Origin of the sequence: Micromonospora profundi (assembly GCF_011927785.1) — a bacterium.
Lineage (GTDB): Bacteria > Actinomycetota > Actinomycetes > Mycobacteriales > Micromonosporaceae > Micromonospora > Micromonospora profundi.
Genome location: NZ_JAATJK010000001.1, coordinates 3505001 through 3562032, shown reverse-complemented (window position 1 = coordinate 3562032; position 57032 = coordinate 3505001). Strand labels below are relative to the sequence as shown.

The window sequence follows — 57032 nt, the reverse complement described above, 5'->3', positions numbered from 1 at the left end:
CTCTCGGCAGGTCCGGACGGCACCGCCCTGCGGGCCGCCGCGGACCGGGTGCTGGCCGAGTGCCGGGCCGTTCTGGCTGCCCGGTGACTGACTGACGGCTCGGTCACTCTCCGATGATCATCGCGTGCCCACGTTGCCGAAAGTTCCGTTGACCGCTAGTTTTCCCCGCGCTGGGAACCACGGACCCCTTGGTTCACAGCGACACCACGTTTCACAGATGCGGCGGTGCGCCCCGCCCGCCGCGATAGGGACCTGAGGAGAACTGGTGCCGCTCCCGTCACTGACCCCCGAACAGCGCGCTGCCGCGCTCGAGAAGGCTGCGGAGATCCGCAAGGCCCGTGCCGAGCTGAAGGAACAGCTCAAGCAGGGCAAGACCACCCTCGGTGCCGTCCTCGAACGGGCCGAGGGCGACGACGTCGTCGGCAAGCTCAAGGTTTCGGCCGTCCTCCAGGCGATGCCGGGCATTGGCAAGATCCGGGCTACCCAGATCATGGAGAAGCTCAAGATCGCTGACAGCCGTCGCCTGCGCGGCCTCGGCGAGCAGCAGCGCAAGGCACTGCTTGGAGAGTTCGCCGCCAACTGAACCTGGCAGCGTGTAGAAACAAGCAGTGAGCACGGATGACGAGGCGCGCCCGGCGGCTCGGCTCACTGTCCTGGCTGGACCTTCGGGTTCCGGCAGGGAGAGTGTCGTCGAGCTTGTCCGGGCGCGTTCTCCGTCCGTGTGGATCCCGGTGCCGGCAACTACCAGGCCGCGCCGGGAGTCCGAGATCGATGGGGAAGACCGGGTCTTTCTCTCCGCCGCGGAGTTCGAGCGCCGGGCGGCCGCCGGTGACCTGCTCGAATGGTCCCGGATCGGTCCGTACCACAGGGGCACCCCGTACCCCCCGCTGCGCGCCCGGCTCGACGCCGGGCAGGCGGTCCTACTTTCGCTCGACGTCGCCGGCGCCCAGCTGGTCCGGGCGAGACTGCCCGACGCCCGGCTGGTGCTGCTGAGCCCGCCGGGGCACCGGCCCGACGCCGCCGTGGCGGCGGCCTTCGGCCACGCCCTGACGCACGACCACACCGGGCGGGTGGCTGACGAGCTGGTAGGCTTACTCGGTTCTTCTTATCCGGATCCGGCCTGGTCGCGCGTGCGTGGCTGACGGCCGGCCGCCGTTGAGACTCAGCACCGCGTCCGCGCGGCTCGAAAGACGCAGAGGTTAATTCGTGGGATCCATCGCCAACCCCGAAGGCATCACCAACCCGCCGATCGACGAGCTCCTCGAGAAGACGACGTCGAAGTACGCGCTTGTGATCTTCGCCGCCAAGCGGGCGCGTCAGGTAAACGCCTACTACAGCCAGCTCGGTGAGGGCCTCCTGGAGTACGTCGGCCCGCTCGTTGAGACCACCCCGCAGGAGAAGCCCCTCTCCATCGCCATGCGTGAGATCAACGCGGGCCTGCTCACCGCCGAGCCGACCGACCAGCCGTAAGCGTCGGCACGTCGATGTCCGCCGGGATCGTCCTCGGGGTCGGCGGTGGCATCGCCGCCTACAAGGCGTGTGAGCTCCTGCGGCTCTTCACCGAATCAGGTCATCGGGTCCGCGTCGTACCTACCGCGTCGGCGCTCCGGTTCGTCGGAGCGCCGACCTGGTCGGCGCTGTCCGGCCAGCCGGTAGCCGACGACGTGTGGTCCGACGTCCACGAGGTGCCGCACGTCCGGCTCGGCCAGCAGGCCGACCTGGTGGTGGTCGCTCCGACAACAGCGGACCTGCTCGCGAAGGCCGCCCACGGGCTCGCCGACGACCTGTTGACGAACACGCTGCTGACCGCGCGCTGCCCGGTGCTGCTGGCCCCGGCCATGCACACCGAGATGTGGGAGCACCCGGCCACTGTCGCCAACGTCGCGACGCTGCGCTCCCGGGGCGTCCGGGTCATCGAGCCGGCCGTCGGGCGGCTCACCGGCGTCGACACAGGCAAGGGCCGGCTGCCCGATCCAGCCGAGATCTTCGCGGTCGCCCGCCGGATCCTGGCCCGTGGCGGCACCACCCCTGCCGACCTGACCGGTCGCCGCGTGGTGGTGACAGCGGGCGGCACCCGGGAACCTCTGGACCCGGTCCGCTTCCTGGGTAACCGCTCCTCGGGCAAGCAGGGCTACGCGTTCGCCCGTGCGGCGGTGGCCCGGGGTGCCCGGGTCACGCTGATCGCGGCGAACGTCTCCCTCGCCGACCCGGCCGGTGTCGACCTGGTCCGGGTGGGCTCCACCGCGGAGCTGCGGGAGGCCACCCTGAAGGCCGCCGTCGAGGCCGATGCTGTCGTGATGGCGGCGGCTCCTGCCGATTTCCGGCCGGCGACGTACGCGCCTGGCAAAATCAAGAAGTCGGACGACGGTGTCGCGCCCACCATCGAGCTCGTCACGAACCCGGACATCGCGGCGGAGCTCGGCCAGCGCAAGCGACCGGATCAGGTGCTTGTGGTGTTCGCCGCCGAGACCGGCGACGCGGAGGCCAATGCGCGGGCGAAACTCGCCCGCAAGCGGGCCGACCTCATCGTGGTCAACGAGGTCGGGCCCGACAAGGTCTTCGGTGCCGACACCAACACGGTGACGGTCATCGGAGCGGACGGCTCGGCGAGCCGCCTGCCGGAGCAGGTCAAGGAGGCTGTGGCCGACACCGTGTGGGATCTCGTCGTGGCGCGGCTGACCGACCGCTCCTGACGGGTGGAACACAGCAAGCTCCGAGTCCCGACACTGGCCGCAGTGGTGATTAGACTGCCGCAGAATGACTTCACACGCTTAGGAGTGCCGTGACACGCCGCCTCTTCACGTCCGAATCGGTCACGGAAGGCCACCCGGACAAGATCGCCGACCAGATCAGCGACGGCATCCTCGATGCGCTGCTCACCGAGGATCCCCACAGCCGGGTTGCGGTGGAAACCATGATCACCACCGGCCAGGTGCACATCGCCGGTGAGGTCACCACCAAGGCGTACGCCGACATCCCGACGATTGTGCGCCGGACCATCCTCGACATCGGCTACGACTCGTCGAAGAAGGGCTTCGACGGCGCGTCCTGTGGCGTCAGCGTCTCCATCGGGGCGCAGTCGGAGGACATCGCGCAGGGCGTGGACAACGCTTTCGAGCTGCGTACCGGTGCGTCGGAGAGCGCGCTGGACGCGCAGGGCGCCGGCGACCAGGGCATGATGTTCGGCTTCGCCTGCTCGGAGACCCCCGAGCTGATGCCGCTGCCCATCGCCCTGGCCCACCGGCTGGCCCGTCGCCTCGCCGCGGTGCGCAAGGACGGCACGATCCCGTACCTGCGCCCGGACGGCAAGACCCAGGTGACGATCGAGTACGAAGGGCTGCGCCCGGTCCGGCTGAACACCGTCGTCGTGTCCAGCCAGCATGCCGCTGACATCTCGCTGGAGTCGCTGCTCACCCCCGACGTGCGCGACCACGTCATCGCCCCGGAGTTGGAGAGCCTGGGTCTGGACACCGACGGCTACCGGCTGCTGGTCAACCCGACCGGCCGGTTCGAGATCGGCGGTCCGATGGGTGACGCCGGCCTCACCGGTCGCAAGATCATCGTCGACACCTACGGCGGGTACGCCCGGCACGGCGGCGGTGCCTTCTCCGGCAAGGACCCGTCCAAGGTGGACCGCTCCGCGGCGTACGCGATGCGGTGGGTGGCCAAGAACGTGGTCGCCGCCGGCCTGGCCGAGCGGTGCGAGGCGCAGGTCGCCTACGCCATCGGCAAGGCGCACCCGGTGAGCCTGTTCATCGAGACGTTCGGCACCGAGACCGTGTCGGTTGCCTCGATCGAGAAGGCCGTCGGCGAGGTGTTCGACCTGCGTCCGGCCGCGATCATCCGCGACCTCAACCTGCTCCGCCCGATCTACCAGCAGACCGCCGCGTACGGCCACTTCGGCCGGGAGCTGCCGGACCTGACCTGGGAGAGCACCGACCGGGCCGCCGACCTCAAGTCGGCCGCGGGAGCCTGACCGCCACCAGGCGTAGCGACCGGCGACCCGCAGAGGGGTCGCCGGTCGCGCGCGTCTGCGTGGACGTCGGTCTGGCACACCTGGACCGGCCGTTCGACTATCTGGTGCCGGCCGACCTGGACGAGGTTGCGGTGCCCGGCACCCGGGTGAAGGTGCGCTTCGCGGGGCAACTCGTCGACGGGTGGCTGCTGGCCCGCGCCGACGACTCCGGGCACACCGGCCGGCTCGCCTACCTGGAGAAGGTGGTCTCGCCGGAGCCGGTGCTGTCGCCCGAAGTCGCCCGGCTGGCGCGGGCGGTCGCCGACCGGTACGCGGGCAACCTCGCCGACGTGCTCCGGCTCGCCGTACCGCCCCGGCACGCCCGCGTGGAGAAGGAAGCCCGCGCCGACCAACCCGCCCCAGCCGAGGCCGCCGCCGGCGTCGACGCGGTCGCGGCGGCCGGATCCGAGCCGCCGGTGGATCCGCGCGGATGGCGCGACTACCCGACCGGGCCGGCTCTGCTGGCGGCGCTCACCGACGGTCGGGCACCCCGTGCGGTCTGGTCGGCGCTGCCCGGCGAGGACTGGGCCGCCCGCTACGCCGACGCGGTGGCCGCCACCGTCGCCGGGGGGCGTGGCGCGGTGGTCGTGGTGGCCGACGCCCGTGACCTGAACCGGCTCGACGCCGCGCTGACAAGCGTGCTCGGGCCGGACCGGCACGTCAGCCTCTCCGCCGCGCTCGGGCCGGCCCGGCGCTACCGGGCGTTCCTCGCCGCCCGGCGGGGGGAGGTGCCGGTGGTGATCGGCACCCGCGCGGCGATGTTCGCCCCGGTGGACCGCCTCGGTCTGGTCGCTGTCTGGGACGACGGCGACGACCTGCATTCCGAGCCCCGGGCGCCCTATCCGCACGCCCGCGATGTGCTGCTCACCCGAGCTCAGCTGGCCGAGGCCGGCGCGCTCGTCGGCGGGTACGCCCGCACCGCAGAGGCGCAGCTGCTGCTGGAGACCGGGTGGGCGCGGGAGGTCGTCGCCGACCGGGCGACGGTACGAGCCCGGGTACCCGCGATCGCGCCGACCGGTGACGACCCCCAGTTGGCCCGTGACCCGGGTGCGGCCACCGCGCGGCTGCCCAGCCTGGCGTGGACGGCTGCCCGCGACGCCGTCCGGGCGGACCTGCCGGTGCTGGTGCAGGTGCCCCGACGCGGCTATCTGCCCTCGATCTCCTGCGACGACTGCCGGACCCCGGCCCGCTGTGCGCACTGCGCCGGCCCACTGGCGCTGCCGTCGGCCGGTGGCACCCCGGCCTGCCGCTGGTGCGCCCGGGTGGCCGCCGCGTACGCCTGCCCGCAGTGCGGTGGGCGGCGGCTGCGCGCGGCGGTGACCGGCGCCCGGCGTACGGCCGAGGAGTTGGGGCGGGCGTTTCCCGGCGTGCCGGTGCGCACCTCGGGCCGGGAGGAGGTGCTGACCGACGTGCCGGGCGGCGCGTCCCTGGTGGTGGCCACGCCTGGGGCCGAGCCGGTCGCCGAGGGCGGCTACGGCGCGGTGCTGCTGCTCGACTCGTGGGCGCTGTTGACCCGGGCGGACCTGCGCGCGGGTGAGGAGGCGTTGCGTCGCTGGATGGCGGCGGCGGCCCTGGCCCGCCCGGCTCCGGCCGGCCGGGTGGTGGTGGTCGCCGACGGCGCGCTCGCCCCGGTGCAGGCGTTGTTGCGGTGGGATGCGGCCTGGTTCGCCGGCCGGGAGTTGGCTGAGCGCCGGGAGCTGGGTTTTCCGCCTGCGGTGCGGATGGCGAGCGTCACAGGCCCGGCCGAGGCGGTGGCCGATCTGCTCGCCGCCGCCCGGCTGCCGGGCGACGCCGAGGTGCTCGGTCCGGTGCCGGCCGACGAGGGTCGGGAGCGGATGCTGGTCCGGGTGCCCCGCGCGCGGGCCGCCGCGCTCGCCGAGGCGCTGCACTCGGCCGCCGGTACGCGGGCCGCCCGCAAGGCCGCCGACCCGGTCCGTCTCCAGGTCGATCCGCTGAGCCTCTTCTGACCGTTTCCGGTGCGTGCCGAGGGCGCCGGGCCTGGCCTGGGGGCGTGTCTTCGCACACTGCGTGCGGCAAAGTGGTGGCGTCGCAGTGGTAGCATCGCCCGTCATGCCATGGCGTACGGCGGCTCCAGGTCGCGACGGGGCGTCAGACGCGCCGAGCTGGATCCTCGCCCGATCGTGGGAACGCGTCGGTCGGACGCGATGTCGATGATGTCTTTGAGCCGGTGATCAGGGGTGGACCAGTCGTGACCGTTCGACAATCGATCGTCTTCAACGGCGACCTCGGCAGCGGCAAGAGCACGGTTTCGGTGGAGATCGCCAACCGGCTCGGGATGCGTCGGGTCAGTGTGGGCGACCTCTATCGGGAGATGGCGCAGCAGCGGCAGATGACCGCCCTGCAACTCAACCTGCACGCCGAGCTCGACCAGGCCGTCGACGGCTACGTCGACCAGCTCCAGCGGGACATCGCCGCCTCCGGTGAAAGCCTGATCATGGATTCCCGGCTGGCGTGGCACTTCTTCACCGACGCGCTCAAGGTGCACATGATCACCGAGCCGGGGGAGGCGGCCCGTCGGGTGCTGGCCCGCCCGTCCGGCCCGGCGGAGAGCTACGCCTCGCTGGAGGAGGCCAAGGCCAAGCTCCGGGAGCGCAGCGAGAGTGAGCGCAGCCGGTTCATCGTCCGCTACGGGGTGGACAAGGCCCGCCTGCGCAACTACGACCTGATCTGTGACACCACCCGGGCGTCCGCCGCCGAGGTGGTCGAGCACATCATCGCCGCGTACGAGGGCACGCTCGGCGTCGACGTGCTGCGGGATGCCCCGCCGCTGCTGCTGCTGGACCCGGCCCGGGTCTACCCGACCGAGGACATCGCCACCCTGCGCGACCTGTGGGACAGCGAGTTCGTCGGCGACGTGGCCGAGGCCGGTGACGAGGCGCTGGAGCCGTTGAAGATCGGCTTCACCGGCGAGTACTTCTTCGTTGTCGACGGGCACCGCCGTCTCAGCGCCGCCCTGCAGAACGGTTTCTCCCTCGTTCCGGCCCAGCTCGTCGCTGAGGTCGACGAGCCGGTCGTGGGTGGGATGAGCGCCGTGGACTACTTCACCGCGCAGGTGCGTCCCGGCCTGGTCTACGACTGGGAGTCCGCCCACAAGATCCAACTGCCGTTGCCGGAGCCCGCGCTGCTTCGCGGCAACGCCGTCCTCGCCGGGGAGCCGGGCGTCAGCGCCTGAAGCCAGCAGGCGGCCGGGCCGGCGCACGGACTGTGCAACCGACCCGGCCACCTGAGGTGAGACGGTCGCCTCAGCCGAGGATCACGCCCGAGGCGCCGACACCGGCCATGCCGGAGAAGATGTCCTCGTAGTACATCCGCCAGGCGCAGACCCGGCCCGTGGTCACGTAGCCGGTGCAGGCCGTCGCGGTGTTGGTGTCGTCGATGGCGGTGTTGGTGCCTGTCGCCCAGACCTGGAGAGTGTTCGCCGCGTTCACGATCTCCACGGGACCGCCGCTGTCACCCTGACCGACGGCGTTGGTGCGGGTGGTGCTCTCGGCCTGCACCTGGCCGCAGACAGTGCCGAAGTTGCGCACGTTGATGCACAGGTTCCGGGCCTTCACCTGGATCGAGCACCGGGTGCCGGAGTACGCGCCGGAGGTGCACACGAAGTTGCCGACCTGGCTGGCCTGCGCGCCGATGACCTGGTTGCTGAACTCGCTGACCACCCCGCCGGCAGCGTTCGTGCTGTTGTTGAAGACCCGGCCGCCGGAGCTGCCCGCGATGAGCAGGGTGTCGGTGCCGGTGTTGCGGGTTCCGACGACGCCGATCGTCTGCCCGGTCGGGTCGGCCGCGACGACGTTGAGGTTGGCGCAGTGCGCGGCGGAGAGCATCCGAGCCACCCCGCCCTGGAAGACCCCGAAGCCGGTCGAGCAGCCGCCTCCGGTGGCGGTGTTGCGCCACGCGGCGCCACCCCACCACGGCGCCGTGTCGTCCCACCGGGTTGCGGGTGCGGCGGCGACCCCGGTCTGCACTGTCACCGGAACGCCGGCGAGGCTCGTGGCGCCGAGCAACCCGTCCTGCGTACCGACGAGCAGGCCGGCGCCGTCGGCACGCGGCCCGACGGTGGTGATCCTGTCGCCGGCCGCGGCGCGCAGCCGGGCGGCGGCGGCGACGAGCTCCCGCTGGGAGTACGGGGCGGGCAGCACCCGGGTTGCGACTGTGGCCCGGGCGGTGGCCACCAGGTTTGCCGGCGGCTCACCCTTCCAGTAGACCTGGAGTTGCCGGGTGGTGGGGTCGGCCACGACACCGGCGAAGCCGGAGTTGGCGCTGCGCTGGGCCGCGTTGGTGATCCGCGCGGCGGCGGTGTTCATGCGCTGCTGCAACCGGAGCAGCTCCGTCCAGGAGGCGAAGCCGCCGGGCACCGGCGCGCTGTCGACGAACGATCCGGTGGTGGTTGCCTTTCCACCCGGTGCGGCGGCGGCCGGTGCGGCGTTCACGCCCGTGACGAGCAGCGCGAGGCCACACGCGGTGACGGCGATGCGACGCAGCATCGCCGAGGACCGTCGGGCGGTCTGTTGCGGACGGATCATCAGGTACCCCTTCCCCAGGGTTGGTGGTGCGGGCCGAACCCGCACCGGGACGGTGGCACGTGACGCCGGATCAACGCGGCGGATCCTGGACGCGACTGGACACCGCCGGACACCGCTGGACGGGCATTGGTCTGATGTGGATCTGTCAGACATCGGCGCGTACCTATCTCACAGCCCGGGGTCGGAACTAGCCTGCCCGTGTCGGCATCCGGGGCGGCCGGGTGACCGCGACGGGGGGTGGGTTGCCGCATGTCCGACCAACGGGTGCCACCTGGCGCGCGTCAGGCGTCGCAGGGGTCGCCCGGAGCGTTCGAGGTGGCCCGCGGCGGCGCCGAGGCGCAGACACTGCACGACCTGGCCGGGCTGCTGCGCCAGCTGCGCCGCCGGGAGGCCCGCCAGCAGGGCGAAACCCGGCTGACGTACCGGCAGTTGGCCGCGAAGACCGGTTGGTCGCGGGGGATCATCGGGGAGTACTTCGCCGGCAACATCCTGCCTCCGCCGGAGCGGTTCGACGCCCTCATCCGACTGCTCGGGGCGACGCCGTCCGAGCAGGGCGTGCTGGCCACCGCTCGGGACCGCGTCGAGGAGCTGCGGCGGCGCCCGAACCGGGATCCGGTGCCTACGGGGCGGCCGGGGGCCGGTACGACGTCCGCCCGGTTCCCGGTGCCCCGCCAACTGCCTCCGGCGCTGCCCGGATTCGTCGGACGTATCTCCCAGCTCGCCCAGCTCGATGCCGCGTCCGGGGCCTGCGGCGACGGCGGGATGGCCCCCGTCACCGTGATGACGCTGTCCGGCACGGCAGGGGTCGGCAAGACGACGCTCGCCGTGTACTGGGCGCACCGGGTGGCCGACCGCTTCCCGGACGGCCAGCTCTACGTCGACCTGCGCGGGTTCGACTCCACCGGTTCGGTGATGACCCCCGTCGAGGCGGTACGCGGCTTCCTCGAAGCCCTCGAAGTGCCACCCGAGCGGATCCCCACCCACCTGCCCGCGCAGGTGGGCCTCTACCGCAGCCTGCTCGCCGGCCGGCGGATGCTGGTGCTGCTCGACAACGCGCGAGACGCCGACCATGTCCGACCCCTGCTTGTCGGCAACCCGAGCTGCGTGGTCCTGGTCACCAGCCGCAACCGGCTCGCCGGCCTGGTCGCCGCCGAAGGCGCCCGGCCGATCGGCGTCGACCTGCTCAGCACCGCCGAGGCGTGGCAACTGCTGGCCCGCAGGCTCGGCACCGACCGGCTGGCCGTCGAGCCGAGTGCGGTGGACGAGATCATCGAGCGGTGTGCACGGCTGCCGCTGGCGCTGGCGGTGCTCGCCGCCCGGGGCGCGGCGAACCCGGCGTTCCCGCTGACCACCCTCGCCGCCGAGCTGCGCGAGGCGCCGCGCCCGCTGGACTCGCTCGACGGTGGGGACGCCGGCACCGACGTACAGGCCGTCTTCTCCTGGTCGTACCGGAGTCTGACACCCGCGGCGGCCCGCCTGTTCCGGCTGTTCGGCTGCCACTCGGGGCCGGAGCTGGGGGTTGCGGCAGCGGCCAGCCTGGCGGGCCTGCCCCGGGACCAGGTGCCTCGGCTGCTGGCCGAGCTGGCTCACGCGCACCTCGTCACCGAGCACGCCTCCGGCCGGTTCGGCGCGCACGACCTGCTCCGGGCGTACGCGGCCGAGCAGGCCGAACGCCTCGAACCGGCGCAGGAACGGCGGGCCGCGATCCGGCGCGGGCTGGACCACTACCTGCACACCGCCCACGCCGCCGCGCTGCTGCTGCAACCGGGCCGGGATCCGGTCGCCCTTGCCGCCGCCGCGCCGGGAGTGCTGCCCGAGGAAATCACCGACCACCCTCAGGCGCTCGCCTGGTTCACCGTCGAGTACCCGGTGCTCCTGGCGGCGGTCACCCACGCGCGGCGGGCCGGGTTCGACGGCCACGCCTGGCAGCTGGCCTGGACCCTTGTCGACTTCCTGCAACGACGGGGACGCTGGCCGGACCTGGCAGTCGCGCAGCGGACGGCCCTGGCCGGGGCGGTCCGGGCCGGTGACCGACACGGGCAGGCCAACGCGCACCGCGACCTCGCCCGGGTGCTGTCCCGGCTGGGTCAGGTGGACGAGGCGGCGAGAAACTACCGGCAGGCTCTGGTGATCTCCGAAGGGCTCGGTGACCACACCGGGCAGGCGCGTACCCATCGCGCGTTCGGCGCGATGCTCGACTGGCTCGGCCGGTACGCCGAGGCGCTGGACCACGCGCAGCGGGCCCTGGCGCTGTACCGGGCCGCCGGTCACCTGGCTGGCGAGGCAAGCGCCCGCAACGCGGTCGGCTGGGCCCATGCCCAACTCGGCCAGTACGCCCCGGCGCTCGCGCACTGCGAGCAGGCGCTGGCGCTGCTGCGCCGGACCGGTGACCGGCACGGCGAGGCGAACACCTGGGACAGCGTCGGCTTCATCCACGCTCGGCTGGACGACCACCACCAGGCGATCCGCTGCTACGGGCGGGCGCTCGCCCTGTACCGGCGGATCGGCGACCGCTACGACGAGGCGGACACCCTGTCCCGGCTGGGCGAGAGCCGGCACATGGCGGGGGACGTGGCGGGCGCCACCCGTACCTGGCGGCGTGCTGTCGGCATCTTCGACGATCTGGGCCACCCCGATGGCGAGCGGGTCCGCGACCTGCTGACCCGTGCCGCGTCAGAGCCGTGCCCGGGGGCGGGCCGGTGACGCTGGGCACACCGATGGCTGCCGATCGAGGTACGCCGACCGGCGCGCGACCGCGCACTCCGTAGACTGGTACGGCACTGCACGTCCCACCCATGAAGGAGCCGTCCCGCGTGACCGTCCAGCCCATCCGTCTGTTCGGGGATCCGGTGCTGCGCACGCCGGCCGATCCGGTGGTCGATTTCGACGCCGAGCTGCGTCGGCTTGTGGCCGACCTCACCGACACGATGCGTGAGCAGGGCGGCGCCGGCCTGGCCGCGCCGCAGCTCGGTGTGAGCCTGCGTGTGTTCACCTTCGACGTCGACGACGTTCTCGGGCACCTGATCAACCCGGTGCTGGAGTTTCCCGACGAGGAGGAGCAGGACGGCCCGGAGGGCTGCCTGTCGATCCCCGGGCTCTACTTCGACACCAAGCGCCGGCAGAACGTCATCGCCAAGGGCTTCAGTTCGTTCGGCGACCCGATGCAGATCGTCGGTACCGGCCTGATGGCCCGCTGTGTGCAGCACGAGACCGACCACCTCGACGGGGTGCTCTTCCTCGACCGGCTCGATCCGGAGGGGCGTAAGGAAGCTATGAAGGCGATCCGTCAGGCCGAGTGGTACGACGCGGCAGCCCCGCCGACGGTCAAGCTGAGCCCGCACCTCAGCGACCCTTTCGGTCTGGGGCGGTGACCCGGATGCGCGTGATCTTCGCCGGTACGCCGGCCGTGGCCGTTCCCGCCCTGGCCGCCGTGGCGGCCTCCCGGCACGAGCTGGTGGCAGTGGTCACCAGGCCCGACGCGCCTGCCGGACGGGGGCGCGGCCTGTCCCGCTCCCCGGTCGGCGCGTGGGCCGACGAGCACGGCGTCGAGGTGCTCACCCCGGCCCGCCCGCGCGACCCCGAGTTCCTCGACCGGTTGCGCGAGCTGGCACCGGACTGCGTGCCGGTGGTCGCCTACGGCGCGCTGGTGCCGCCGGCCGCGCTGGAGATCCCCACGTACGGCTGGATCAACCTGCACTTCTCGCTGCTGCCCGCCTGGCGCGGCGCCGCGCCCGTGCAGCACGCGGTGCTGCACGGCGACGAGCTGACCGGGGCCAGCGTCTTCCAGTTGGAGCAGGGTCTGGACACCGGGCCGGTCTTCGGCACCCTTACCGACGAGATCCGTCCCTCCGACACCTCCGGTGACCTGCTGGAGCGGCTCGCCGACTCCGGCGCCGGCCTGCTGGTGGCGGTGCTCGACGCGATCGCCGACGGCACCGCCCGGGCCGAGCCGCAGCCCGCCGACGGCGTGTCGCTGGCGCCGAAGCTGACAGTGGAGGACGCCCGGGTGCGCTGGGCTGACCCTGCTTTCGCCGTGGACCGGCGGATCCGCGCCTGCACTCCGGCGCCGGGGCCGTGGACGACCTTCCGGGACGAGCGGGTGAAACTCGGCGCCGTCGTGCCGGTGCCCGACGGCCCCGACCTGAAGCCAGGGGAACTGCTTGTGGAGAAGTCCCAGGTACTCGCCGGCACGGCCACCGTGCCGGTGCGCCTCGGCGAGGTGCGTGCCGCGGGTAAGCGGGCCATGCCGGCGACGGACTGGGCGCGCGGCGTCCGGGTCAGCGCCGGCGAGGCCCTCGCGTGACGGCCCCCGAGGGCACCCGCCCGAGCCGTGGAGGCCCGTCGACCGGCCGCGGTGGGGACCGCCGGCCCGTCCGGCCCCCGCTGGACCGGCCACGGCGTGCGGCGTACGAGGCGGTGGCCGCCGTGCACCGCGACGACGCGTTCGCCAACCTGGTGCTGCCCATCATCCTGCGCGACGAGGGGCTGTTCGGTCGGGACGCGGCCTTCGCCACCGAGCTGACCTACGGCACCCTGCGACACCTGGGCACGTTGGACGCGATTCTCAGCGACGCGGCCGGCCGGGACGTGGAGCGCATCGACCCGCCGGCCCGTGACGCGCTGCGGATCGGGGCGTACCAACTGCTGCACACACGGGTGCCCGCGCACGCGGCGGTCTCGTCGACAGTGGACCTGGTCCGCTCAGTTGCGCCGGGTGCCACCGGCTTCGCCAACGCGGTGCTGCGCGAGGTGTCCACGCTCGACTCCGACGGGTGGGTGGCCAAGCTGGCCCCGCCCATGGAAACCGACCCGGTCGGACACCTGGCGCTGGCGTACAGCCATCCACAGTGGATCGTGCGGGCGTTCTCCGAGGCGCTCGACGGTGACCTGGGCGAGACGGCCCGGCTCCTGATCGAGGACAACGAGCGGCCTCCGGTGCACCTGTGCGCCCGCCCCGGCCTCATCGACCCGATCGAGCTGGCCGACCAGGTGGGCGGCGCGCCAGGCGCCTTCTCGCCGTACGCGGTCTATCTGCCCGGCGGCGCGCCGGGTGACGTGCCGGCGGTGGTCGACGGCCGCGCCCATGTCCAGGACGAGGGCTCCCAGCTCGTGGCTGTCGCGCTCGCCGACGCACCGCTGGACGGCCCGGACGGGCGATGGCTGGACCTGTGCGCCGGTCCGGGTGGAAAGGCCGGTCTGCTCGGTGCGCTTGCCGCGCAGCGCGATGCCCGGCTGACGGCCGTGGAGGTGGCCGAGCACCGGGCCCGGCTGGTGTCCCAGGCGACCCGGGGTCTGCCGGTGACAGTGCTGGCCACCGACGGCCGTGAGGTCGGCGCGGACCCGAAGCTGCCGGAGGGGCACTTCGACAGGGTGCTTGTGGATGCCCCGTGCACCGGTCTGGGGTCGTTGCGTCGCCGGCCGGAGTCGCGGTGGCGTCGCCAGCCGTCGGACCTGCCGCAGCTGACCCGGTTGCAGCGCGAGCTGCTGGGGGCGGCGCTGCGCGCGGTGCGCCCCGGTGGGCTCGTCGCGTACGTCACCTGCTCACCGCACACGGTGGAGACGCATGTGACGGTGACCGAGGCGGCGCGGCGCAGCGGCGTGTCGGTGGATTTCGTCGACGCCCGGCCGCTGCTGCCGGCGGGCATGCCCGGCCTGGGTGACGGTCCCACTGTGCAGCTCTGGCCGCACCGGCACGGCACCGACGCGATGTTCCTGGCCGTCCTGCGCCGAGGCTGAGTCCGCGCCAACGCGAAAGGAAGGGTCCCTTGTTAACGCTGCGCGTTAACAAGGGACCCTTCCTTTCAGCTCAGCTTGGGGCTCAGGTGACCGGGAGGCCCTTCGTGCCGGCGTTCTTCATCGAACGGGTCAATGCCCGGTCGCTGATCCACAGGAAGCACTGCACGCCCCGGTTGCCGTTCTTCCACTCCTGCTCGTACGGCTGGTAGAAGATCGTTCCGACGCGGAAGTCGAGCTGTGAGTTGTCCGGCACCTTCGCGTACTTGGCTGTCAAGGACTGGCAGGCACGGTGCGTCCGCTTGGCGGTGCGGTTGAACTCCGCGTAGCTGATGTCCGGGGCCTGCCAGATCCCGACGAACTCGGCGTGGTGCTTGGCGGTGCAGGAAACCGCCACCATCTCCTCGATCTTGTCCTTGACGAGCTTGGGCTTGAAGCAGCGGTACGCCAGCGGCGCCGCGCCGGTCAGCGCCCCTCGGAGGCTGCCGGTGCGCAGGTCGACGGCGGTGTCGTCGATGCTGGCGATCTCCGCGACGTCGCAGCGGTACCAGCGCGCGCCGCCGGCCCAGGCGGGGTCGGACGGCAGGACGACGGTCAGGCCGAGGCGACCGCTGCGCCGGTCGGCGCCGAGGGCCTTGCTGACCTCGGCCTCGCAGGCGTCCTGCGCGGCCCGCATGCCCGCCGAGCCGGGGGGTGGGGGCGTGTCGCGCTCGGCGGCCGGGCCGGTGAACGTGCCCACGTGCATGGTCTCGACCCGGTGCGACTCGTCGCACCCCATCGGGTTGTAGCCGCTGAGGAAGCCGACCTGCTGGGAGGCGTGGTGGCACACGTTGGCCTCAGGTACGAACTGCTGCGCGGCGACGGGTGCCGGCCAGTCGTCGACGAGGTCCCGGTCGACTCCGGCGGGTGCGCCACAACCAGCGAGGCCCAGGGCCACCGCCGCGCCCCCGGCCACCGCCGCCAACCACCGTCGCATCTCCGACCTCCCGCCGCTGGTGGCCTCCCGCCAGCCCTCAGCCGACCGGTAGCGCCACGGCGCAGCAGCATACGGCACCGTGACTCAGATTGCGGGTAGTCCCTCGGGGCCGGCACCGCGCATGGAGCGGGTGAATTTGCGGTCGTCCGTCCACAGGAAACACCTGACGCCACGGTCACCCTCCTCCCACTCCCGCCGCGACGGTGGGTAGTAGATGGACCCTGCCCGGTACGGCAGGTCGCTGTTGTTCGGCACGGCGGCGTACGTGGCGATCAACTCCATGCAGCGCTGGTGCGCCTGGTCGCCGGAGCGGGCGAACTGCGTCCAGCTCATGTCCTGTTCCTCGTAGACGCCCACGAACTCGGCGCGGTGCGGCTCGGTGCAGAGCACCGGCGCCATGTAGTTGAGGTTGTCGCCGATCAGCTTGGGGTCGAAGCAGCGGTGGAACAGGGGAGCGTCGCCGATCAGCGCGCCGCGCAGGCTGCCGACGCGGTTCACCGGACGGGTGTTGTCGATGCTGTCGGTCTCGGCGAGCTCGCAGCGGAACCAGCGCGCTCCGCCCGACCAGGCCGCGGCCGAGGGCAGCGAGACCGACAGGGTGAGCCGCGCCGTGTGCCAGTCACCGCCGAGCATCTCCCGGGCCCGCTGGTCGCACTCGGCGCGTGCCGCCCGCAGTGCCGCCGAGCCGGGCCCCGGGCGGGCGGGGGTCAGCGCGGCGGGGCCGGTGAAGGTGCCGACGTGGATCGCCTCGGCTAGGTGGCTGCGCGCGCAGTCCACCGTCTCGTACGTGCTTGCCTGCACGATCGAGGTGATCCGGGGTAGGCAGGTGTCGCTGGCCGGTGTGAACGGACGCGGAGCGCTCAGCGCCGGCCAGTCGTCGGTGAGGTCACCGTCCGCGCCTCGCGCGGGCCCGCAGCCGGCCAGCAGTACCGCGGTGACGCCGGCCAGCGCCAGCGCTGCAAGCCACCGTCGCATCGTCCGCCCTCCCGGAGCTGGCGGCCGGTCCCCGCGTCCCGCGGCGAGTCCCCGGCGGGCGTGCAGCCTACGGCACCATCCCCGTTGGAGTGTCGTCGCGTTTCCGTCGATCGGCCAGCCACTGATGTCTGTTCGTCCGGATTTGGTGGTCCGGGTCGCCCAGTTCTGTACTGTTGGTCACCGCCAGGTCACAACGCGCTCCAAGTGGTGCCGCGATGCGGGCAACGGGTGACCGCGTTCGTACACTGGCCCCGTGACCGTACCGCCGCCGATCGTCGCGCCGAGCATCCTGGCCGCCGATTTCGCCCGCCTCGCCGAAGAAGTCCGTGCCGTCGAGGACGCCGCGGACTGGTTGCACGTGGACGTGATGGACAACCATTTCGTGCCGAACCTGACCATCGGGCTACCCGTGGTGCAGAGCCTGCGTGCCGCCACCACGATGCCGTTCGACGTGCACCTGATGATCGAGGACCCGCGTCGGTGGGCCCCCGGCTACGCCGACGCCGGCGCCTACAACGTCACCTTCCACGCCGAGGCGGCCGACGACCCGGTGGCGCTCGCCAAGGACCTGCGGGCGGCCGGCGCAAAGGCCGGGCTCGCCATCGACCGGGACACGCCGATCGAGCCGTACCTCGACCTGCTGCCCAGCTTCGACACCCTGCTGATCATGACGATCAAGGCCGGCTTCGGCGGGCAGCGGTTCATCCCGCAAATGCTGGACAAGGTCCGCGCCGTGCGCCGGCACGTCGACGCCGGGCACCTGGAGCTGCGCATCGAGGTGGACGGGGGGATCGCCGCCGACACCATCGAGCAGGCCGCTGCCGCCGGCGCCGACGCGTTCGTGGCCGGCACCGCCGTCTACGGGGCCGCCGACCCGGCGGAGGCGGTCCGGCACCTGCGGGCGTTGGCGGAGCGCGCGGCCCCCGGCGCCTGAGGTGGAGCCCGACGGCGACCGTAAGGACGTCATCCTCGTCGTCGACGACGACGAGGACATCGCTCGGTTCGTCGAGTTCAATCTGCGCGTGCACGGCTTCGAGGTGATCCTCGCCAGCGACGGCCAGGAGGCTCTGGACGTCATCGAGCGGGAGCGACCCGACCTGGCGGTGGTCGACCTCATGATGCCCCGGATCGACGGTCTGGAGCTGACCCGGCGGCTGCGCGCCGACCCGATGACCTCCGCCCTGCCGGTGATCATGTTGACGGCCAAGGGGATGACCGTGGACAAGGTCCACGGGCTCAGCGCCGGCGCCGACGACTACCTCGTCAAGCCCTTCGACACCGCCGAGCTGGTGGCCCGGGTCTCCTCGACGCTGCGCCGCAACAAGGAGTTCCGCGAGGTCTCCCCGTTGACCGGGTTGCCCGGCAACAGCAGGATCCGCCGGGAGATCAGCGACCGGGTCCGGCAGGGGGTGGACTACGCGGTCGGCTACGTCGACATCGACAGGTTCAAGAGCGTCAACGACCGGTACGGCTTCGTCCGCGGCGACGACTTCATCTCCACGCTGGCGCGCAGCCTGCACCGGGCCGTGGTGGCGGTCGGGTTGCCGCCGGCCTTTCTCGGCCACGTCGGCGGCGACGACTTCGTCATCGTCTGCACCCCGGGCCAGGTGCGCCCGCTGACCTCCCGGGCGGTTGTCGACTTCGAGAACTCCGCCGACACCCTCTACGACCCCACCGACCGCGAGCGCGGTTTCGTCGAGCTGAAGGACCGCCGGGGCACCATCCGCAGGGCCGCCCTGGTCACCCTCTCCATCGGCGTCTCACTATCCGACGCGGGCAAGCGATTCACCGACCCCCTCGAGGCCATCGCTGTGGCCTCGGAGATGAAGACGGTCGCCAAGAGCCAACCCGGGTCGTACGTCGCTGTGGACCGCCGCCGTGGTGTCCCGTGAGCATGACGAGGCTGTGAAGTAGCTCGCCTGAAGGAAGACGGAACCCCGTCGGCGTGTAAGACTTCGGGGTACCCACCACGCGCTGGCGGGACTCGGTGAAATTCCGAACCGGCGGTGATCCACGGTCCAGACCGTGGTCAGCCCGCGACCCGGACGGCTCTGCCGCCCGGTGGACCTGGTGAAACTCCGGGGCCGACGGTTGGGGGCGGCTCGTCTGCCCCCAGACAGTCCGGATGGGAGACAGCGCGCGGGACGGACGGGTCCGAGCCGGCCGCTGGCTTCAGCGTGCCGTGCCGACCTCCCGGGGGCGGCTGTGCCGTTCCCGGAATCCGCCGCCGCCTGCCCGCGGCCCATGCCGCCTCCCGACCCGCCGCGCGCACTGGCGAGCGAGAGGGCAGGGCGATGGCCAGCGTCTCCGTCGATGAGGCGATGCGGCGTGCGATCGAGCTGGCGGCGCGCGGTCTGGGCACCACAAGCCCCAACCCCGTGGTCGGCTGTGTGCTGCTCGACGCGGACGGCGAGGTCGTCGGCGAGGGCTTCCACGCCTACGCCGGCGGGCCGCACGCCGAGATCGTCGCGCTGGCCCAGGCCGGGCGGCGGGCCAAGGGCGGTACCGCTGTCGTCACACTGGAACCCTGCGACCACACCGGCCGCACCGGCCCCTGTAGCACCGCGCTCGTCCAGGCCGGCGTGGCCCGGGTGGTGATCGCCGTACCCGACCCGAACCCGGTGGCCTCCGGTGGCGCCGCCACGTTGCGCTCCGCCGGGGTCCGTGTCGATCTGGGGGTACGCGGCGACGAGGCCGAGGCCGGAAACGTCGCCTGGCTGACCTCGATGCGCCGGGGCTGGCCGTACGTCATCTGGAAGTACGCCGCGACTGTGGACGGGCGGTCCGCGGCGGCCGACGGCACCAGCATGTGGATTACCTCGGAGGCGGCCCGGATCGATGTGCACGCGCTGCGCGGCACTGTCGACGCGGTCGTCGCCGGGGTCGGCACCGTGCTCGCCGACGATCCCCGGCTGACAGCCCGCAACCTGCGCGACGGCAGCCTTGCCATCCGGCAGCCGCTGCGCGTGGTGGTGGACAGCTCGGGGCGTACCCCCTCCGACGCCCAGGTCCGCGACGGCGCCGCACGGACGTGGATCGCGACCGCCGCCGAGGTGGGCGCCGGCCCGGACGGCCGGGTCGACCTGCCGGCGCTGCTCGCGGAGCTGCACCGGCGAGGGGTCCGCGCGGTCCTGCTGGAGGGCGGCCCTCGGCTGGCCGGCGCGTTCCTGGCCGCCGGCCTGGTCGACAAGATCGTCGGGTACGTCGCGCCCCGGCTGCTCGGCGCCGGTCCGACCGCCCTCGTCGACGCGGGAGTGACGACCATCGCTGAGGCAATCGATCTGGAGTTCGTCGACGTTACGCAGATCGGTCCGGATCTACGGATAACCGCTTTGCCCCGGAAGAGGGAGGGCTGACATGTTCACCGGCATTGTCGAGGAGTTGGGCGAAATCGTCGGAGTGACGCCGACGGCTGACGATTCGGCGCTCGTCGCCGTACGCGGCCCGCTCGTCACGTCCGACGCCCGGCACGGCGACTCCATCGCCGTCAACGGCGTCTGCCTGACCGTCGTGGAGGCGGCCGACGGCGTCTTCACCGCCGACGTGATGGGTGAGACGCTCCGCCGCTCCGCGCTCGGCGCGCTGCGCGCCGGCGACCCGGTCAACCTGGAGCGGGCCGCCGCGCTGGGCAGCCGCCTCGGCGGGCACCTGGTGCAGGGCCACGTCGACGGCGTCGGCGAGGTGATCTCCCGGGAACCGGCCGAGCAGTGGGAGACGGTCCGGTTCCGGCTGCCCGCCTCCCTGGCGAGGTACGTGGTGGAGAAGGGCTCGATCACCATCGACGGCGTCTCGCTGACCGTGGCCGAGGTGGGCGCGGACGAGTTCGCCGTCGGGCTGATCCCGACCACCCTGAAGCTCACCACCCTCGGCGCGAAGGGCGTCGGCGACCCGGTGAACCTGGAGGTCGACGTGGTGGCCAAGTACGTCGAGCGGCTGCTCGGCGCTCGGCTCACCGACGCCGACGCCGGGCTGACCGGTAGCACGGGCGGGGTGGCCTGATGGGCCCGCTCGGTTGGCTGCTCGATGCCCAGGTGCAGGTGGCCGGTTCGCCGGTGCTGGTCCGGGAGATCGTCGGCAACGGCTTCGGGCTCCTGTCCGCGCTGCTCGGGCTGCGCCGGGTGGTCTGGGCCTGGCCGGTTGGCATGATCGGCAACGCGCTGCTGCTCACCGTCTTCCTCGGCGGGGTGTTCGCCACCCCGCAGGCCCACGACCTGTACGGGCAGGCCGGCCGGCAGGTGTTCTTCTTCGCGGTGAGCGTCTACGGGTGGTGGCGCTGGCGGCGCAACCGCCGCACCGACGCCGGGCAGGCCGCTGTGGTGCCGCGCTGGGCCACCGGTCGGGAACGCCTGGCGATGCTGCTGGCCGCAGTGGTGGGCACCGCGCTCGCGTATCCGGTGCTCGCCGCCCTGGGCTCGTGGGGCCCGCTGCCGGACGCCTGGATCCTCACCGGCAGCCTGCTGGCCACCTACGGCATGGCTCGCGGCTGGGTGGAGTTCTGGCTGGTCTGGATCGCTGTCGACGCGGTGGGCGTGCCGCTGCTGCTGCGCGGTGGTTTCTACCCGTCGGCTGCCATGTACCTGGTCTACGGCGCCTTCTGCGCCTGGGGTTTCGTCGCCTGGTGGCGCACGTCGCGCGTGACCCGGCCGAGATCCGTACGTCCGCCCACCTACACGGAGGCCGTCGCATGAGCGAGCGCAGCGAGCGAGTCAGCAGGTTCAGCGCGGGGGTGCCTCATGGTGGCACGGAGCGAAGCGGAGTGTCGGCATGAGCGAGCGCAGCGAGCGAGTCAGCAGCTTTGGCAGCATCGAGCAGGCGGTCGCCGATATCGCCGCCGGGCGGCCGGTCGTCGTGGTCGACGACGCCGACCGGGAGAACGAGGGCGACCTGATCTTCGCGGCCGAGCTGGCCACGCAGGAACTACTGGCGTTCATGGTGCGGTACACCTCCGGGTACGTCTGCGTGCCGTTGACGGAGAGCGAGTGCGACAGGCTCGACCTGCCGCCGATGCACCACACCAACCAGGACCGGCGGGGCACCGCGTACACGGTGACCGTTGACGCCCGGGAGGGTGTCAGCACCGGCATCTCGGCGGCCGACCGCGCGCACACCATCCGGCTGCTGGCAAGCGCGAGCACCGACCCGACCGATCTGGCCCGACCGGGGCACGTGGTGCCGCTGCGCGCCCGCGAGGGTGGGGTGCTGCGCCGGCCGGGGCACACCGAGGCCGCGGTGGACCTGACCCGGCTGGCCGGGCTGCGTCCCGCGGGCGTGCTCTGCGAGCTGGTCAACGACGACGGCACCATGATGCGCCTGCCTGACCTGGAGAAGTTCTCCGCCGAGCACGGGCTCACCCTCGTCACCATCGCCGACCTGGTCGCCTACCGGCGACGTACCGAAAAGCAGGTCGAGCTGGTCGCGGACGCCCGGATGCCCACGCGGCACGGGGTTTTCCGGGCGCTCGGCTACCGCGCCGAGCACGACTCGGCCGAGCACGTGGCGATGGTGCTGGGTGACCTCGGCGACGGCCAGGACGTGCTGGTCCGGGTCCACTCCGAGTGCCTGACCGGGGACGTGTTCGGCTCACTGCGCTGCGACTGCGGCCCGCAGTTGGACGCCGCGCTGGCCCGGGTCGGGCGTGAGGGCCGGGGCGTGGTGCTCTACGTGCGCGGGCACGAGGGGCGCGGCATCGGGCTGCTGCACAAGTTGCAGGCGTACCAGTTGCAGGACCAGGGCCGGGACACTGTGGACGCGAACCTCGACCTGGGTCTGCCTGCCGACGCCCGCGACTACGGCACCGGCGCGCAGATCCTCTACGACCTGGGCGTGCGGTCGATGCGACTGTTGACGAACAACCCCGCCAAGCGGGCCGGTCTGGAGGGCTACGGGCTGACCATCACCGGGCGGGAAGGGTTGCCTGTCGGCGCGCATCCGGAGAACCTGCGCTACCTGCGCACCAAGCGGGACCGGATGGGTCACCTGCTTGACGAGTTGGACGAGATGTCCGAGGCGCCGTTGGGGCGTCCGGTCGTCGATGACGAGATCGGAGCATGACGATGGCGGGTTTCGGTGAGCCGGGAGTCGACGCGGTGGACGCCGCGGGGCTGACCGTCGGGGTGGTGGCCGCCCGGTGGCACGGCGAGCTGACCGACCACATGCTGGAGCGCGCGGTGGCGGCGGCGGAGGCGTGCGGAGCGCGGTCCGTGGTGGCCCGCGTCGCCGGCTCCGTCGAGCTGCCGGTGGTCGCGCAGGCCCTGGCGCGCCGCTGTGACGTGGTGGTCGCGCTCGGCGTGGTGGTGCGCGGCGCCACCGCCCACTTCGACTACGTGTGCCGTTCGGTCACCGACGGTCTGACCCGTGTGGCGTTGGACGAGGGCAAGCCGGTGGCGCACGGTGTGTTGACTGTGGAGACCATCGAGCAGGCCCGGGACCGGGCGGGGCTGCCCGGCTCGGCGGAGGACAAGGGCTGGTCGGCGACGGTGGCGGCGCTCGACGCGGCGCTGGCCGTGCGGAGCGTGGCCACGGGCAACGTCCAGCGGGTCGGCTTCGGCGGCTGACCCGGGGCCGTCACAGGCGGCCGGCTTCGATGATCCGGCGCAGGAACTGCCGGGTACGCGGCTGTGTCGGCTCGCCGAGCACCTGCTCGGGCGGGCCGCTCTCGACGACCCGGCCCGCGTCGAGGAAGCAGACCTCGTCGGCCACCTCCCGGGCGAAGCCCATCTCGTGGGTGGCCAGCACCATTGTCATCCCGTCAGCCTTCAGGTCCCGGATCATCGACAGGACCTCACCGACGAGTTCCGGGTCCAACGCCGATGTCACCTCGTCGAGCAGCATCAGCCGGGGTGAGTTGGCAAGCGCCCGGACGATCGCCACCCGCTGCTGCTGCCCGCCGGAGAGCCGGTCCGGATAGGCGTGCGCCTTGTCGCCCAGCCCCACCCGGTCGAGCAGGTCCCGCGCCTGAGCCTCGGCGTCGGCCCGATCCCGCCGATGCACCCGCCGGGGCGCGAGGGTGATGTTCTCCAGCACGCTCAGGTGGGGAAACAGGTTGTACGCCTGGAACACCATGCCGATTCGCCGCCGGACCTGGTCGGGGTCCACCCGGGGGTCGGAGATGTCCTCCCCGTCCAGCTCGATGGTGCCGTCGTCGAGGTCCTCCAGCAGGTTCACACACCGCAGCAGTGTCGACTTGCCCGAACCGGAGGCGCCGATCAACGCCACCACCCGGTGCTCGGCGACGGTCAGGTCCAGCCGGTCCAGGACGACGTGGCCGCCGAACTCCTTGCGCAGTCCGCGGCAGCGCAGCAGTTCCACTGTCAGCCTCCCGACTGTCGACGGGCCGAGCGCAGCGTCACCCAGTCGGTGACAGCGATCAGCGGGATCGCCAGCAGCACGAACAGCACCCCGGCCACGACGTACGGCGTGTAGTTGAACGACTGGGCGGTGGCGATCTGGGCGGCGCGTACCGCGTCGATCGGCCCGGCCAGCGAGACCAGCCCGACGTCCTTCTGCAGGGCCACCACGTCGTTGAGCAGCGGTGGGGCCACCCGGCGCACGGCCTGCGGCAGGACGATGTGCCGCATCGTCTGCCGGTAGGTGAGACCCAGCGAGCGGGCCGCGGCGAGCTGGCTGGGGTGCACCGACTCGATGCCGGCCCGGAACACCTCGGCGAGGTAGCCGCCGTAGGTGAGGACCAGCGCGAGCCCGCCGAGCACCAGCACCGGCGGCATGCCCTGCAGGCGCAACCCGGGCACGCCGAGGGTGAGCAGGTACAGCACGATGATCAACGGCAGACCACGGAAGGTGTACGTGTAGCCGGCGGCCAGCGCCCGTACCGGGAAGAAGATCGGCCCGCGCAGCGTGCGCAGCACGGCGATCACCAGCCCGAGCAGTAGGGCGCCCGCCGCGCAGCAGACGAGCAGCCGGACGTTGAGCCACAGCCCGGTCAGCACGGCCGGCAGCGCGTCCCGGGCGATCTCCGGGTCCAGGAACGACTGCCGCACCCGGTCCCAGCCCGGCGCGCCGGTCACCGCCACCACCAGCAGCGTGCCGAGCGCCGCCGTGGAGGAGGCCGCGACCAGCACGCTGTACACGGTCTGCCGGCGGCGGTACGCCGAGCGCCGCAGCTGCGCCTCGGACGGGGTGTGCTCCAGCAGGGTCACCGGAGCTCGGTCGCTCCCGCCACTTGCGCGAGCCACTTGCGCTCCAACTCACCGAGCGCGCCCGCCTCGCTGAGCTGCCCGACCGCGGTGCTCACGCAGGACGTCAGCGGGGAGTTCTTGTCCAGCAGCAGTCCGAACGCCTCGGGCACCCCGACCTGCGGCACCTGCCCGATGACCATCGCGTCGGTGATCTCCGTGCCGGTGATGTAGAAGGCGGTCGGCAGGTCCACCACGAGACCGTCGATCTGCCCGTTCTGCAGGGCCTTCTTGGCGTCGTCGTTGCTGTTGTAGACCTGCGGCTTGGTCGTCGGCTTGACCACGTCGGTGATCGCCTGGTAGCTGGTGGTGCCGACCTGGGCGCCGAGGCGGGCGTTGCGGAGGTCGGCCAGCGAGGTCTTGCCGGCGATCTTCGAGGACTTCAACGCGATGACTGTCTGCCGCACCAGGTAGTACGGTGCGGAGAAGTCGACAGCCTGCTTGCGCTCCTCGGTGATGGAGAACTGGTTGATGTCGAAGTCGAAGCTCTTCGGGCCGGGCGCGATAGCCGTGTCGAACTTGACCCGGGTCCAGGTGACGTCGGCGCGGGCGTAGCCCAACTTTTCGGCCACCGCGTACGCGACGGCGGCCTCGAAGCCCTCACCGTTGTCCGGCTTGTCCTGCCGGAACCACGGCTCGTAGGCGGGCTGGTCGGTGGCGATGGTGAGTTTGCCCGGCGTCCGCGTGGGCAGGCTGTCCTTGGTGCAGGACCCGGCGGCGGTGACGGTGGGGGTGGGTTCCTCGTCCTGGGGAGCGCATCCGGCGGTGGCGGCGACGACGAAGCCGGCGAGGGTGAGCGCGAGGAGACGTGAGCGGCTGGCCATGGCGGTCAGCGTAGAGGCATCGACAGGCCTGCTTGAAGATCTTCCCACCATCCTGGTGTGGAATTGTTCCCGACGCCGCCCTCCGGGCGTCCGGGAGGTGGACCATTCGGACCCGGGGGCGGTACCCGGCTGGGGCGGCTGGAAGAATCGCCTTCCGTGAAGACGTTCGAGGAGTTGTTCGCCGAGCTGCAGGCCAAGGCCGCTGCCGGCACCCCGGGCTCGGGCACCGTCGCCGCCCTCGACAAGGGTGTGCACTTCATCGGCAAGAAGGTCGTCGAGGAAGCGGCCGAGTCGTGGATGGCCGCCGAGCACGAGGGGCCGGAGCGTACCGCCGAGGAGATCTCCCAGCTGCTCTACCAGGTCCAGGTGCTGATGCTCGCCACCGGTCTCGACCTCAAGGACGTCTACCGACATCTGTGAGTGCGCCCCGTCGTTGATCACATCCGATCTGAAGGAGCACTCCGTCATGCTGCGTGTCGCCATTCCCAACAAGGGCACCCTGGCCGAGCCGGCCGCCCAGATGCTGCGCGAGGCGGGCTACCGCCAGCGCACCGACCCCAAGGACCTCGTCTGCCGCGACGAGGCCAACGACGTCGAATTCTTCTACCTGCGTCCCAAGGACATCGCCACCTACGTCGGCTCCGGTGACCTCGACCTCGGCATCACCGGCCGGGACCTGCTGATCGACTCGGCCGCACCGGCCGAGGAGGTCGTCGACCTCGCGTTCGGCCGGGCCACCTTCCGCTTCGCCGCCCGCCCTGACGACATCGCCTCCGTGCAGGATCTCGGCGGGCACCGGGTCGCCACCGCGTACCCGGGGCTTGTCGAGCGGCACCTCAGCGAGCTTGGCGTCAAGGCCGACGTGATCCGCCTCGACGGCGCTGTCGAGAACGCCGTCCGACTCGGCGTCGCCGACGTCGTCGCCGACGTGGTGGAGACCGGCGCCACACTGCGTCAGGCCGGCCTTGTGGTGTTCGGCGAGCCACTGCTGCGCTCGTCGGCCGTGCTGGTCCGCCGGGCCGGCGCGCCGTCGCACGCACAGGCCGAGCAGCTGCTGCGCCGCCTGCACGGCGTGCTGGTGGCCCGCCGCTACGTGATGCTCGCCTACGACGTACCGGCCGGTCTGCTGGACCGCGCCAGCGGCCTGACCCCCGGCATCGAGTCGCCCACAGTGTCGCCGCTGCACCGCGAGGGCTGGGTGGCCGTGCAGGCAATGGTGCTCCGCGACGACGTCCACCGGATCATGGACGAGCTGTACGAGTTGGGCGCCCGCGCGATCCTCGTCACGAACATCCACGCCTGCCGCCTCTGACCCGCCGGCTGGGGTCCGCCGTCGGCGGGACGATCACACTCGATCCAGGATGTAGTGGCCTCCCGGTGCCACCGAGCCCACTGCATCCTGTTTCGAGCACGATCATCGCTGCGCCTGCGGTGGTCGGCCCGCCGCGGGTGGCTCGACGGGTGGCTGTGGCGACGCTCGGCGGGTGGTGCGGTCGTCGCCCTGAGGTGGGTGGCAGACTGGTGGGGTGAGTGAAACAGAGCTGGTCCGCCTGAAGCCCCGCCGCATCCGGGTGGTCTGCTGGTCTGCGGCGGTCGCCCTGGTGGTGGTGTTCGGGGCCGTCGCCACATCGCTGAGCGGCCCGACAGGCAACGGCTACGGCACCTTCCAGCGCGGCGATCAGCTCGCCATGGTCGGCCTGGGCGTGTTCGGCGCGCTGGGCTTCCTGCTCTTCACCCGCCCACGGGTGGAGGCCGACGCCCACGGCGTGCGGGTGCGTAACGTCATCAGCTCGTACCAGCTGCCCTGGGAGGTCATCCGGGGTGTCCGCTTCGACCGGGGCGCGCCCTGGGCCAGCCTGGAGCTGCACGACGACGATCTGCTGCCGCTTATCGCCCTTCAGGCCGCCGACAAGGAGTCGGCCGTCGAGGGCGTCCGCGCCCTGCGCCGACTGCACGAGGCGCACAAGTCCCGTCTCGCCGAGCGCGCCGACCGCTAGAAGGCGCCACCGCAGCCGCCTCGCTGACCGATCCCCCGGTCAGCCTCCAGCTCCGCCTACCGCTGGCCGGGGGAGCGGCGCGCGGAGGGCGTGCCCGGTTTGGGGGTGACCAGGGCGGCGGTGTAGTCTTGTCAAGTCGACCAGGCTGTCTCCGCATGCGAGCAGGCAGCCACGAAAGCGGAGCGCCTGCTCCCACCCGAGTCGCCGCTACGGTGGCCGGGTCCGGTCCCCGATTCCGGGCATGTCCCGGCGTCGGATGCGCGATCCTGTGATCGTGCCGACCGGTCGAGCGGGCCCTGGCATATGCCGGGGCCTTCTGCTTTCCAGGATGACCCCCACCCGGGGGCCGCAGGGGTCGGCACTGAGCAGAAACGACTCGAGGAGGCCCCATCAGCGTCGAACCACGCGTGAACGAGCAGATCCGGGCACGTGAGGTCCGACTGGTCGGCCCCGAGGGTGAGCAGGTGGGCATCGTCCCGCTGGAGCGCGCCCTTCAGCTGGCCGCGGACGTCGATCTGGACCTGGTCGAGGTTGCGCCGATGGCGCGCCCGCCGGTGTGCAAGCTCATGGACTTCGGCAAGTTCAAGTACGAGAGCGCACTCAAGGCGCGCGAAGCGCGGCGTAACCAGCAGCAGACCGTCATCAAGGAAATGAAGCTTCGGCCGAAGATCGACCCGCACGACTACGAGACCAAGAAGGGTCACGTGGTGCGGTTCCTCAAGGCGGGCGACAAGGTCAAGGTGACGATCATGTTCCGCGGTCGCGAGCAGAGCCGCCCTGAGCTGGGTTACCGGCTCCTGCGTCGGCTCGAATCGGAGATCACGGAACTGGGATACGTCGAGGCCGCCCCCAAGCAGGACGGCCGAAACATGATCATGGTTCTCGCTCCGCATCGGGCCGTCAAGGCCTCCGCGGTCGCCGCTACGGCGTCCCGTGGTGCACCTCGGGAGCGGGCAGGGGACGAGTCTGCCCCGGCAGCCGACGAGACCGCAGCGGCGGGCGAGACCGCAGCAGCCGTTGACAGCGGCACCGCCGCCGACACCAGCGGCCAGTAACAGGGGAGAAGACGTTCCACATGCCGAAGATGAAGAGCCACACGGGTATGGGTAAGCGGGTCAAGGTCACCGGCAAGGGCAAGATCGTTGCCCAGCAGGCCGGCCTTCGCCACAACCTGGAGAAGAAGCCCTCCACCCAGACCCGCCGGCTGACCGGCACGGTCGTGCTGGCCAAGGCCGACGTCAAGCGCATCAAGAAGCTGCTCGGCCGCTGACGCGCGCCACCTTTACGTAATAAGGAGTTGAGATGGCACGCGTCAAGCGGGCTGTGAACGCCCAGAAGAAGCGTCGTACCCTGCTGGAGACCGCGAGCGGTTACCGCGGTCAGCGCTCCCGGCTGTACCGCAAGGCCAAGGAGCAGGTGCTGCACTCGATGCAGTACGCCTACCGGGACCGTCGTGACCGCAAGGGCGACTTCCGGCAGCTGTGGATCCAGCGGATCAACGCGGGTGCCCGTGCGAACGGGATGACCTACAACCGCCTGATCCAGGGCCTGCGTCTGGCCGGCATCGAGGTCGACCGCAAGATCCTGGCCGACATGGCTGTCAACGACGCCGCTTCCTTCGCGGCGATCGTGGAGCTGGCCCGGGCCGCGGTCACGGCCGAGGGCACCGGCGGCGCGGCGGCTCAGGCCGCCTGATCCCCACGCACCAGAGCGAGGCGTCTCCCGTGTCGGCACCGCCGTCCGGGGGGCGCCTCAATCGTGCCGGAGGAGCCCACACCATGGCCTTCACCCCGCGTACCCCAAGGGTTGTCGCCGCCCGCCGCTTGCAGCGCCGCCGGGACCGCGACGCCGCCGGCCGGTTCCTGGCCGAGGGGCCGCAGGCGGTCCGCGAGGCACTCGCGCGGCCGGGGGTGGTCACCGAGTTGTTCGGTACGCCCGCAGCCCTCGACCGGCACCCGGAGCTGGCCGCCACGGCGGCCCGCGCCGACGTGCCCGTCTCCGAGGTGACCGACGACGCCCTCGCCGCGCTGGCCGAGACCGTCGCCCCGCAGGGTCTGGTCGCCGTGTGCCGGCACCTGGACGTGCCGCTGGAGCAGGCCCTCGCCAGCGCGCCGCGCCTGGTGGCGGTGCTCGCCGAGATCCGCGACCCGGGCAACGCCGGCACCGTGCTGCGCACCGCCGACGCCGCCGGGGCCGGCGCGGTGATCTTCGCGGGCGACGCCGTCGACCCGTACAACGGCAAGTGCGTGCGAGCCTCCGCCGGCAGCCTCTTCCACGTCGACGTGGTCCGCGCGCCCAACCCGGTCGCCGTTGTCGACGCGCTGCGCGCCGCCGGGCTGTCGATCTTCGCCACCACGGGGTACGGCGACAGCGATCTCGACGATCTTACCGACTACGGGCGGCTCGTCGGGCCCACCGCCTGGCTGTTCGGCTCGGAGGCGCACGGTCTGCCCGAGGAGTTGACAGCCACCGCCGACGCCCGCGTGCGGGTGCCGCTGTACGGGCGCGCCGAGAGCCTCAACCTGGCTGCCGCCGCGGCGGTCTGCCTGTACGCTTCAGCGAGAGCGCAGCGCTGATGGTGACCACACCCGGCGCGACCGACCGCAGGGGAGAGCCTCACTCGATGAACGCGCAACGGCGTTCGTTTAGCCAGCCCGCCGGTGTCGGCGGGCGGCGGGCCTGACCTGCTCCCTGCGTAACTCCTACCGGCGGGCTGCGGCACAGCCGCGCGTCCGTAGACTCGCCTAGCCGCCCCGGTGAGGGCTGGCGCCGCCGTGAGGGAGTGCCCGTACGCCATGAGCTACCGCAACGATCCGTACGACCCGAAGCAGGTCGCCCTGCTCGACCCGACCGCCCTGGCCGAGGCCGTCGCCGACGCCACGAAGGCGTTCGAGGCCGCCGCCGACCCGGACGCGTTGACCGCGCTGCGCCCCGCGCACCTCGGTGACCGGTCCCCGGTGTCCCTCGCGCGCCGGGAGATCGGCGCGCTGCCGCCGGCTGCGAAGTCCGACGCCGGTAAGCGGGTCAACGAGGCCCGCCGCGCCATCGAGGCCGCCTACGCCGAGCGCGCCGAGGTGGTGGAGCGCGAGCAGGCCGAGCGGGTGCTGGTCGAGGAACGGGTGGACGTCACACTGCCGTACGCCCGGCGTCCGCGTGGTGCCCGGCATCCGCTGAGCACCCTCATGGAGTCGATAAGTGATCTCTTCGTCGGGATGGGCTACGAGGTGGCCGAGGGTCCCGAGGTCGACCTGGAGTGGGTCAACTTCGACGCGCTGAACATCCCCGCCGACCACCCGGCGCGAGGGCTGATGGACACCTTCCACATCGCACCGCAGGGCTCGGGCCTTGTTCTACGAACGCACACGTCGACGGTGCAGACCCGCACGATGCTCAGCCGTAAGCCGCCGATCTACGTGATCGTGCCTGGCCGCGTCTACCGCACCGACGAGATCGACGCCACCCACAGCCCGGTGTTCCACCAGGCCGAGGGCCTGGTTGTCGACAAGGGCATCACGATGGCACACCTGCGGGGCACGCTCGACCACTTCGCCCGCGCCATGTTCGGCCCGGAGGCCAAGACCCGGTGGCGGCCGCACTACTTCCCGTTCACCGAGCCGTCGGCGGAGTTCGACGTGTGGTTCCCCGAGCACCGCGACGGTCCGCAGTGGGTCGAGTGGGGCGGCTGCGGCATGGTCAACCCCCGGGTGCTGCGCGCCTGCGGCGTCGACCCGGAGGTCTACTCCGGGTTCGCCTTCGGCATGGGCATCGACCGGACCCTGATGATCCGGCACGGGGTCAGCGACATCCGCCACCTCTTCGAGGGCGACGTGCGGTTCAGCCGGGCGTTCGGGACCGGAGCGTAGGGCGATGCGGGTACGAGACACGGGAACGGTGGTCTGAAGTCATGCGAGTTTCTGTCAGCTGGCTGCGGGAGTACGTCGACCTGCCCGCCGACCTGCCGACCGGCGACCTGGAGCAGGCCCTTGTCGACCTCGGCATCGAGGTCGAGTCCGTCGTGGACCTGCGCGAGTCGGTCACCGGTCAGCTCGTCGTCGGTGAGGTCCGCGAGATCGAGGAGCTCACCGGCTTCAAGAAGCCGATCCGGTTCTGCCGCGTCGACGTCGGTCACGCCAACGGCACCGGTGAGCCGCAGGAGATCGTCTGCGGGGCGCGCAACTTCGCCGTCGGCGACCGGGTGGTGGTGATCCTGCCCGGCGGTGTGCTGCCTGGCGGGTTCGCCATCGGCGCGCGCAAGACGTACGGGCACAACTCGGCGGGCATGATCTGCTCGGCGAAGGAGCTGGGCCTGGGCGACGACCACTCCGGCATCATCGTGCTGCCGCCGGACGTGGCCGCCAAGCCGGGCGACGACGCGCGGCCGGTGGTCGGCCTCGACGACGTGGTGTTCGACCTGGAGATCACCCCGGACCGGGGGTACGCGCTGAGCTTGCGCGGCCTGGCTCGGGAGCTGTCGCACGCCTTCGACGTGCCACTGCGCGATCCGGCCCTGGTGCCGGCGCCGCGTGGCACCGAGACGCCGGCGTACCCGGTGGAGGTGCGTGACCCGGTCGGCTGCGACCGGTTCACCGCCCGCCTGGTCCGCGGCGTCGACCCGACCGCGCCCACCCCGTCGTGGATGCAGCAGCGGCTCGTCACCGCAGGCATCCGCAGCATCTCCCTGCCTGTCGACATCACCAACTACGTGATGTTGGAGCTGGGCCAGCCGATGCACGCCTTCGACGCCGACCGGATCGCCGGGCCGCTCGTGGTCCGCCGCGCCGTGCCGGGGGAGAAGCTGACCACCCTCGACGGCGTCGACCGGGTGCTCGCCGCCGACGACATGGTGATCTGCGACGCCGGGCTGCCCAGCGCCGTGGCGGGCGAGGGCGCCGGCACGCCGATCTCCCTCGCGGCGGTGATGGGCGGGGAGACCAGCGAGGTCGTCGCCGGCACCACAAACGTGCTCTTCGAGGCGGCGCACTGGGACCCGGCGATGGTCGGGCGGACGGCCCGCCGGCACAAGCTGTTCAGCGAGGCCGCCAAGCGCTGGGAGCGGGGCGTCGACCCAGCCGTGGCGCTCGTCGCGCTGGAGCGGGCCGTACGCCTGCTCACCGAGCACGGCGGCGGCACACCGAGCGCGGAGATCCTGGACATCGACCACGTCCGTCCGCGTACCCCGATCAGCCTGCCGGCGGATCTGCCCACCCGGCGGATCGGCGTCGAGTACCCGCCGGCGCGGGTGGTCGCCCTCCTGGAGCGGGTCGGTTGCACAGTCGCGCAGGGCGCGGACCGGTTGGCCGAGGACCCGGGAGCGGTCGGCACGGCCAGCGGTGCCGGCGTGGCGCTCAGCGTCACCCCGCCGTCGTGGCGGCCCGATCTCACCGACCCGGCCGACCTGGTCGAGGAGGTCGTCCGCCTCGACGGGTACGACAAGGTGCCGTCGGTGCTGCCCACCGCGCCGCCCGGGCGCGGCCTGACCCCGCGCCAGCGTCGGCGCCGGGCGGTCGCCCTGTCGCTTGCTGCGCGGGGGTACGTCGAGGTGCTCGCGCACCCGTTCGTGTCGCCGCAGCTGGCGGACCTGCTCGGCCTGCCGGCCGACGACCCGCGCCGACCTGCGGTGCGGCTGGCCAACCCGCTGTCGGAGGAGGAGCCGCTGCTGCGCACCACGCTGCTCGGCCCGCTGCTCGGCATCCTCAAGCGCAACATCGGTCGGGGTCACCGCGACCTGGCGCTCTACGAGATCGGTGCGGTCTTCCACCCGCGCCGGGACGCCGGCAGCCCGCCGGAGATGGGTGTGGACCGGCGTCCCACCGACGCCGAGTTCGCCGCCGCCGACGCTGTGGTGCCGGCGCAGCCCGTGCACGCGGCAGTGGTGCTCGCCGGTGAGGTGGACCCGGCCGGATGGTGGGGGCCGGGCCGGCCGGCCGGCTGGGCGGACGCCATCGAGGCGGCCCGGGACACGCTGGCCGCCGCCGGTATTCCCGACGAGTGGGTCGAGGTGCGTGCCGCCGAACACGCCCCGTGGCACCCCGGCCGCTGCGCCGAGCTGCGGGTCGACGGCGTGGTCGTCGGGCACGCCGGTGAGCTGCACCCGACAGTGGTGGCGGCGTTGGAGCTGCCCCGGCGTATCTGCGCCATGGAGTTGAGCCTCGACGCGTTGCCAGTGGCCCCGGTGACGCCCGCCCCGGCGGTGTCCGGCTTCCCGCCAGCGCTGATCGACGTGGCCCTTGTGGTGGACGAGTCGGTGCCGGCGGAGCAGGTGCGCCGGGCGCTGGAGGCCGGCGCGGGGGAGCTGCTGGAGGACGTGCGGCTCTTCGACGTGTACTCCGGCGCGCAGCTCGGCGAGGGTCGCCGGTCGCTTGCGTACAAGCTCACGTTCCGCGCACCGGACCGGACGCTGACTGTCGAGGAAGCGGTAGCAGCCCGCGACGCGGCGGTAGCAGTAGCAACAGAACGCCTAGGAGCAACCCTCCGCGGAGCGTAACCCCCACCTCACCTCCGCGATCTTGCAGTTTGTGTCGTTGATGTGCACCTGTTGTCCGCTATGCGGGGGCAGTAACTGCAAGATCGCGGGGGTTGGGGCCGTTCTTACATCACCATGCATACCGTTGTATTAAGTTGCAGGTGACCTGCACCGCTGCTAGCCTTCGTTGCATAGTCATGCGGAGGTGGGTATGGGGATTCGAGTCGCGGTCGCCGGGGCGAGCGGTTACGCCGGAGGTGAGCTGCTGCGCCTGATCGCCGGGCATCCGGAGTTCGACCTTGTCGCCGCCACCGCCCACAGCCAGGCCGGGCACCGCGTCGACGTGGCGCACCCGCAGCTCATCGGGCTCGACCTGGTGTTCGGCGCGACCGACCCGGCGATCCTGGCCGACGCGGACCTGGTCTTCCTGGCCCTGCCGCACGGCGAGTCGGCGACCCTCGCGGCCCAGCTCCCGCCGGAGGTGCGCGTCGTCGACCTGGGCGCCGACCACCGGCTCGCCGACCCGTACGCCTGGGCGCAGTACTACGGCGGCACCCACGCCGGCCAGTGGACCTACGGCCTGCCCGAGCTGCCCGGCCAGCGGGAGCTGATCGCCTCCTCCACCCGGGTCGCCAACACCGGCTGCTACGCCGCCGCGATCACCTTGGCGCTCGCGCCGCTGATCGCCGACGGCGCGGCCAACCCGGCGGACGTGGTGGTCGTCGCCGCCTCCGGCACGTCCGGGGCGGGCCGGGCGGCGAAGCCGCACCTGCTGGCCAGCGAGGTGCTGGGTGACCTGTCGCCGTACCGGGTGGGCACCCACCAGCACGTGCCGGAGATCAAGCAGGCCACCGGGGCGACGAGCTTGTCGTTCACTCCCGTTCTGGCGCCGATGCCGCGCGGCATCCTGGCCACTGTCACCGCCGTGCCGGCGCGCGGTGTCGACCCGCAGCAGGTGCTGGCGCAGGCATACGCCGACGCGCCGTTCGTGCACGTGCTCCCGGAGGGCAGGTGGCCGCACACCGGCGCCACGCTGGGGTCGAACTCCTGCCACCTGCAAGCCACAGTGGACGCCGACTCCGGCCGGCTGATCGTGCTCAGCGCCCTGGACAACCTGGGCAAGGGCGCCGCCGGCCAGGCCGTGCAGAACGCCAACCTGATGCTCGGCCTGCCGGAGACGACGGGCCTGTCGATCTGGGGAGTTGCACCATGAGTGTCACCACCCCTCGTGGGTTCCGGGCGGCCGGGGTGGCCGCCGGTCTGAAGGCCAGCGGCGGTGCGGACGTCGCGCTGGTGGTCAACGACGGCCCGGACGCCGGTGTCGCGGGCGTCTTCACCACCAACCGGGTGAAGGCCGCGCCGGTGCTCTGGACCCAGCAGGTCGTGCAGGGCGGTGTGGTCCGCGCTGTGGTGCTCAACTCCGGTGGGGCCAACGCCTGCACCGGCCCGGCCGGCTTCCAGGACACGCATGCCACCGCCGAGCACACCGCCGCCGCGTTGACCTCGGTCAGCCCGCGGTTGATTCTCGGGGCCGGTGAGGTGGCGGTCTGCTCGACCGGCCTGATCGGTGAGCGGCTGCCGATGCCGAAGCTGCTGCCGGGCGTCCGATCGGCGATCCGTGAGCTGTCCCGTGACGGCGGAGTGGCCGCCGCCGAGGCGATCATGACCACGGACACGCGGGCGAAGACGACAGTGGCCCAGGGCAGCGGCTGGACGGTCGGCGGGATGGCGAAGGGCGCGGGGATGCTCGCGCCGGGCATGGCCACCATGTTGTGCGTGCTGACCACCGATGCGGTGGCGGGGCCTGCCGTGCTGGACGAGGCGCTGCGCGCTGCCACCCGGGTCAGCTTCGACAGGGTCGACTCCGATGGCTGCATGTCGACGAACGACACGGTGCTGCTGCTGTCCAGCGGCGCCAGTGGCATCGAGCCGACACCGGCCGAGTTGGCCGCCGCGGTCACCGCGGCCTGTCACGACCTGGCCCAACAACTGGTCGCCGACGCCGAGGGCGCCACCAAGCAGATCGCCATCGACGTTGTCGGCGCGGCCGACGAGGACGACGCGGTCGAGGTGGGCCGGTCGGTGGCGCGCAACAACCTGGTCAAGACCGCGCTGTTCGGCAACGACCCGAACTGGGGCCGGATCCTCGCCGCGGTCGGCACCACCGCTGCCGCGTTCGACCCGGACGAGGTGGACGTGGCCGTCAACGGGGTGTGGGTGTGTCGGGGCGGCGCTGCCGCCGAGGACCGGTCGAAGGTCGACCTGACCGGCCGGGACGTGACCATCCGGATCAACCTGCACGCCGGTACGGCGGAGGCGACGATCTGGACCAACGACCTGTCCCACGCGTACGTACACGAGAATTCGGCCTACTCCACGTGAGCGCGAGGAACGCAGCGCAGCGGAGTCCCGCAGTCGCGAACGAAAAGGCAGGCTCGGTGAGCGCGAGGAACGCAGCGCAGCGGAGTCCCGCAGTCGCGAACGAAAGGCTGGCCCGGTGAGTCTCAGCACCGATCTCACCCGCGCCCAGGTCAAGGCGGAGACGCTCATCGAGGCGTTGCCGTGGCTGGCGCGCTTCTCCGGCTCCACTGTGGTCATCAAGTACGGCGGCAACGCCATGACCGACCCCGCGTTGCAGCAGGCGTTCGCCGCCGACATGGTTTTTCTGCGCTACGCCGGTCTCAAGCCTGTGGTGGTGCACGGCGGTGGTCCGCAGATCTCCGCCATGCTGGGCCGGTTGGGCATCGCCAGCGAATTCCGCGGTGGCCTGCGGGTGACCACCGCCGAGGCGATGGACGTGGTCCGAATGGTGCTCGTCGGGCAGGTCGGCCGCGAGCTGGTCGGGTTGATCAACTCGCATGGCCCGTTCGCTGTGGGCCTCTCCGGTGAGGACGCCCGGCTGTTCACGGCGGTGCGCCGCCCGGCGTACGTGGATGGGCTGCCTGTCGACGTGGGTCAGGTCGGGGACGTCGAGTCGGTCGACGTGTCGGCGGTGACCGACCTCATCGAGGCGGGCCGGATTCCGGTGATCTCCACTGTGGCGCCGGACGTCGACGGGGTGCTGCACAACCTCAACGCGGACACCGCCGCCGCCGCGCTGGCGATCGCGCTGCAGGCCCGCAAGCTCGTCGTGCTCACCGACGTGGCGGGCCTGTACGCCGACTGGCCGGACACCACGAGCCTGATCTCGGAGATCGCCGCGGACGACCTGGCCAAGCTGCTGCCCAGCCTGGAGTCGGGGATGGTGCCGAAGATGGAGGCGTGTCTGCGAGCGGTCCGTGGGGGAGTGCCCGCGGCGCACGTCGTCGACGGCCGGGTGGCGCACTCCACTCTGCTGGAGGTCTTCACCTCGGAAGGGTTCGGAACGATGGTGGTGCCGGAAGACGGGACGGGCGGAGCATGAGCAGCCTGGCGCAACGCTGGACGCAGTCGATGATGGACAACTACGGCACGCCGCCGCTGGCGCTGGTGTCCGGCTCGGGTGCCGTGGTGGTCGACGACGCCGGCCGGGAATATCTGGATCTGGTCGGCGGGATCGCTGTGAACGCGCTCGGGCACGCCCACCCGGCGGTGGTGGCCGCCGTGTCGAAGCAGGTCGCCACCCTCGGGCACGTCTCCAACCTCTACATCGCCGAGCCGCCTGTCGCTCTCGCGGAGCTGCTGCTGGCGCTCGCCGGTCGATCGGGCCGGGTGTTCTTCGCCAATTCGGGCGCGGAGGCGAACGAGGCCGCGTTCAAAATCTCCCGGCGCACCGGGCGCAGTCACGTGGTGGCCACCAACGGCGGGTTCCACGGCCGCACCATGGGCGCCCTCGCGTTGACCGGGCAGCCGGCCAAGGCCGATCCGTTCCGGCCGCTGCCCGGTGACGTGACCCACGTCGACTACGGCGACGTGGCCGCTCTCGAAGCTGCGGTCACCGACGCCACCGCGATGGTGATCCTGGAGCCGATCCAGGGCGAGAACGGTGTGGTGGTTCCGCCGGCCGGCTATCTCACCGCGGCCCGGCGGATCACCGACCGGCACGGCGCGCTGCTGGTGCTCGACGAGGTGCAGACCGGCATCGGGCGTACCGGCCACTGGTTCGCCCACCAGGCCGAGGGCGTGGAGCCGGACGTGATAACCCTGGCCAAGGGGCTCGGTGGAGGCCTGCCGCTCGGCGCCACGCTCGCCTTCGGCCGGGCCGCCGACCTGCTCACCCCCGGCTCGCACGGTACGACCTTCGGTGGCAACCCGGTCAGCTGCGCCGCCGCGCTCGCCGTGGTGTCGACAATCGCCCATGAAGGGCTGCTCGACCACGTCAAGCGGGTGGGGGAGCGGCTGCGTCGGGGGATCGAGGCGCTGGGGCATCCGCTTGTCGGCGACGTACGCGGGGCCGGGTTGCTGCTCGGTGTGGTGCTCACCGCGCCGGTGGCGGCGGCGCTCGCCGCGTCGCTGCGGGAGGCCGGCTTCCTGGCCAACCCGGTGCAGCCGGGCGTGCTGCGGCTCGTACCGCCGCTGATCCTCACGGCCGACCAGGCCGACGCCTTCGTGGCTGCCCTGCCCGCCGCCCTGGCCGCGGCGACGCCGACCGGCGCGGACCCGGCCCGACCGGGGTCCGAGACGCCCGGGATTCCGGCGCCGCTGACCTCACCCACCACGACCAGTACGGGGACGACCGCATGATCCGGCACTTCCTGCGCGACGACGACATTTCGCCCGCCGAGCAGTCCACTGTGCTGGACCTGGCGGCGCGGATGAAGGCCGACCGGTTCGGCCACCGGCCGCTTGCCGGCCCGCGTTCGGTGGCGGTGCTCTTCGACAAGCAGAGCCTGCGGACGCGGTTCTCGTTCGACGTCGGCATCGCCGAGTTGGGCGGGCATCCGCTCGTCGTGGACACCCAGGTCACCCACTTCGGCCGGGGCGAGACCCTCATCGACGCCGGGCGGGTGTTGTCCCGCTACGTCGTCGCGATCGTGCTGCGTACCCACGGCGACGACCGGATCGCCGAGGTAGCGGCGGGGGCGAGTGTCCCGGTGGTGAACGCGCTCACCGACGGTTTCCACCCCTGCCAGTTGCTTGCCGACCTGCTCACCATCCGCGAGCGGTGTGGTGGCACCGCTGGCCGCACCCTGACCTACGTGGGGGACGGCGCGAACAACATGGCGCAGTCGTACCTGTTGGCCGGTGCGATGGCCGGGATGCACGTGCGGATCGCCGGGCCGGAGGGTTTCGTCCCGGATCCGGACGTCGTGGCGCGGGCGGCGGAGATCGCCGTCGGCACCGGCGGGTCGGTGCGGGTCCTGACCGACCCGGTCCAGGCGGTACGCGACGCCGACGTGGTGGCCACCGACACGTGGACGTCGATGGGGCAGGAGGCCGACGGGTTGGACCGGATCACCCCGTTCCTGCCGTACCAGGTGAACAAGGAACTTCTCGGCCAGGCCGCGCCGGACGCCGTCGTGCTGCACTGCCTGCCCGCGCACCGCGGCGAGGAGATCACCGACGAGGTGCTCGACGGGCCGCAGAGCGCGGTCTTCGACCAGGCGGAGAACCGGCTGCACGCCCAGAAGGCGCTCCTGACGTTCCTCCTGAACGCGAACGCCGCCGACAAGGCGGCCGCCGACACCGATGCCGCCGTGACCAGCGCGACCGGGGTGGCGCGGTGACCGCCCCGCTGACCCGCGCCGCCCGGCACGCCCGCATCGTGGAGCTGATCCGCGACCGGGCCGTCCGTTCGCAGACCGAGCTGGCCGACCTGCTCGCCGCCGACGGGGTCGGTGTCACCCAGGCCACCCTCTCGCGGGACCTGGAGGAGTTGGGCGCGGTCAAGGTGCGCGGCGGCGACGGCCCCGCCGTCTACCTGATCCCCGAGGACGGCCACCGGCCGCTGCGCGACGCCGAGGCCGCTCCGGCCCGCCTGGTGCGGCTGCTGCGCGAACTGCTCAACGGCGTCGACTCCAGCGGCAACATCGCCGTGCTGCGTACCCCGCCGGGCGCGGCCCAGTACCTGGCCAGCGCGTTGGACCGGGCGGGTCTGCCCGAGATCGTCGGCACCATCGCCGGCGACGACACCATCCTCGTCGTGGCCCGCGAGGCCTCAGGCGGGGCCGCGCTCGGTGAGAAGCTCAGCGGTTGGGCCCGCCGGGACGACACCGTGGAAGGGAACACAGCATGACCGAGCGGGTCGTCCTCGCGTACTCCGGAGGGTTGGACACCTCCGTTGCCATTCCCTATCTGGCCGAGCAGACCGGCGCCGAGGTGATCGCTGTGGCGGTCGACGTCGGGCAGGGCGGTGAGGACCTCGACGCGATTCGGCAGCGGGCGCTCGACTGCGGCGCCGCCGAGGCCGAGGTGGTCGACGCGCGCGACGAGTTCGCCGCCGAATACTGTGTGCCGGCGATCCGGGCGAATGCCCTCTACATGGACCGCTACCCGCTGGTCTCGGCGCTGTCCCGGCCGCTGATCGTCAAGCACCTGGTGGCGGCGGCGCGTCAGCACGGCGGCACGATCGTGTCGCACGGCTGCACCGGCAAGGGCAACGACCAGGTCCGGTTCGAGGTGGGCCTGAACGCGCTCGCCCCCGACCTGAAGATCATCGCCCCGGCGCGGGACTTCGCGTGGACGCGCGACAAGGCCATCGCGTTCGCCGAGGAGAAGGGCCTGCCGATCGACGTGTCGGCCAAGTCCCCGTACTCGATCGACCAGAACCTGTGGGGCCGCGCCGTGGAGACGGGCTTCCTGGAGGACATCTGGAACGCCCCGATCGAGGACCTCTACTCGTACACCGAGGACCCGGCGCAGAGCCGCGACCCGGACGAGGTCGTGATCACCTTCGACGGTGGCGTGCCGGTGGCACTCGACGGCGAGACCGTCACCCCGTACCAGGCGATCCGGGAGCTGAACCGCCGCGCCGGCGCGCACGGCGTGGGCCGGCTCGACATGGTCGAGGACCGCCTCGTCGGCATCAAGAGCCGCGAGGTGTACGAGGCGCCCGGCGCCATCGCGTTGATCACCGCCCACCAGGAGTTGGAGGCGGTGACAGTGGAACGGGACCTGGCCCGGTTCAAGAAGGGCGTCGACCAGCGGTGGGGTGAGCTGGTCTACGACGGCCTGTGGTTCTCGCCGCTGAAGGACTCGCTTGACGCGTTCATCGACGACGCGCAGCGGCACGTGAGCGGCGAGGTGCGCATGACGCTGCACGGCGGTCGTGCCACAGTCACCGGCCGGCGCTCCGAGGCGAGCCTGTATGACTTCGGGCTGGCCACGTACGACACCGGGGACACGTTCGACCAGTCCCTGGCGAAGGGTTTCGTGCAGCTTTGGGGGCTGCCGAGTGGAATGGCCGCGGCGCGTGACGCCCGGCTGGGCGGGTGACGAGCATGGGGACCACAATGGGCGGGGTGGACGACAAGAGCTTGACCGAGAACAGCGCGGCCACCAATCGGACAAGCCTGTGGGGTGGCCGGTTCGCCGGTGGCCCCGCTGAGGCGCTCGCCCGCCTGTCGGTGAGCGTGCAGTTCGACTGGCGGCTGGCCCCGTACGACATCGCGGGTTCCCGGGCGCATGCCCGGGTGCTTGCCGGCGCCGGCCTCCTCGACCCGGAGGAGTTGGGTCGGATCCTGGCGGCCCTGGACGATCTGGAGGCGGCGTGCGCCTCGGGGGCGTTCCGTCCCACCGTCGACGACGAGGACGTGCACACCGCGCTGGAGCGGGGCCTGTTGGAGCGCCTCGGCAGCCTCGGCGGCAAGCTGCGCGCGGGCCGGTCCCGCAACGACCAGGTGGCCACGGACCTGCGGCTCTACCTGCGCGATCACGCCCGGGGCGTGGCGAGCCGGCTGGTCGAGCTGGCGGAGGCGCTCATCGAGCAGGCGGAGCGGCACATCGACACCGCCGCCCCCGGCATGACCCACCTCCAGCACGCCCAGCCGGTCACGTTCGGGCACTGGCTGCTCGCCCACGTGCAGCCGCTGCTGCGCGACCTGGAGCGGTTGCACGACTGGGACCACCGGGCGGCGATCAGCCCGCTCGGCGCGGGTGCGCTTGCCGGTTCCGGCCTTCCGCTGGACCCGGTGGCGGTGGCCAAGGAGCTGGGTTTCCGCACGTCGTTCGCCAACTCGATGGACGCGGTGGCCGACCGGGACTTCGTGGCCGAGTTCCTCTTCACCACCGCGATGATCGGGGTGCACCTGTCCCGTCTCGGTGAGGAGGTGGTGCTCTGGACCTCGCACGAGTTCGGGTGGGTGGAGCTGGACGACGCCTTCGCGACCGGTTCGTCGATCATGCCGCAGAAGAAGAACGCGGACATCGCCGAGCTGGCCCGGGGCAAGTCCGGCCGGCTTGTCGGTGGCCTGATGACGGTGCTGACGATGCTCAAGGGCCTGCCGATGACCTACGACCGGGACATGCAGGAGGACAAGGAGCCGGCCTTCGACGCTGTCGACACCTTGGAGCTGCTGCTGCCGGCCCTGGCGGGAATGATCTCGACGATGACGGTCCGGGTGGATCGCCTTGTCGCCGCCGCGCCGGTCGGGTTCTCGCTCGCCACGGAGGTCGCCGACTGGCTGGTCCGGCGCAACGTGCCGTTCCGCGACGCGCACGAGATCACCGGCCGTCTGGTGGCGCTCTGCGCGGTCCGCGAGTGCGAGCTGGAGGAGGTCTCCGACGCCGACCTGGCAGCCGTCAGCGAGCACCTCGATCCGTCGGTGCGCGACGTGCTGTCGGTCCGCTCGGCGCTCGCCGCCCGGACCACTCCCGGCTCGACCGGCCCCGGCCCGGTCGCCGACCAGCTCGCCGCCGCGGCGGACCGGGTGGCCGGCTGGCGGGACTGGGCCACCGAGCGGGTCGTCCCCCGCTGACCTCGCCGTGGCGCCGGAGCTTCCCGCTTCCGGCGCCGCGGCCGGCTCAGGCCGTCGGGCGCTCGCGCTTCGGGAGCTTCGCCACCACCATGTCGTACGACGAGTCGACGGCCTCGGTCAACTCGTCGGCGTCGATTCCGCCGTCGAGTTGCAGCGTGTTCCACCCGGACCGGCCGATATAGGCCATCGGACGGGCATCGTCGGGGTGACGGTGCAGCCACTCGTCGGCGATCTCGCGTGTCGCGCCGCACTTCAGACCGACCGTCGGCTGGCCGTCGCCGTTGCCGAGGAACGCGAAGATCCGGCTGCCGACCTTCACCACCTCGTCGTTCTCCCACGGCCGGTCCAGCCACGCCCCCGGCTTGGCCAGGCAGTACGCCAGCATCTCCGCGCGGTCCATGAAGCTCCTCCCGGATTCGTCGTGCGCACAGTGTGCCCGTCCGAGCGTCAGCGGCGTGCCGCCCTCGCCGGCCGGCCTGCCGGTCAGCCCTCTTGTCGCGGTGCGGTCTGCTCGGCCGACCGGGCGGCGACCCGCTCGTAGCGCTGCCGGGCGGCCTGCGCGCTGCCCAGCCCCAGCCCGTACGCGATGGACTGCCAGGTCAGCCCCCGGTCCCGGGCCAGGGTCAGCAGCCCGGCCTCCAGCGCGTCGAGCTCGGCGCGTACGTGCGGCAGCAGCGTCAGCGCGGCGGTGAGGTCGGCCGTGTCGACAGGTTCCTCCGTCGGCTCCCGCTCGGCCCCGCCCACGGCCAGCGCGGTGACCAGGGCGACGGCCTCCCACGGGTCCAGCACGGACGGGTGTGCCCAGCGTCCCCGCCGGTCGGCGGTGCCGGCGTGCCGCTCGCTGATCCGATGCAGCGCCTCGTGGCTGCGGTGGGCGCGGGCGCGGGCTGGATCGGGCGCGGTGAACGGGTCGTCGATCGTCATGTCCCGAGCACACCCCATGAACGCCGTCTTGTCAACAAGTCGTTTAAACCTGAGGGTGGTCGGTCGGCGGCTGGTGCCGCTCGGCTCACGCAGCCTCTGCCGGACGACCTCACCGCAAGTAGGGTCAAGCCATACTTTCAAGATTCTTCTCGCTGCTACGCGGGACGTGACGACGGTAGGCGCTGACGGTCGGGTCGCCGGCGATCCAAAATCGCCACGCCAGATCGTGCGCAGCGGTCACGCCAACGCGAGGACCAGCCACGACACGCTCGTCCGGAGCTGGCTCAGTCGGGGGATACAACGTCAGCGGGCCGGTGCCATCAACCACCGATGTGCCATAGGCCGTGAGCTGCAAGCCAAGCGCCTCGACGAGGCGCGCCGGTCCCGAAGCAAGATCGACATCGCGCTTTGCCGCAGGCCGCCGCGAGCGGGCAAGGTCGGCGCCGCACACGACCTGCCCCGCGCGCAGGAGAACTGCCGCGGGCTGCCCCTCAGGTCCGCACGTCACATTGGCGCAGGTGTGCAATCCGTAAATGCGGTAGAGGTAAAGGTGGCCAGCCGGGCCGAACATTGCCGCGTTACGTGAGGTTCGCCCTCGATGGGCGTGGCTTGCGGGGTCGCCGCCCAGTCCCGCATATGCCTCGGTCTCAGTGATCCTGATGGTGACGCCGTTGGCGACCGCCAGCCAGCCGAGGAGCAGGCGCGCGGTATCGGCGACCGCGGTCGCGGGAGCGTCGAGCCAGGCGTACGTCACCCTTCAAGGAAAGCAGAAGGTCCCCGCACAGAGAACAAGGCGCCATCGGCAGGTGCTTTCTGCTGACGCTGGCATGCCCGCTCCTCAATCGGATGAGTTGCGCGGGCAGAGGCGACCGGCCCCACCGGCATCGAGATGTTCCAGATCAACCCGCTCGCCGAACTGATCAGCCCCGCACTCGGCCTGCATGACTGGCAGCCCGGCTGACGGGCAGGTGGCCTGGTCCATGGCGTGGACGAGGGCGCCTACCCTGCCGGGGTGAGCTATCCCCCGACGTACGCCATGCCCAACCCTCCACCGCCGAAGAACAACCGGACGATCAAGATCGTGGTGACCGTGGTGGCAGCGGTACTGCTGGTCTGCTGCATCGGTGGTGTCGGTGGCGGCTTCTGGTTCTACAACACCATCAAGGAGGCGACCGGGCCGGCCAGGGAGGCCGTCGCCGGTTACCTGGACGACACCCGTGCCGGCAACCACGCGGAGGCATACCGGCGCCTCTGCGCGCGGGAGCGGCGTCAGGTCACCGAGGAGGCGTACATCCGGGAGGAGGCGGGCCTGCCGAAGATTGCCAGCTACCGGATCACCAACGCGAAGGTCTCCAACCGCAACGGTGCGGTCAGCGGGACGGTGATGGCGATGGTGACCCGGACCACCGGCAGCACCCAGGGCTTCATCTATCCCATGGTCAAGGAGGGCGGCGAGTGGCGGATCTGCCCGGAGTGACCCGGAGGTGCGGCGGTAGCCGCAGTCGGCATCAAGCGGACTGAGGACGTGCCGTGGCCCCGTATCAGGCTCGTCGCCCTGGGCGTGCTCGCTACCTGCGGCCTGGCTGTCGTCCGGGACTCGGTGTGGCAGGGGAGCCCGGGTGGCAGGTCCTCGGGTCGGCGTGACGGGCGCGCACGACCCTGCCGCCGTCCCCGGCGGTGGCGGCCGATGGAATAGTTGACTCGTCAAGTATGTTGACGGAAGCATCCGGGTCACCACCGGGTCCGGTTGACACGCGAGGAGCTGGTCATGCAGTTCGGAGTCTTCACCGTCGGCGATGTCACTGTCGATCCGACCACCGGTCGGGAGCCGACCGAGCATGAGCGGATCAAGGCGATGGTCGCCATCGCGCTGAAGGCCGAAGAGGTCGGGCTGGACGTGTTCGCCACCGGCGAGCACCACAACCCGCCGTTCGTGCCGTCGTCACCGACCACCATGCTCGGCTACATCGCGGCCCGCACCGAGCGGCTGCTGCTGTCCACAGCGACCACGCTGATCACCACGAACGACCCGGTGAAGATCGCCGAGGACTACGCGATGCTCCAGCACCTGGCCGACGGTCGGGTCGACCTCATGATGGGCCGCGGCAACACCGGCCCGGTCTACCCGTGGTTCGGCAAGGACATCCGCGCCGGCATCCCCCTCGCGATCGAGAACTACGACCTACTGCGCCGGCTGTGGCGCGAAGGCGTGGTCGACTGGAAGGGCCGCTACCGCACGCCGTTGCAGTCGTTCACCTCGACGCCGCGCCCGCTCGACGGCGTACCGCCGTTCGTCTGGCACGGCTCGATCCGCAGCCCGGAGATCGCCGAGCAGGCCGCCTACTACGGGGACGGCTTCTTCGCCAACCACATCTTCTGGCCCAAGGAGCACACCCAGCGGATGGTCGGGCTCTACCGCGAGCGGTACGCGCACTACGGCCACGGCACCGCCGACCAGGCCATCGTCGGCCTCGGCGGGCAGGTCTTCATGCGCCGCAACTCGCAGGACGCGGTCCGGGAGTTCCGGCCGTACTTCGACAACGCCCCGGTCTACGGACACGGGCCGTCGCTTGAGGAGTTCACCAGGGAGACCCCGTTGACAGTGGGCAGCCCGCAGCAGGTCATCGACCGCACGCTGGGCTTCCGCGACTACGTCGGCGACTACCAGCGCCAACTGTTCCTGCTGGACCACGCGGGGCTGCCACTGAAGACGGTGCTGGAGCAGCTCGACCTGCTCGGCGAGGAGGTCGTGCCGGTGCTGCGCAAGGAGTTCGAGTCGCTGCGCCCGGCGCACGTGCCGGACGCGCCCACGCACGCCTCGCTTGTCGCCACTGCCGGCGGCGGCGCGGACAGCACGGTGCACGCCGTCGACGACGTCACCGGCAAGGCACCCGAGGTGGCCCGATGACCCAGCGCACAGTGGCCGTGGTCTCCGCGGGGCTGAGCCAGCCCTCGTCCACCCGGCTGCTCGCCGACCAGCTCGCCGCGGCCACCCGCGACGAGCTGGTCCGGCGCGGCAACACAGTGCAGCTGCGCGTCGTCGACCTGCGGGAGTACGCCCACGACGTGGTGAACAACATGCTCACCGGGTTCCCACCGACCGCGCTGCGCGAGGCCGTCGACGCGGTGACCGGGTCCGACGGGCTCATCGCCGTCACGCCGATCTTCAACGCGTCGTACAACGGGCTGTTCAAGTCCTTCTTCGACGTGCTGGAGGCCGAGTCGCTCGTCGGCCGGCCGGTGCTGATCGGGGCCACCGGCGGCACCGCACGGCACTCGCTGGCTCTGGAGCACGCCATCCGCCCGATGTTCAGCTATCTGCGGGCGGTGGTGGTCCCCACATCGGTCTTCGCCGCGCCGGAGGACTGGTCCGGTGGCGCCGCCGACGGCGCCCTGCGGGGCCGGATCGGGCGCGCCGCCGGAGAGTTGGCCGACCAGGTGGAACTCCGGCCGCCCGCCAGCGGCCCGGCCGACCCGTTCGCCCTCACCACCGACTTCCTGCAGATGCTCGGCAGAGGCGACGACGCCCCGGTCACCTAGGCCGGGTACCGATGCGCGACGAGCACGGGGCAGTGTGCGTGCTGGATGACTGCCTGGCTGACCGAGCCGAGCAGCAGACCGGTGAACCCGTGCCGGCCCCGGGTGCCCACGACCAGCAACGACGCCGTGCCGCTGGCCTCGATGAGCCCCTGGGCCGCGCCGGCCGCCCGGACCGGATGCTCCCGTACCACCAGGTCGGGATACTCGGCGCGGACGGCGGCGGACGCGTCGGCGAGCAGCCGCACCGCCTCGGCCTGGTACGCGGCCTGCGACTCCTCGACCTCCTCCGGCGTGGCGCGGTCCTCGCCGGGCGGGCCGACGTGCACAAGCACCAGCGGCACCTTCCGTAGCGTCGCCTCGGCCGCGCCGTAGCCGGCGGCGAGTCGGGACGCCTCGGAGCCGTCCACGCCGACAAGCACCGGCGCGTCCATGTCGATGGGCTGCTCGTCGGGGCGGACCACGAGCACCGGGCAGTGCGCGTGCGCGGCCACCTGCGCGCCCACCGAGCCGAGCAGCAGCCCGACGAACCCGCCCAGTCCTCGACTGCCCACCACGACCAGGTCGGCCTGGCGGGACTCCTCGATCATCGTGGCGCCGGGTCCACCGGCGACCTGGCGCACCTCGACGGTGAGGCCGGGCCACCGGTCGGCGAGGTCCGCCGCCGTACGCTCAAGCATCTTCTGCGCCTCGGCCGACGGTGCCGGCACCCCGAGGTCGTACGGGTTGAGCGGCACGCCGTATCCGAGGGGGTGCAGGTAGCCGTGCACCAGCAGCAGTGGCCGGGACCGGAGCAGGGCGGCGCGGGCGGCGTGCTCCGCGGCGACGAGGCTTGACGGCGATCCGTCCACGCCTGCCACGACAGGTCGGTTCATCGGGCTCTCCCAGGGTCGGTCAGCTCATTGTCGGCGGTGCGCCCCGGCCACGCCGCCGAACGCGCCGGCACGAACCAGCCGAACCGATCACCGGCACGAACCAGCCGGCACCGATCACCGGCACGGCTCTGCCCGCGCCGACGCGCGCACCGGACAGGGTCCGCGCCGGCCCTGGTGCGGCCGGCGCGGACAACGCGACGTCAGTTCTTCTTGCTCTGCCGGATGACAGCCACCGGGCCCTGCGAGTGGTGCAGCACCGCGTGGCTCACCGAGCCGAGCAGCACGCCGGCCAGCGCGCCCCGGCCCCGTGCCCCGACAACTGTGAGCTGCGCCCCGGCCGACTCCTCCACGAGCAGGCGCGCGGGTGCGCCGTACGCCACGCGCCGCCGTACGTGCACGTCCGGGTACTGCTCGGACCAGCCGGCGAGCGCCTGGGCGAGCACGCGCTCCTCTTCGGCGGCGAGCGCCTGCACGTCGTACCCCAGCGGCAGGAGGTCGCTCGGCGGGACGGGGATGGTCCAGCCGTGCACGGCGACCAGGTTGGTGCCCCGCAACGAGGCGGCCTCGTACGCGAAGCCCAGCGCCTCGGCGGACAGCGTCGAGCCGTCGACCCCGACCACGACCGGCCCGTCGGCGCGGGCCTCACCCTTGACCACGAGCACCGGGCAGTCGGCGCGGGCGGAGACCTGCACCGCCACCGAGCCGAGCAGCAGCCCGCCGAACCCGCCCAGACCCCGGCTGCCGAGCACCAACAGCTTCGCGTCCCGCGCCTCGGCAAGCAGCACCGGCGTGGCGGCGCCGTCGATCACGGCGCCGGTGACGGTGAGGTCCGGAGCGACCTTGGTGGCTTCGGTCACCGCTTCGGCGACAAGCTTGTCGGCCTGGGCGCGGAACCCGGCGTCGGCGGGAGCGCCCGGTGCCGGCGTCAGCGGCACCTCGTAGAGCGGCCAGATGAACGCGTGCACCACCCGCAGCGCCCGGCCTCGCGTCGAGGCCTCGCGGGCGGCGACCCGCACCGCCTCCAGCGCTGATGTCGAACCGTCAACAGCCACCACCACGGGGGCACCGGATCGCTTGGTCATCACGTTCCTCCTTCGTTCGAGTTCCATTCTCCTACGGCGTCGGCCCGATGATCAGGGCAGGAGGGCAGGAGGCCGGGGGCCATTGGTCCCGTCGCCGGCCCGCGACCGCCCCAGAAGGCGTCCGCGTGCCGGCGATGGCGGCCCGACATCCGCCTAGTGCGACCGCCCGACGGCGGCGTCCACTGCGCCGTCGGACGGTGCCGACGGCGGTGTCGGACGGCGGCGGGTCAGCCGCAGCACCAGGCCGGGCAGGGCGCTGACCGCCGCGCAGGCCAGCAGCACTGCCGGTGTCAGCGGCTCGGTGTCGAGCAGCTCGCGCAGCGGGGGGAGCAGAACTCCGCCGACCTGGAGCAGCGCCGACACGGCGACCGCGACGAGCAGGCCGGGGTTGCCGCGCCGCGTGCCCGCAGGCCGGGGAGCCCGGACCGCCAGCGCCACGCCGAGCTGGGCCAGGCCGAGCACCACGAAGACCACGGACTGCCAGGGCAGGTCCCGGGCGGCGGCGACCACGCCGGCGCCGAGCACGACGGCGGCGATCAACGCGCCGGTGAACAGGACGTCCCGGCCCAGACCGGCACCGAGCACCGACTCCTGCGGCGAGCGGGGCGCTCGACGCAGCGTGCCGGGTTCGGCCGGTTCCGCGCCGAGAGCCACACCGGGCACCCCGTGGGTCAGCAGGTTCACCCAGAGGATCTGCGCGGGTTGCAGTGGCACTGCCAGGCCGAACAGCGGGCCGACAAGCATCACCAGGATCTCGGCGACTCCACCGGAGAGGGCGTACCGCAGGAACCGGCGGATGTTGTCGTAGATGCGCCGGCCCTCGCCGATCGCTGTGGTGACGGTGGACAGGTCGTCGTCGACGAGGACCAGGTCGGCGGCCTGCCGGGCGACCTCGGTGCCGCCGCCCATCGCCACCCCGATGTCGGCGCGGCGCAGAGCGGGTGCGTCGTTGACCCCGTCGCCTGTCATCGCCACCACGTGGCCACGGGACTGCAGGTCGGCGATGATGTCGAGCTTCTGTTCCGGCTGTGTCCGGGCGAAGACCCGGGTGTCCGGATGCGTCGGCGTGGAGTCGTCGTCGCCACGGGCCAGAGGGTCACCATCGCGCCACAGGCCCAGCTGGGAGCCGATCGCGGCGGCGGTGGCGGGGTGGTCACCGGTGATCAGCAGCAGACGTACCCCGGCGGTGTCGAGACTGTCGGCGATCTCCGGAGCGGCCGCGCGTAGCGGGTCACCGACGGCGGTCAGCCCCAGCGGGCGCAGGCCGGTCGGCGCGGCGAGGTCCGGCACGGTGTCCACCAGGGCGGCGGCCACGGCGAGGACCCGCAGTCCTTCGCCGGCGAGTTGGTGGGCGCCGCTGGTCAGCGCGGCGATCTCGTCGTCGGTGGCGTCGAGCAGCGCGGGGTCGAGAACACTCTCCGGGGCGCCCTTGCAGACCACGAGGTAGCGCTGGTCGCAGGAGCGGTGCACGGTGACCATCCGGCGTTGTGCCTGGTCGAAGGGGTGCTCGGCTACCCGTGGCCACGCGCTGCGGGTGGTCTGCGGGTCGAGGCCGGCCCGTGCGGCGAAGGCGACGAGCGCCGCTTCGAGCGGGTCGCCCACGGCACCCCAGTCCGGTCGCTCGTCGTCCGGAGGTGACAGGGCGGCGTCGTTGCAGAGCAGCCCGGCCCGCGCCAGCCGGCGCAGATCCTCCGGTACGGCCACCTCGGCACCATCCTGGTGTACGGCGCCGTGCGGGGCGTACCCGCTGCCGGTGACCTGGTAACGCGCCCCGTCGGTGGTGACGACCTGCTGCACCGCCATCCGGCCCTCGGTGAGGGTTCCGGTCTTGTCGGAGGCGATCACGGTCACCGAGCCGAGGGTCTCCACCGCGTGCAGGCGGCGCGGGATGGCCTTCGCGGCGGCCATCCTCCGGGCGCCGAGCGCCAACGCCAGGGTCACCACCGCAGGCAGCGACTCGGGCACCGCCGCGACGACAAGGCTCACCGCCGTGACGGCCATTTCCACGATCGGTCGACCGCTGATCACGCCGATGGCGAAGACCAGACCCGACAGCGCGACAGCGATCAGACCGAGTGTGCGGCCCAGGGACGAGAGCCGGCGCTGCAACGGTGTCGCGCTCGGTCGGGTGCCGGCCACCAGAGCGCTGATCTTGCCCAGCGCGCTCGCCGGCCCCGTCCGGATCACCGTGCCGTCGGCGCGTCCGGTGGTGACGACAGTCCCGGCCAGCGCTTCCTGACCGGCGGTGCGCCCCACCGGCACGGACTCACCGCTCAACGCGGATTCGTCCAGTTGCAGCCGGTTGGCCTCGACCAGCAGCAGATCCGCGGGCACGATGTCGCCGGCCTCGATCCGGACCAGATCGCCGTGCACCAGGTCGGCGGCCGGGACGGCCTGGTCGCGGCCGTCGCGCACCACCCGGGCGGCGGGGGCGGCGAGTTGGCCCAGCGCCGCGATGGCCCGGTCCGCGCGGATCTCCTGCACCAACCCGATGACCGTGTTCACCAGCACGACCAGGAGGATCACTGCGGTGTCCGGGTAGTCGCCGAGCGCGGTGGTGACCACTGCCGCGGCGAGCAGCAACGCGACCAGTGGGTCGGTGAGCTGGCGCAGGACCCGAAGGACCACATGCCGGCGCGGTGGCGGCGCCACCGCGTTGGGTCCGTTCGCCCGCAGCCGGGCGGCGGCCTCCGCCGAATCGAGCCCTCCCGGGGTGGGCACGTCGACCGTTGCCTCCAGCGTTCGGACCGGTACGCCGGTCTTGGCCACCGTGAGCTCCCTACCTCGCGCGGCGTGTCGAAGGCACGCCATCCCCACCCACCTTCGCGCGGTGGGCTCCGGGGAGGCAGGGGCGTTGCGCCCGCTGGACCCGGGACCAACGGCCCGTGTCGAGCCGCGCTGCGAAACGCCGCTTGCACGAAAATACGTATGTTCGTATTATCGACGCGTGACGCGCATCGAAGAGCGACTCACCGCGCTTGAGGCGCAGGTCGCCGCCCTGACCGAGCTCCTGACGTCGACACCTGCCCCGCCGGACACACCATCCGCACCCGAGGGCACCTTCTGGGCTCTCGACGGCCTCAAGCAGCGCCTGCCGTCCGACGGCACGGGCGCCGTCCTCTACACCGGCACCGTCCGCGTCGCCGACCAGCACTACGACTGGCAGTACGGGCGCACCGTCGACGATCTGCTCGACGGCGACTGGACGGAGCTGGCCGCCACCCTGTCCGCGCTGGCCCACGGGGTGCGGCTCCGGCTGTTGCGGGAGGTTCTCGGCGGCCGGCAGGGCACCGGCGAACTGGCCGAGATCGAGGAGTTGGGCACCACCGGCCAGCTCCACCACCACCTACGCCAGCTCACCGCCGCCGGTTGGCTGCGCAGCGTCGGCCGAGGCCGGTACGCCGTTCCCGCCGAACGCGTGGTGCCGCTTCTGGCCATCCTCGCCGCCGCCGGCCGATGAGCCGGCCCACGCCCGTCGCAGCCCTCGATCGTCGAGCCACCGCCAGGTGGCCACCCCCTCCGACCGAAGGAACAGCATGCGGAGAACAGTCGTCACCGCACTCGTCGTGGCGCTCGCCGCCGGCCTCGTCGGGGCCGCGCTGATGCCCCGCGTCCCACGTCTCGGTGCACAGGTGACCGGCGACCCCGACCTCGCTCGCACCGCCCGGGCGGCCGTGCCCGACCCGAAGGGGCACCGCGGGCTCGCCGTCGCCCTGGTCGAGAACGGGCGGATCCGCACCGCCGGCCTGGGCGACCGGGACCCCGACGGCCGGCCCGTCGAGACCCGCACCGCGTTCGAGATCGGGTCGGTCACCAAGGTCCTCACCGGAATGCTCCTCGCCGACCAGGCCGCCGCCGGTGTCGTGCGCCCCGACGATCGGCTCGGCGACACGTGGCCCACGGTCACCGGCCCCGCCCGCGACGTCACGCTGGCCGAGCTGTCCAGCACCGGGCCGGCCTGCCTCGGCTGGCCGCCGGCTCCGCGCTGGGCTGGGCGCGCGTCCTCTGGTCCAACGTCTCCGGCGGCAACCCCTACGCCGGGCAGGACGTCCACGGCGTCCGGAACATCGCCGACCGGGCCACCCCCGGCGACGGGCGCGGCGAGGTGCACTACTCCAACGTCGGCCCGTCGGTTCTCGGCCAGGCGCTCGCCGCGAAGGCCGGCGCGACGTACCCCGATCTGCTGGAGGCACGGCTGCTGCGACCCCTCGGAATGACCGCGACCGTGGTCGCCACCGGGGCCGACGACCTGCCGGCCGACCGCGCCCACGGAAGTCGGGCCGGTGGGCGGCCGTCCGACCCCTGGTGGGGAGCCGGGTACGCCGCAGCCGGCGTCGGCCCCTGGTCCACAGCCGAGGACCTGGCCCGCCTGGTCGCGGCCACCCTCACCGGCACCGCGCCGGGCGCCGACGCTGCCACCGCCCGCTTCCGCAGCGACGACGACACCCGCATCGGGTACGGGTGGTTCACTACCCGCCACGGCGACCGCGAGATCGTCTGGCACAACGGCGGGACCGGCGGGTTCCGCTCCTACGTCGGCTTCGAGCGCGCCACCGGCCGGGCGGTGGTGGTGCTCGCCAACACCGACAAGGGCGTCGAGGCGGTCGGTCTGCGACTGCTCGGAGTGGCGCAGGAAGACGCCGAGGCGGCGACACCGGCGCTGCCACTGTGGATCGGCGCCGGTCTCGCGGTGGCCTTCACCTTCGTCGGCGGCCTCTCCCTGTTCGGCACCGCCCGCCGACGTGAACTGGACCGCGTGACCCTGCTGGCTTCCACGGTGTGGGCGTTCGCCTACCTCGGCCTCGGGCACCGACTGGGGGACTGGTCCCTGGTGCCCGCCTGGCTGTGGCCGCTCGGGGCGGGTCTGTCGGCGGCGGCGGTGGCCCTGGCGGCGACCCGGTGGCGTGCCCTGCCGGCGGTCGACGCGCGGGTGCCCTGGCGTCGCCTGCTGTCGGTGGCGAGTTCCCTGTGCGCCGCCGCGTTGGCTGTGGCGGCCGTGATCGCCTGAGCCGCACCGCATGCGGCCGGCCGTGCGGGTCACCACCGTGAGCGACCGGCCGTCGGAGCAGCTACGGCCGGCTCAGACTGTCACCCCTGCTACGTACCCTCGTCCGATGACCTTCGACGTGCGGCTGCGCCCGGTCCGCGAGGACGACCTCGTGGAGTTCTTCCTGCACCAGCAGGACCCGGAGGCCAACCGGATGGCCGCATTCGGCCCCGAGGACCCGTCCGACCACCGGGAGTTCGCCAGGCACTGGGCGCGGGTGCTCACCGACCCGGCGAACGTGGTCCGCACCATCGAGGTCGACGGCGAGGTCGTCGGCCACGTCACAGCCTTCCCGGTGGGCGACCGCACTGAGGTCAGCTACTGGATCGACAGGGCCCGGTGGGGCCGGGGTCACGCCACGACGGCCCTGACCGCCCTGCTGCGCGAGTTGCCCCGGCCGGTGTACGCCCGCGCCGCCAAGGACAACGCCGCCTCCCTCGCGGTCCTGCGCAAGTGCGGCTTCGTCGTGGTCGGCGAGGACTCGGGGTACGCCAACGGCCGCGGCGCCGAGGTGCAGGAGTGGCTGCTCGAACTGCCCACCGAGGGGCCTGGCCTGGGCGGGCACTAGTCTCGCGGGGTGAACTGGTTGGATCTGGTCGGCTGGGCCGGCTCCGCGGTGCTGGTCTGGTCGCTACTTCAGTCGCGCGTCCTGCGCCTGCGCGCCCTCAACCTCGTCGGCTGCGTGGTGCTGATCGGCTACAACGCCGCCATCGAGGTCTGGCCCATGGTGGGCCTCAACATCGTCCTCTCGGTGATCAACATCTGGTACCTGCGGACGATGCTCGCCACCCGCCACGACGAGCAGACCTACCAGGTGGTGGAGGTCGGCGTCGACGACCAGTTCCTGGCCCACACGCTGCGGGTGCACGCGCCGGACATCGCCCGGTTCAACCCCGACTTCCACTGGGACCCGACCGCCACGAACCGCTCGGCGTTCCTCGTGGTCACCGCCGACGAGGTCGTCGGCGTGGTGCTGTCGCACGCCGGGGCGCACGGGGTCGCCCAGATCGACCTGGACTACGTCACCCCGAAGTTCCGCGACTTCACCCCCGGCGAGTTCGTCTACCGGCGCAGTCGCCTCTTCACCGAACGGGGTTTCCACAGGGTCATCAGCCCGCCCGGCATGGTCGCCCCCTACTACCACCGGCTCGGCTTCCGCCCGGAGGGCGACTCGTACGTCCTGGACCTTCCCGCCGCGCCGGTCACCGGATCCGCGTAGCGTCGCCCCGGCAGGATTCGTCAGGCGTCCGACGGGGCACAGACACGCGTACGCCGGGCGGGTCACCGACCGGCGGGCGCCGCGTGGACCGACCGGCGCCTCCACCGGAGAGGGAGCGAACACGGCGTGCAGAGCTACGGGAGCCAACTGGCCCTGGTCGGAATTCTGATCGTCATCAACGCACTCTTCGCAGGCAGTGAGATGGCGTTGGTGTCGCTGCGGGACAGCCAGATCCAGCGGTTGGAGCGCACCAGCAGGGCCGGGCGGGTGCTGGCCCGGCTGGCGAAGGACCCGAACCGCTTCCTGGCCACCATCCAGATCGGCATCACCCTCGCCGGCTTCCTGGCCTCCGCGGCGGCGGCGGTTTCGCTGGCCAAGCCCCTCGTGCCCCTGCTCGGGATGTTCGGCAGCGCCGCCGAGACGGCAGCGATCGTGGCGGTCACCCTCGTGCTGACCTTCGTCACCCTGGTCTTCGGCGAGCTGGCTCCCAAGCGGATCGCCATGCAGTCGGCCGAGCGCTGGGCGCTGCTCGTGGCCCGCCCGCTCGACCTGCTCGCCACCTTCACCCGCCCGGCCGTCTGGGCGCTCGGCGCGACAAGCGACCTGGTGGTCCGACTGGTCGGGCTCAACCCGAAACACGAGCCGGACGAGATCGGCCCGGACGAACTGCGGGACATCGTCGCCGGCAACCACGGCTTCACCAAGGAACAGCGCACCATCATCGCCGGCGCCGTGGAGATCGCCGACCGGCGGTTGCGGGCTGTGCTCGTACCCCGGTTGCAGGTCTTCACGCTCGACAGCGGGACCACCGCGGAGGCCGCGCGGCTGGTCCTGGCCGCCACCGGGCACTCCCGGGCGCCGGTGGTGCGCCACGGCGGCCTGGACGACACGGCCGGCGTGATCCACCTGCGTGACCTTGTGGGTGTGCCCGACGACCGCCCGATCGACGAGATCGCCCGGCCTCCGATGCTCCTGCCGGACTCGCTGCCCGTGGTGGACGCGCTGCGCCAGTTCAAGGCCGAGCGCCAGCACATAGCGCTTGTCGTGGACGAGCGGGGCGCCGTCGACGGGATCGTGACGCTTGAGGACATCCTGGAGGAGATCGTCGGGGAGATCTACGACGAGACCGACCGGGACGGCTTCTCGGTGCGCCGCGACCCGGACGGCGCGGTGCTGCTGCCCGGCACCTTCCCGGTGCACGATCTGCCGGACATCGGCGTCGACCTGCCGTCGCGGCCGGTCGGTGACTACACCACGGTCGCCGGCCTGGTGCTGACCCACCTCGGGCACATCCCCACCGTCGCCGGGGAGGACGTCACCCTGGACGGGTGGGTGCTCACGGTGGCCGGCATCGACCACAGGGCCATCACCGAGGTACGCGTGAGCCGGGTCCCCGACGAGGTCGACACCGACGCTGACAGCGACGCCGAGCCGGTGCTGGACGAGGCCCGCAGCTGACCGCTCAGTCGTTGGAGAGGTTCTGCAGCCGGACCTGACCACGGGCGACCAGCCGCTCGTCGGCGTCGGTGATCTCCACCTGCCAGAGCTGCTGGCTGCGGCCCCGGTGCACAGGAGTGCCGACCGCCCGCAGCTCGCCGTCGCGGACCGCCCGCAGGAAGTCGGTCTGGTTCGACACCCCCACCACCCTGCCCCGGTCCGCCAGCCACAGCCCGCCGCCGACACTGGCCGCGGTCTCCACCACCGAGCAGTACACGCCGCCGTGCTGGATCCCGAACGGCTGGTACAGCTCCGGCCGGACCTGCCAGCTGATCACCACCCGATCGGCTGTCGCCTC

General features: G+C 72.2%; 56 protein-coding genes, 1 pseudogene and 1 riboswitch (2 of these 58 running past the window's edge). Of the genes and pseudogenes, 44 read left to right on the top strand and 13 right to left on the bottom strand.

Annotated features, from left to right (window positions below):
* The 8 genes from pyrF to F4558_RS15540 all read left to right on the top strand — a co-directional run.
* Positions 1-87, top strand: the final stretch of a protein-coding gene (pyrF, locus tag F4558_RS15575; RefSeq protein WP_053655461.1) for an orotidine-5'-phosphate decarboxylase. 750 nt of this gene lie to the left of the window's left edge; 87 of the gene's 837 nt are visible here — the last part of the coding sequence; its start codon lies beyond the left edge, outside the window; its stop codon occupies positions 85-87.
* Positions 88-265: 178 nt separating this feature from the next.
* The gene (mihF, locus tag F4558_RS15570) at positions 266-583 is read left to right on the top strand and encodes an integration host factor, actinobacterial type (protein WP_053655462.1); all 318 of its coding nucleotides are present in this window, start codon (positions 266-268) and stop codon (positions 581-583) included.
* A 25-nt stretch (positions 584-608) separates the two neighbouring features.
* Positions 609-1142, top strand: a complete 534-nt coding sequence (locus F4558_RS15565; protein WP_167944880.1) for a nucleoside/nucleotide kinase family protein — start codon at positions 609-611, stop codon at positions 1140-1142.
* Between the two features lie 64 nt (positions 1143-1206).
* Entirely contained in the window at positions 1207-1470 is a 264-nt protein-coding gene (rpoZ, locus tag F4558_RS15560; protein WP_007075826.1) for a DNA-directed RNA polymerase subunit omega, read from the top strand.
* 14 nt (positions 1471-1484) lie between these two features.
* Complete coding sequence (gene coaBC, locus F4558_RS15555) at positions 1485-2693, top strand: bifunctional phosphopantothenoylcysteine decarboxylase/phosphopantothenate--cysteine ligase CoaBC (protein WP_167944879.1); 1209 nt, start codon at positions 1485-1487, stop codon at positions 2691-2693.
* A gap of 89 nt (positions 2694-2782) precedes the next feature.
* Complete coding sequence (metK, locus tag F4558_RS15550; protein WP_053655467.1) at positions 2783-3976, top strand: methionine adenosyltransferase; 1194 nt, start codon at positions 2783-2785, stop codon at positions 3974-3976.
* A 59-nt stretch (positions 3977-4035) separates the two neighbouring features.
* Complete coding sequence (locus tag F4558_RS15545) at positions 4036-5982, top strand: primosomal protein N' (RefSeq protein WP_167944877.1); 1947 nt, start codon at positions 4036-4038, stop codon at positions 5980-5982.
* Positions 5983-6224: 242 nt separating this feature from the next.
* Positions 6225-7208, top strand: coding sequence for an AAA family ATPase (locus tag F4558_RS15540; protein ID WP_053655471.1), 984 nt, complete (start codon positions 6225-6227; stop codon positions 7206-7208).
* Positions 7209-7278: 70 nt separating this feature from the next.
* On the opposite strand, the gene F4558_RS15535 is transcribed toward F4558_RS15540, so the two are convergent.
* The gene (locus F4558_RS15535; RefSeq protein ID WP_167944875.1) at positions 7279-8559 is read right to left on the bottom strand and encodes a chymotrypsin family serine protease; all 1281 of its coding nucleotides are present in this window, start codon (positions 8557-8559) and stop codon (positions 7279-7281) included.
* A gap of 249 nt (positions 8560-8808) precedes the next feature.
* Here F4558_RS15535 and F4558_RS15530 point away from each other — a divergent pair, with 249 nt between their 5' ends.
* The 4 genes from F4558_RS15530 to F4558_RS15515 all read left to right on the top strand — a co-directional run bounded on the left by F4558_RS15530 (position 8809) and on the right by F4558_RS15515 (position 14295).
* On the top strand, positions 8809-11262 hold the full coding sequence (locus tag F4558_RS15530) for an ATP-binding protein (protein ID WP_167944873.1): 2454 nt from the start codon (positions 8809-8811) through the stop codon (positions 11260-11262).
* Between the two features lie 110 nt (positions 11263-11372).
* Complete coding sequence (def, locus tag F4558_RS15525) at positions 11373-11930, top strand: peptide deformylase (RefSeq protein ID WP_053655520.1); 558 nt, start codon at positions 11373-11375, stop codon at positions 11928-11930.
* A gap of 5 nt (positions 11931-11935) precedes the next feature.
* Positions 11936-12862 carry a methionyl-tRNA formyltransferase gene (fmt, locus tag F4558_RS15520; protein WP_053655521.1) on the top strand — a complete coding sequence of 309 codons (927 nt, stop codon included), beginning with the start codon at positions 11936-11938 and terminating at the stop codon, positions 12860-12862.
* Entirely contained in the window at positions 12817-14295 is a 1479-nt protein-coding gene (locus F4558_RS15515; protein ID WP_167947515.1) for an RsmB/NOP family class I SAM-dependent RNA methyltransferase, read from the top strand. Before fmt ends, F4558_RS15515 begins: the two co-directional genes overlap by 46 nt.
* A gap of 82 nt (positions 14296-14377) precedes the next feature.
* Here F4558_RS15515 and F4558_RS15510 read toward each other — a convergent pair whose 3' ends face one another.
* Both F4558_RS15510 and F4558_RS15505 read right to left on the bottom strand, forming a co-directional pair.
* Positions 14378-15268 (bottom strand): septum formation family protein, encoded by an 891-nt coding sequence (locus F4558_RS15510; protein WP_053655479.1) that lies wholly within the window; start codon positions 15266-15268, stop codon positions 14378-14380.
* A gap of 84 nt (positions 15269-15352) precedes the next feature.
* Positions 15353-16243 (bottom strand): septum formation family protein, encoded by an 891-nt coding sequence (locus F4558_RS15505; RefSeq protein ID WP_167944871.1) that lies wholly within the window; start codon positions 16241-16243, stop codon positions 15353-15355.
* A 253-nt stretch (positions 16244-16496) separates the two neighbouring features.
* Here F4558_RS15505 and rpe point away from each other — a divergent pair, with 253 nt between their 5' ends.
* The 7 genes from rpe to ribH all read left to right on the top strand — a co-directional run bounded on the left by rpe (position 16497) and on the right by ribH (position 22797).
* Positions 16497-17177, top strand: coding sequence for a ribulose-phosphate 3-epimerase (rpe, locus tag F4558_RS15500; RefSeq protein ID WP_053655481.1), 681 nt, complete (start codon positions 16497-16499; stop codon positions 17175-17177).
* Position 17178: 1 nt separating this feature from the next.
* Entirely contained in the window at positions 17179-18135 is a 957-nt protein-coding gene (locus F4558_RS15495) for a GGDEF domain-containing response regulator (protein ID WP_053655482.1), read from the top strand.
* Between the two features lie 77 nt (positions 18136-18212).
* Positions 18213-18384: riboswitch (FMN riboswitch) on the top strand.
* Positions 18385-18537: 153 nt separating this feature from the next.
* Complete coding sequence (gene ribD / locus F4558_RS15490; protein ID WP_053655483.1) at positions 18538-19599, top strand: bifunctional diaminohydroxyphosphoribosylaminopyrimidine deaminase/5-amino-6-(5-phosphoribosylamino)uracil reductase RibD; 1062 nt, start codon at positions 18538-18540, stop codon at positions 19597-19599.
* A gap of 1 nt (position 19600) precedes the next feature.
* Positions 19601-20242, top strand: a complete 642-nt coding sequence (locus tag F4558_RS15485) for a riboflavin synthase (RefSeq protein ID WP_167944869.1) — start codon at positions 19601-19603, stop codon at positions 20240-20242.
* A complete protein-coding gene (gene pnuC, locus F4558_RS15480) occupies positions 20242-20931 on the top strand; it encodes a nicotinamide riboside transporter PnuC (RefSeq protein ID WP_053655485.1) in 690 nt (229 codons plus the stop codon). The genes F4558_RS15485 and pnuC overlap by 1 nt, the downstream gene beginning before the upstream one ends.
* A 76-nt stretch (positions 20932-21007) precedes the next feature.
* The gene (locus tag F4558_RS15475; protein ID WP_053655486.1) at positions 21008-22294 is read left to right on the top strand and encodes a bifunctional 3,4-dihydroxy-2-butanone-4-phosphate synthase/GTP cyclohydrolase II; all 1287 of its coding nucleotides are present in this window, start codon (positions 21008-21010) and stop codon (positions 22292-22294) included.
* Positions 22295-22296: 2 nt separating this feature from the next.
* Entirely contained in the window at positions 22297-22797 is a 501-nt protein-coding gene (gene ribH, locus F4558_RS15470; RefSeq protein ID WP_053655487.1) for a 6,7-dimethyl-8-ribityllumazine synthase, read from the top strand.
* Between the two features lie 10 nt (positions 22798-22807).
* On the opposite strand, the gene F4558_RS15465 is transcribed toward ribH, so the two are convergent.
* From F4558_RS15465 to F4558_RS15455, 3 genes are read right to left on the bottom strand one after another with little or no spacing between them, the layout of a single operon-like run.
* Positions 22808-23551 carry an amino acid ABC transporter ATP-binding protein gene (locus F4558_RS15465; protein WP_306272047.1) on the bottom strand — a complete coding sequence of 248 codons (744 nt, stop codon included), beginning with the start codon at positions 23549-23551 and terminating at the stop codon, positions 22808-22810.
* Positions 23552-23553: 2 nt separating this feature from the next.
* Entirely contained in the window at positions 23554-24399 is an 846-nt protein-coding gene (locus F4558_RS15460) for an amino acid ABC transporter permease (protein ID WP_053655489.1), read from the bottom strand.
* A complete protein-coding gene (locus F4558_RS15455) occupies positions 24396-25259 on the bottom strand; it encodes an ABC transporter substrate-binding protein (RefSeq protein ID WP_167944867.1) in 864 nt (287 codons plus the stop codon). Before F4558_RS15455 ends, F4558_RS15460 begins: the two co-directional genes overlap by 4 nt.
* Before the next feature lie 156 nt (positions 25260-25415).
* Here F4558_RS15455 and F4558_RS15450 point away from each other — a divergent pair, with 156 nt between their 5' ends.
* From F4558_RS15450 to argH, 17 genes are all read left to right on the top strand, one after another.
* Positions 25416-25679 carry a phosphoribosyl-ATP diphosphatase gene (locus F4558_RS15450; protein WP_053655491.1) on the top strand — a complete coding sequence of 88 codons (264 nt, stop codon included), beginning with the start codon at positions 25416-25418 and terminating at the stop codon, positions 25677-25679.
* A gap of 46 nt (positions 25680-25725) precedes the next feature.
* Positions 25726-26571, top strand: coding sequence for an ATP phosphoribosyltransferase (gene hisG / locus F4558_RS15445; RefSeq protein WP_053655492.1), 846 nt, complete (start codon positions 25726-25728; stop codon positions 26569-26571).
* A gap of 214 nt (positions 26572-26785) precedes the next feature.
* On the top strand, positions 26786-27256 hold the full coding sequence (locus F4558_RS15440) for a PH domain-containing protein (protein ID WP_053655493.1): 471 nt from the start codon (positions 26786-26788) through the stop codon (positions 27254-27256).
* Between the two features lie 407 nt (positions 27257-27663).
* The gene (gene infC, locus F4558_RS15435) at positions 27664-28311 is read left to right on the top strand and encodes a translation initiation factor IF-3 (RefSeq protein ID WP_053655494.1); all 648 of its coding nucleotides are present in this window, start codon (positions 27664-27666) and stop codon (positions 28309-28311) included.
* 20 nt (positions 28312-28331) lie between these two features.
* Complete coding sequence (gene rpmI, locus F4558_RS15430; RefSeq protein ID WP_007458415.1) at positions 28332-28526, top strand: 50S ribosomal protein L35; 195 nt, start codon at positions 28332-28334, stop codon at positions 28524-28526.
* Between the two features lie 32 nt (positions 28527-28558).
* On the top strand, positions 28559-28951 hold the full coding sequence (rplT, locus tag F4558_RS15425) for a 50S ribosomal protein L20 (RefSeq protein WP_007458417.1): 393 nt from the start codon (positions 28559-28561) through the stop codon (positions 28949-28951).
* A gap of 83 nt (positions 28952-29034) precedes the next feature.
* The gene (locus F4558_RS15420; protein WP_053655495.1) at positions 29035-29832 is read left to right on the top strand and encodes a TrmH family RNA methyltransferase; all 798 of its coding nucleotides are present in this window, start codon (positions 29035-29037) and stop codon (positions 29830-29832) included.
* Between the two features lie 219 nt (positions 29833-30051).
* Positions 30052-31119: a phenylalanine--tRNA ligase subunit alpha gene (pheS, locus tag F4558_RS15415; protein WP_053655496.1), complete on the top strand. Its 1068-nt coding sequence runs from the start codon at positions 30052-30054 to the stop codon at positions 31117-31119.
* Between the two features lie 41 nt (positions 31120-31160).
* A complete protein-coding gene (gene pheT, locus F4558_RS15410) occupies positions 31161-33740 on the top strand; it encodes a phenylalanine--tRNA ligase subunit beta (RefSeq protein ID WP_167944865.1) in 2580 nt (859 codons plus the stop codon).
* A gap of 190 nt (positions 33741-33930) precedes the next feature.
* Positions 33931-34932: an N-acetyl-gamma-glutamyl-phosphate reductase gene (gene argC, locus F4558_RS15405; protein ID WP_053655498.1), complete on the top strand. Its 1002-nt coding sequence runs from the start codon at positions 33931-33933 to the stop codon at positions 34930-34932.
* On the top strand, positions 34929-36101 hold the full coding sequence (gene argJ, locus F4558_RS15400; protein WP_053655499.1) for a bifunctional glutamate N-acetyltransferase/amino-acid acetyltransferase ArgJ: 1173 nt from the start codon (positions 34929-34931) through the stop codon (positions 36099-36101). The genes argC and argJ overlap by 4 nt, the downstream gene beginning before the upstream one ends.
* A 115-nt stretch (positions 36102-36216) precedes the next feature.
* Positions 36217-37122 (top strand): acetylglutamate kinase, encoded by a 906-nt coding sequence (argB, locus tag F4558_RS15395; protein ID WP_053655500.1) that lies wholly within the window; start codon positions 36217-36219, stop codon positions 37120-37122.
* A complete protein-coding gene (locus F4558_RS15390; RefSeq protein WP_053655501.1) occupies positions 37119-38381 on the top strand; it encodes an acetylornithine transaminase in 1263 nt (420 codons plus the stop codon). The genes argB and F4558_RS15390 overlap by 4 nt, the downstream gene beginning before the upstream one ends.
* Entirely contained in the window at positions 38378-39364 is a 987-nt protein-coding gene (argF, locus tag F4558_RS15385; protein WP_245241334.1) for an ornithine carbamoyltransferase, read from the top strand. The genes F4558_RS15390 and argF overlap by 4 nt, the downstream gene beginning before the upstream one ends.
* Positions 39361-39873, top strand: a complete 513-nt coding sequence (locus F4558_RS15380; protein WP_053655503.1) for an arginine repressor — start codon at positions 39361-39363, stop codon at positions 39871-39873. Before argF ends, F4558_RS15380 begins: the two co-directional genes overlap by 4 nt.
* Positions 39870-41072, top strand: a complete 1203-nt coding sequence (locus F4558_RS15375) for an argininosuccinate synthase (protein ID WP_053655504.1) — start codon at positions 39870-39872, stop codon at positions 41070-41072. Before F4558_RS15380 ends, F4558_RS15375 begins: the two co-directional genes overlap by 4 nt.
* Before the next feature lie 17 nt (positions 41073-41089).
* Positions 41090-42553, top strand: coding sequence for an argininosuccinate lyase (argH, locus tag F4558_RS15370; protein ID WP_053655505.1), 1464 nt, complete (start codon positions 41090-41092; stop codon positions 42551-42553).
* 46 nt (positions 42554-42599) lie between these two features.
* Here the strand turns inward: argH and F4558_RS15365 are convergent, their stop codons facing one another.
* The 3 genes from F4558_RS15365 to F4558_RS15355 form a co-directional block, all read right to left on the bottom strand.
* The gene (locus tag F4558_RS15365; protein WP_053655506.1) at positions 42600-42953 is read right to left on the bottom strand and encodes an MmcQ/YjbR family DNA-binding protein; all 354 of its coding nucleotides are present in this window, start codon (positions 42951-42953) and stop codon (positions 42600-42602) included.
* Between the two features lie 83 nt (positions 42954-43036).
* On the bottom strand, positions 43037-43477 hold the full coding sequence (locus tag F4558_RS15360) for a DNA-binding protein (protein WP_167944863.1): 441 nt from the start codon (positions 43475-43477) through the stop codon (positions 43037-43039).
* A 124-nt stretch (positions 43478-43601) separates the two neighbouring features.
* On the bottom strand, positions 43602-44231 hold the full coding sequence (locus tag F4558_RS15355; protein ID WP_082377439.1) for a DNA-3-methyladenine glycosylase: 630 nt from the start codon (positions 44229-44231) through the stop codon (positions 43602-43604).
* A gap of 258 nt (positions 44232-44489) precedes the next feature.
* Here F4558_RS15355 and F4558_RS15350 point away from each other — a divergent pair, with 258 nt between their 5' ends.
* The 3 genes from F4558_RS15350 (at position 44490) to F4558_RS15340 (ending at position 47017) form a co-directional block, all read left to right on the top strand.
* Positions 44490-44954 carry an Rv0361 family membrane protein gene (locus F4558_RS15350; protein ID WP_167944862.1) on the top strand — a complete coding sequence of 155 codons (465 nt, stop codon included), beginning with the start codon at positions 44490-44492 and terminating at the stop codon, positions 44952-44954.
* Positions 44955-45245: 291 nt separating this feature from the next.
* A complete protein-coding gene (locus F4558_RS15345) occupies positions 45246-46385 on the top strand; it encodes an LLM class flavin-dependent oxidoreductase (protein ID WP_167944860.1) in 1140 nt (379 codons plus the stop codon).
* Complete coding sequence (locus F4558_RS15340) at positions 46382-47017, top strand: FMN reductase (RefSeq protein ID WP_053655509.1); 636 nt, start codon at positions 46382-46384, stop codon at positions 47015-47017. Before F4558_RS15345 ends, F4558_RS15340 begins: the two co-directional genes overlap by 4 nt.
* On the opposite strand, the gene F4558_RS15335 is transcribed toward F4558_RS15340, so the two are convergent.
* From F4558_RS15335 to F4558_RS15325, 3 genes are all read right to left on the bottom strand, one after another.
* On the bottom strand, positions 47014-47889 hold the full coding sequence (locus tag F4558_RS15335) for a universal stress protein (RefSeq protein ID WP_053655510.1): 876 nt from the start codon (positions 47887-47889) through the stop codon (positions 47014-47016). The genes F4558_RS15340 and F4558_RS15335 overlap by 4 nt on opposite strands.
* Positions 47890-48089: 200 nt before the next feature.
* On the bottom strand, positions 48090-48971 hold the full coding sequence (locus F4558_RS15330; RefSeq protein ID WP_167944858.1) for a universal stress protein: 882 nt from the start codon (positions 48969-48971) through the stop codon (positions 48090-48092).
* 153 nt (positions 48972-49124) lie between these two features.
* The gene (locus F4558_RS15325) at positions 49125-51740 is read right to left on the bottom strand and encodes a cation-translocating P-type ATPase (RefSeq protein WP_312877344.1); all 2616 of its coding nucleotides are present in this window, start codon (positions 51738-51740) and stop codon (positions 49125-49127) included.
* A 178-nt stretch (positions 51741-51918) separates the two neighbouring features.
* Between F4558_RS15325 and F4558_RS15320 the strand changes: the two genes are divergently transcribed.
* The 5 genes and pseudogenes from F4558_RS15320 to F4558_RS15300 all read left to right on the top strand — a co-directional run bounded on the left by F4558_RS15320 (position 51919) and on the right by F4558_RS15300 (position 56695).
* Positions 51919-52431 carry an ArsR/SmtB family transcription factor gene (locus tag F4558_RS15320; protein ID WP_231640030.1) on the top strand — a complete coding sequence of 171 codons (513 nt, stop codon included), beginning with the start codon at positions 51919-51921 and terminating at the stop codon, positions 52429-52431.
* Positions 52432-52507: 76 nt separating this feature from the next.
* A pseudogene (locus F4558_RS15315) lies at positions 52508-53979 on the top strand (serine hydrolase domain-containing protein).
* 106 nt (positions 53980-54085) lie between these two features.
* A complete protein-coding gene (locus F4558_RS15310; RefSeq protein WP_167944853.1) occupies positions 54086-54586 on the top strand; it encodes a GNAT family N-acetyltransferase in 501 nt (166 codons plus the stop codon).
* A gap of 9 nt (positions 54587-54595) precedes the next feature.
* Positions 54596-55237: a YgjV family protein gene (locus tag F4558_RS15305; RefSeq protein WP_167944851.1), complete on the top strand. Its 642-nt coding sequence runs from the start codon at positions 54596-54598 to the stop codon at positions 55235-55237.
* 126 nt (positions 55238-55363) lie between these two features.
* Complete coding sequence (locus F4558_RS15300; RefSeq protein ID WP_167944850.1) at positions 55364-56695, top strand: hemolysin family protein; 1332 nt, start codon at positions 55364-55366, stop codon at positions 56693-56695.
* Positions 56696-56699: 4 nt separating this feature from the next.
* Here F4558_RS15300 and F4558_RS15295 read toward each other — a convergent pair whose 3' ends face one another.
* Positions 56700-57032, bottom strand: the 3' portion of a protein-coding gene (locus F4558_RS15295; RefSeq protein ID WP_082377443.1) for a PaaI family thioesterase. It continues 51 nt past the right edge of the window; 333 of the gene's 384 nt are visible here — the last part of the coding sequence; its start codon lies off the right edge, out of view; its stop codon occupies positions 56700-56702.

Bases quoted from the DNA above. Each gene is read 5' to 3' on its own strand.
- coaBC (WP_167944879.1), top strand. From the start codon at position 1,485: ATGTCCGCCGGGATCGTCCTCGGGGTCGGCGGTGGCATCGCCGCCTAC.
- F4558_RS15535 (WP_167944875.1), bottom strand. From the start codon at position 8,559: ATGATCCGTCCGCAACAGACCGCCCGACGGTCCTCGGCGATGCTGCGT.
- F4558_RS15530 (WP_167944873.1), top strand. From the start codon at position 8,809: ATGTCCGACCAACGGGTGCCACCTGGCGCGCGTCAGGCGTCGCAGGGG.
- fmt (WP_053655521.1), top strand. From the start codon at position 11,936: ATGCGCGTGATCTTCGCCGGTACGCCGGCCGTGGCCGTTCCCGCCCTG.
- F4558_RS15510 (WP_053655479.1), bottom strand. From the start codon at position 15,268: ATGCGACGGTGGTTGGCGGCGGTGGCCGGGGGCGCGGCGGTGGCCCTG.
- F4558_RS15505 (WP_167944871.1), bottom strand. From the start codon at position 16,243: ATGCGACGGTGGCTTGCAGCGCTGGCGCTGGCCGGCGTCACCGCGGTA.
- ribD (WP_053655483.1), top strand. From the start codon at position 18,538: ATGGCCAGCGTCTCCGTCGATGAGGCGATGCGGCGTGCGATCGAGCTG.
- F4558_RS15485 (WP_167944869.1), top strand. From the start codon at position 19,601: ATGTTCACCGGCATTGTCGAGGAGTTGGGCGAAATCGTCGGAGTGACG.
- pnuC (WP_053655485.1), top strand. From the start codon at position 20,242: ATGGGCCCGCTCGGTTGGCTGCTCGATGCCCAGGTGCAGGTGGCCGGT.
- F4558_RS15475 (WP_053655486.1), top strand. From the start codon at position 21,008: ATGAGCGAGCGCAGCGAGCGAGTCAGCAGCTTTGGCAGCATCGAGCAG.
- ribH (WP_053655487.1), top strand. From the start codon at position 22,297: ATGGCGGGTTTCGGTGAGCCGGGAGTCGACGCGGTGGACGCCGCGGGG.
- F4558_RS15455 (WP_167944867.1), bottom strand. From the start codon at position 25,259: ATGGCCAGCCGCTCACGTCTCCTCGCGCTCACCCTCGCCGGCTTCGTC.
- hisG (WP_053655492.1), top strand. From the start codon at position 25,726: ATGCTGCGTGTCGCCATTCCCAACAAGGGCACCCTGGCCGAGCCGGCC.
- rpmI (WP_007458415.1), top strand. From the start codon at position 28,332: ATGCCGAAGATGAAGAGCCACACGGGTATGGGTAAGCGGGTCAAGGTC.
- rplT (WP_007458417.1), top strand. From the start codon at position 28,559: ATGGCACGCGTCAAGCGGGCTGTGAACGCCCAGAAGAAGCGTCGTACC.
- F4558_RS15420 (WP_053655495.1), top strand. From the start codon at position 29,035: ATGGCCTTCACCCCGCGTACCCCAAGGGTTGTCGCCGCCCGCCGCTTG.
- pheS (WP_053655496.1), top strand. From the start codon at position 30,052: ATGAGCTACCGCAACGATCCGTACGACCCGAAGCAGGTCGCCCTGCTC.
- pheT (WP_167944865.1), top strand. From the start codon at position 31,161: ATGCGAGTTTCTGTCAGCTGGCTGCGGGAGTACGTCGACCTGCCCGCC.
- argC (WP_053655498.1), top strand. From the start codon at position 33,931: ATGGGGATTCGAGTCGCGGTCGCCGGGGCGAGCGGTTACGCCGGAGGT.
- argJ (WP_053655499.1), top strand. From the start codon at position 34,929: ATGAGTGTCACCACCCCTCGTGGGTTCCGGGCGGCCGGGGTGGCCGCC.
- F4558_RS15390 (WP_053655501.1), top strand. From the start codon at position 37,119: ATGAGCAGCCTGGCGCAACGCTGGACGCAGTCGATGATGGACAACTAC.
- argF (WP_245241334.1), top strand. From the start codon at position 38,378: ATGATCCGGCACTTCCTGCGCGACGACGACATTTCGCCCGCCGAGCAG.
- F4558_RS15375 (WP_053655504.1), top strand. From the start codon at position 39,870: ATGACCGAGCGGGTCGTCCTCGCGTACTCCGGAGGGTTGGACACCTCC.
- argH (WP_053655505.1), top strand. From the start codon at position 41,090: ATGGGCGGGGTGGACGACAAGAGCTTGACCGAGAACAGCGCGGCCACC.
- F4558_RS15365 (WP_053655506.1), bottom strand. From the start codon at position 42,953: ATGGACCGCGCGGAGATGCTGGCGTACTGCCTGGCCAAGCCGGGGGCG.
- F4558_RS15360 (WP_167944863.1), bottom strand. From the start codon at position 43,477: ATGACGATCGACGACCCGTTCACCGCGCCCGATCCAGCCCGCGCCCGC.
- F4558_RS15345 (WP_167944860.1), top strand. From the start codon at position 45,246: ATGCAGTTCGGAGTCTTCACCGTCGGCGATGTCACTGTCGATCCGACC.
- F4558_RS15340 (WP_053655509.1), top strand. From the start codon at position 46,382: ATGACCCAGCGCACAGTGGCCGTGGTCTCCGCGGGGCTGAGCCAGCCC.
- F4558_RS15335 (WP_053655510.1), bottom strand. From the start codon at position 47,889: ATGAACCGACCTGTCGTGGCAGGCGTGGACGGATCGCCGTCAAGCCTC.
- F4558_RS15330 (WP_167944858.1), bottom strand. From the start codon at position 48,971: ATGACCAAGCGATCCGGTGCCCCCGTGGTGGTGGCTGTTGACGGTTCG.
- F4558_RS15310 (WP_167944853.1), top strand. From the start codon at position 54,086: ATGACCTTCGACGTGCGGCTGCGCCCGGTCCGCGAGGACGACCTCGTG.